At 62.6% G+C, this 57,671-nt stretch carries 38 protein-coding genes, 1 tRNA gene, 2 rRNA genes and 5 pseudogenes (1 of these 46 cut by a window edge); 17 read left to right on the top strand and 29 right to left on the bottom strand.

From position 1 onward, the window contains the following. From G7067_RS05450 to G7067_RS05410, 10 genes and pseudogenes are all read right to left on the bottom strand, one after another. Window positions 1-643 (bottom strand): 23S ribosomal RNA (locus G7067_RS05450) (it extends 2,460 nt beyond the left edge of the window). A 423-nt stretch (window positions 644-1,066) separates the two neighbouring features. Beyond that, a 16S ribosomal RNA gene (locus G7067_RS05445) occupies window positions 1,067-2,589 on the bottom strand. Together the 16S and 23S rRNA genes form the textbook arrangement of a ribosomal RNA operon. 478 nt (window positions 2,590-3,067) lie before the next feature. Continuing rightward, a pseudogene (locus G7067_RS05440) lies at window positions 3,068-4,461 on the bottom strand (pyridoxal phosphate-dependent decarboxylase family protein). Between the two features lie 776 nt (window positions 4,462-5,237). Next, the gene (locus G7067_RS05435) at window positions 5,238-10,298 is read right to left on the bottom strand and encodes a DUF7617 domain-containing protein (RefSeq protein ID WP_166322574.1); all 5,061 of its coding nucleotides are present in this window, start codon (window positions 10,296-10,298) and stop codon (window positions 5,238-5,240) included. Window positions 10,299-10,814: 516 nt separating this feature from the next. Continuing rightward, complete coding sequence (speB, locus tag G7067_RS05430) at window positions 10,815-11,762, bottom strand: agmatinase (protein ID WP_166322572.1); 948 nt, start codon at window positions 11,760-11,762, stop codon at window positions 10,815-10,817. A gap of 157 nt (window positions 11,763-11,919) precedes the next feature. Continuing rightward, window positions 11,920-12,084 (bottom strand): hypothetical protein, encoded by a 165-nt coding sequence (locus G7067_RS14170; RefSeq protein ID WP_244301374.1) that lies wholly within the window; start codon window positions 12,082-12,084, stop codon window positions 11,920-11,922. Window positions 12,085-12,102: 18 nt separating this feature from the next. Next, window positions 12,103-12,923: pseudogene (locus G7067_RS05425) on the bottom strand (NAD(P)-dependent oxidoreductase); the annotation flags it as partial. Between the two features lie 3 nt (window positions 12,924-12,926). Beyond that, the gene (locus tag G7067_RS05420) at window positions 12,927-14,576 is read right to left on the bottom strand and encodes a thiamine pyrophosphate-binding protein (RefSeq protein ID WP_166322570.1); all 1,650 of its coding nucleotides are present in this window, start codon (window positions 14,574-14,576) and stop codon (window positions 12,927-12,929) included. Window positions 14,577-14,653: 77 nt separating this feature from the next. Continuing rightward, window positions 14,654-15,967, bottom strand: coding sequence for an MFS transporter (locus G7067_RS05415; protein ID WP_166322568.1), 1,314 nt, complete (start codon window positions 15,965-15,967; stop codon window positions 14,654-14,656). Between the two features lie 113 nt (window positions 15,968-16,080). Beyond that, a complete protein-coding gene (locus tag G7067_RS05410) occupies window positions 16,081-17,751 on the bottom strand; it encodes an amidohydrolase (protein ID WP_166322566.1) in 1,671 nt (556 codons plus the stop codon). A gap of 196 nt (window positions 17,752-17,947) precedes the next feature. On the opposite strand from G7067_RS05410, the gene G7067_RS05405 reads away from it, so the two are divergent. Further along, on the top strand, window positions 17,948-18,880 hold the full coding sequence (locus G7067_RS05405; protein ID WP_166322564.1) for an Lrp/AsnC family transcriptional regulator: 933 nt from the start codon (window positions 17,948-17,950) through the stop codon (window positions 18,878-18,880). On the opposite strand, the gene G7067_RS05400 is transcribed toward G7067_RS05405, so the two are convergent. The 3 genes from G7067_RS05400 to G7067_RS05390 form a co-directional block, all read right to left on the bottom strand. After that, entirely contained in the window at window positions 18,864-20,084 is a 1,221-nt protein-coding gene (locus tag G7067_RS05400; RefSeq protein WP_166322562.1) for an aminotransferase-like domain-containing protein, read from the bottom strand. The genes G7067_RS05405 and G7067_RS05400 overlap by 17 nt on opposite strands. A 78-nt stretch (window positions 20,085-20,162) precedes the next feature. Continuing rightward, window positions 20,163-21,497: a M20/M25/M40 family metallo-hydrolase gene (locus G7067_RS05395; protein WP_166322560.1), complete on the bottom strand. Its 1,335-nt coding sequence runs from the start codon at window positions 21,495-21,497 to the stop codon at window positions 20,163-20,165. Further along, the gene (locus tag G7067_RS05390; RefSeq protein WP_166322558.1) at window positions 21,494-22,177 is read right to left on the bottom strand and encodes a TetR/AcrR family transcriptional regulator; all 684 of its coding nucleotides are present in this window, start codon (window positions 22,175-22,177) and stop codon (window positions 21,494-21,496) included. The genes G7067_RS05395 and G7067_RS05390 overlap by 4 nt, the downstream gene beginning before the upstream one ends. A gap of 185 nt (window positions 22,178-22,362) precedes the next feature. Between G7067_RS05390 and G7067_RS05385 the strand changes: the two genes are divergently transcribed. The 5 genes from G7067_RS05385 to G7067_RS05365 all read left to right on the top strand — a co-directional run bounded on the left by G7067_RS05385 (window position 22,363) and on the right by G7067_RS05365 (window position 28,403). Further along, window positions 22,363-23,325, top strand: coding sequence for an ABC transporter substrate-binding protein (locus G7067_RS05385; RefSeq protein ID WP_166322556.1), 963 nt, complete (start codon window positions 22,363-22,365; stop codon window positions 23,323-23,325). A gap of 6 nt (window positions 23,326-23,331) precedes the next feature. Then, window positions 23,332-24,249 (top strand): amino acid ABC transporter permease, encoded by a 918-nt coding sequence (locus G7067_RS05380; protein WP_166322554.1) that lies wholly within the window; start codon window positions 23,332-23,334, stop codon window positions 24,247-24,249. Beyond that, window positions 24,249-25,010, top strand: a complete 762-nt coding sequence (locus tag G7067_RS05375) for an amino acid ABC transporter ATP-binding protein (protein ID WP_166322552.1) — start codon at window positions 24,249-24,251, stop codon at window positions 25,008-25,010. The genes G7067_RS05380 and G7067_RS05375 overlap by 1 nt, the downstream gene beginning before the upstream one ends. A gap of 62 nt (window positions 25,011-25,072) precedes the next feature. Further along, the gene (locus tag G7067_RS05370; protein ID WP_166322550.1) at window positions 25,073-26,761 is read left to right on the top strand and encodes a thiamine pyrophosphate-binding protein; all 1,689 of its coding nucleotides are present in this window, start codon (window positions 25,073-25,075) and stop codon (window positions 26,759-26,761) included. A gap of 64 nt (window positions 26,762-26,825) precedes the next feature. Continuing rightward, window positions 26,826-28,403 (top strand): amidohydrolase, encoded by a 1,578-nt coding sequence (locus tag G7067_RS05365; RefSeq protein WP_166322548.1) that lies wholly within the window; start codon window positions 26,826-26,828, stop codon window positions 28,401-28,403. Between the two features lie 189 nt (window positions 28,404-28,592). Here G7067_RS05365 and tyrS read toward each other — a convergent pair whose 3' ends face one another. The 3 genes from tyrS to G7067_RS05350 all read right to left on the bottom strand — a co-directional run bounded on the left by tyrS (window position 28,593) and on the right by G7067_RS05350 (window position 30,549). Next, window positions 28,593-29,906 (bottom strand): tyrosine--tRNA ligase, encoded by a 1,314-nt coding sequence (gene tyrS / locus G7067_RS05360; RefSeq protein WP_166322546.1) that lies wholly within the window; start codon window positions 29,904-29,906, stop codon window positions 28,593-28,595. A gap of 68 nt (window positions 29,907-29,974) precedes the next feature. After that, window positions 29,975-30,298, bottom strand: a complete 324-nt coding sequence (locus tag G7067_RS05355; protein WP_166322544.1) for a type II toxin-antitoxin system RelE/ParE family toxin — start codon at window positions 30,296-30,298, stop codon at window positions 29,975-29,977. Further along, a complete protein-coding gene (locus tag G7067_RS05350) occupies window positions 30,295-30,549 on the bottom strand; it encodes an addiction module protein (protein WP_166322542.1) in 255 nt (84 codons plus the stop codon). Before G7067_RS05350 ends, G7067_RS05355 begins: the two co-directional genes overlap by 4 nt. Before the next feature lie 137 nt (window positions 30,550-30,686). Between G7067_RS05350 and G7067_RS05345 the strand changes: the two genes are divergently transcribed. Beyond that, window positions 30,687-31,490 carry an ABC transporter ATP-binding protein gene (locus tag G7067_RS05345; RefSeq protein WP_166322540.1) on the top strand — a complete coding sequence of 268 codons (804 nt, stop codon included), beginning with the start codon at window positions 30,687-30,689 and terminating at the stop codon, window positions 31,488-31,490. Continuing rightward, window positions 31,487-32,839, top strand: a complete 1,353-nt coding sequence (locus G7067_RS05340) for an FtsX-like permease family protein (RefSeq protein WP_166322538.1) — start codon at window positions 31,487-31,489, stop codon at window positions 32,837-32,839. Before G7067_RS05345 ends, G7067_RS05340 begins: the two co-directional genes overlap by 4 nt. On the opposite strand, the gene G7067_RS05335 is transcribed toward G7067_RS05340, so the two are convergent. The 3 genes from G7067_RS05335 to G7067_RS05325 are packed head-to-tail and all read right to left on the bottom strand — an operon-like array spanning window position 32,832 to window position 35,733. After that, window positions 32,832-33,422, bottom strand: a complete 591-nt coding sequence (locus G7067_RS05335; protein ID WP_166322536.1) for a hypothetical protein — start codon at window positions 33,420-33,422, stop codon at window positions 32,832-32,834. The genes G7067_RS05340 and G7067_RS05335 overlap by 8 nt on opposite strands. Continuing rightward, window positions 33,419-33,910, bottom strand: a complete 492-nt coding sequence (locus tag G7067_RS05330) for a hypothetical protein (protein ID WP_166322534.1) — start codon at window positions 33,908-33,910, stop codon at window positions 33,419-33,421. Before G7067_RS05330 ends, G7067_RS05335 begins: the two co-directional genes overlap by 4 nt. Beyond that, complete coding sequence (locus G7067_RS05325; RefSeq protein WP_166322532.1) at window positions 33,907-35,733, bottom strand: TIGR03767 family metallophosphoesterase; 1,827 nt, start codon at window positions 35,731-35,733, stop codon at window positions 33,907-33,909. The genes G7067_RS05330 and G7067_RS05325 overlap by 4 nt, the downstream gene beginning before the upstream one ends. Before the next feature lie 228 nt (window positions 35,734-35,961). On the opposite strand from G7067_RS05325, the pseudogene G7067_RS15175 reads away from it, so the two are divergent. Then, a pseudogene (locus G7067_RS15175) lies at window positions 35,962-36,078 on the top strand (transposase); the annotation flags it as partial. A gap of 2,185 nt (window positions 36,079-38,263) precedes the next feature. Here G7067_RS15175 and G7067_RS05315 read toward each other — a convergent pair. From G7067_RS05315 to G7067_RS05310, 3 genes are all read right to left on the bottom strand, one after another. Next, window positions 38,264-39,172 (bottom strand): integrase catalytic domain-containing protein, encoded by a 909-nt coding sequence (locus G7067_RS05315; protein WP_166322528.1) that lies wholly within the window; start codon window positions 39,170-39,172, stop codon window positions 38,264-38,266. 291 nt (window positions 39,173-39,463) lie between these two features. Then, window positions 39,464-39,853 carry a glycerol-3-phosphate dehydrogenase C-terminal domain-containing protein gene (locus G7067_RS14165; RefSeq protein WP_244301279.1) on the bottom strand — a complete coding sequence of 130 codons (390 nt, stop codon included), beginning with the start codon at window positions 39,851-39,853 and terminating at the stop codon, window positions 39,464-39,466. A 68-nt stretch (window positions 39,854-39,921) separates the two neighbouring features. After that, a complete protein-coding gene (locus G7067_RS05310; RefSeq protein WP_244301278.1) occupies window positions 39,922-40,968 on the bottom strand; it encodes a glycerol-3-phosphate dehydrogenase/oxidase in 1,047 nt (348 codons plus the stop codon). Between the two features lie 17 nt (window positions 40,969-40,985). Here G7067_RS05310 and G7067_RS05305 point away from each other — a divergent pair, with 17 nt between their 5' ends. From G7067_RS05305 to G7067_RS05295, 3 genes and pseudogenes are all read left to right on the top strand, one after another. Next, a complete protein-coding gene (locus tag G7067_RS05305) occupies window positions 40,986-42,665 on the top strand; it encodes an FAD-binding oxidoreductase (protein ID WP_244301277.1) in 1,680 nt (559 codons plus the stop codon). Beyond that, entirely contained in the window at window positions 42,662-43,585 is a 924-nt protein-coding gene (locus G7067_RS05300) for a YegS/Rv2252/BmrU family lipid kinase (RefSeq protein WP_166322526.1), read from the top strand. Before G7067_RS05305 ends, G7067_RS05300 begins: the two co-directional genes overlap by 4 nt. Beyond that, window positions 43,582-45,239, top strand: a pseudogene (locus G7067_RS05295) (GMC oxidoreductase). Before G7067_RS05300 ends, G7067_RS05295 begins: the two are co-directional and overlap by 4 nt. Window positions 45,240-45,594: 355 nt before the next feature. On the opposite strand, the gene argH reads toward G7067_RS05295, so the two are convergent. Continuing rightward, window positions 45,595-47,034, bottom strand: a complete 1,440-nt coding sequence (gene argH, locus G7067_RS05290; RefSeq protein ID WP_166322524.1) for an argininosuccinate lyase — start codon at window positions 47,032-47,034, stop codon at window positions 45,595-45,597. Then, window positions 47,034-47,972 carry an ornithine carbamoyltransferase gene (argF, locus tag G7067_RS05285; RefSeq protein WP_166322522.1) on the bottom strand — a complete coding sequence of 313 codons (939 nt, stop codon included), beginning with the start codon at window positions 47,970-47,972 and terminating at the stop codon, window positions 47,034-47,036. Before argF ends, argH begins: the two co-directional genes overlap by 1 nt. Window positions 47,973-48,082: 110 nt before the next feature. Between argF and G7067_RS05280 the strand changes: the two genes are divergently transcribed. Further along, complete coding sequence (locus tag G7067_RS05280) at window positions 48,083-48,502, top strand: DUF6941 family protein (protein WP_166322520.1); 420 nt, start codon at window positions 48,083-48,085, stop codon at window positions 48,500-48,502. Between the two features lie 120 nt (window positions 48,503-48,622). After that, entirely contained in the window at window positions 48,623-49,378 is a 756-nt protein-coding gene (locus tag G7067_RS05275; protein ID WP_166322518.1) for an HAD-IIB family hydrolase, read from the top strand. An 8-nt stretch (window positions 49,379-49,386) separates the two neighbouring features. Here G7067_RS05275 and mqo read toward each other — a convergent pair. Then, window positions 49,387-50,849, bottom strand: a pseudogene (gene mqo, locus G7067_RS05270) (malate dehydrogenase (quinone)). Between the two features lie 122 nt (window positions 50,850-50,971). Next, window positions 50,972-52,342, bottom strand: coding sequence for a DNA repair protein RadA (gene radA / locus G7067_RS05265; protein WP_166322516.1), 1,371 nt, complete (start codon window positions 52,340-52,342; stop codon window positions 50,972-50,974). Between the two features lie 411 nt (window positions 52,343-52,753). Between radA and G7067_RS05260 the strand changes: the two genes are divergently transcribed. From G7067_RS05260 to G7067_RS05250, 3 genes are all read left to right on the top strand, one after another. Further along, entirely contained in the window at window positions 52,754-53,962 is a 1,209-nt protein-coding gene (locus tag G7067_RS05260; protein WP_166325516.1) for an IS110 family RNA-guided transposase, read from the top strand. A 93-nt stretch (window positions 53,963-54,055) separates the two neighbouring features. Continuing rightward, window positions 54,056-54,146 (top strand) — tRNA-Ser (locus G7067_RS05255). A 127-nt stretch (window positions 54,147-54,273) separates the two neighbouring features. Continuing rightward, window positions 54,274-55,722, top strand: a complete 1,449-nt coding sequence (locus G7067_RS05250) for a tyrosine-type recombinase/integrase (protein WP_166322515.1) — start codon at window positions 54,274-54,276, stop codon at window positions 55,720-55,722. A 269-nt stretch (window positions 55,723-55,991) separates the two neighbouring features. On the opposite strand, the gene G7067_RS05245 is transcribed toward G7067_RS05250, so the two are convergent. The 3 genes from G7067_RS05245 to G7067_RS05235 are packed head-to-tail and all read right to left on the bottom strand — an operon-like array spanning window position 55,992 to window position 57,289. Beyond that, a complete protein-coding gene (locus G7067_RS05245) occupies window positions 55,992-56,777 on the bottom strand; it encodes a recombinase family protein (protein ID WP_166322514.1) in 786 nt (261 codons plus the stop codon). Continuing rightward, on the bottom strand, window positions 56,777-57,019 hold the full coding sequence (locus G7067_RS05240; RefSeq protein ID WP_166322513.1) for a hypothetical protein: 243 nt from the start codon (window positions 57,017-57,019) through the stop codon (window positions 56,777-56,779). Before G7067_RS05240 ends, G7067_RS05245 begins: the two co-directional genes overlap by 1 nt. Before the next feature lie 30 nt (window positions 57,020-57,049). Then, window positions 57,050-57,289, bottom strand: a complete 240-nt coding sequence (locus tag G7067_RS05235; protein ID WP_166322512.1) for a hypothetical protein — start codon at window positions 57,287-57,289, stop codon at window positions 57,050-57,052. Window positions 57,290-57,671 lie beyond the last annotated feature (382 nt).

The following is a 57,671-nucleotide window of genomic DNA, read 5'->3' as shown; positions in this document are numbered from 1 at the left end:
CCGTCACAGCTACAAGGCTGCTCCGACGGATTGTAAGCAAACGGTTTCAGGTACTATTTCACTCCCCTCCCGGGGTACTTTTCACCTTTCCCTCACGGTACTAGTCCGCTATCGGTCATCTGGGAGTATTTAGGCTTATCAGGTGGTCCTGACAGATTCACACGGGATTTCTCGGGCCCCGTGCTACTTGGGATACACACCACGCAGTGCCACCATTTCGGATACGGGACTCTCACCCACTCCGGTCTGCCGTTCCAAGCAGTTCTCCTATAGCTACACATTCACGTCGAAAGGCCGGCAGACCTTCCAGGCATGTCCCACAACCCCAACCATGCAACCCCTGCCGGGTATCACACATGACTGGTTTAGCCTCATCCGGTTTCGCTCGCCACTACTACCGGAATCACATATTGTTTTCTCTTCCTGGGGTACTGAGATGTTTCACTTCCCCCGTTCCCTCTACCCGCCCTATATATTCAGGCGGGAGTCACCAGGTACGCACGCGCCCTGGCGGGGTTTCCCCATTCGGAAATCCTCGAATCACAGCCCGTTTATCGGCTCCCCGAGGCTTATCGCAGATTACTACGTCCTTCTTCGGCTCCAGATGCCAAGGCATCCACCGTTTGCTCTTATAAACTTGAAATCACATAAGTATCAGAAACACACACCCCAACAAGGGTGTGTGACCAATGAAATTATTAAGTATCTCAAGACAAGACAAAAAATTATCCTGTCTTGAAAGATGCTCGCGTCCACTGTGTAGTTCTCAACGTACGGTCGATCCCCGCATCATGAACAACACGTTCCATGACACAGAGTCCGAAGAAACAGTCCCCACACCAAAGCGTGGTGGCTGGGCCTTCAGGACCCAATAGTATGCACTCAGTAAAACCTCACCTCACACGCCCACATTTTCCAACCACACCCCGCAAAGGGCCCGGCGTACTCACACAGACGAATGAATCAAGACTTATCTTGTCAAATGTTCCACCCATGAGCGATGCGCATCACACATTCGGTGATGATCACACCATTCAGCAACCCCAAAGGGTTGAGTGCTCCTTAGAAAGGAGGTGATCCAGCCGCACCTTCCGGTACGGCTACCTTGTTACGACTTAGTCCTAATTACCAGTCCCACCTTCGACAGCTCCCTCCACAAGGGTTAGGCCACCGGCTTCGGGTGTTACCGACTTTCATGACTTGACGGGCGGTGTGTACAAGGCCCGGGAACGTATTCACCGCAGCGTTGCTGATCTGCGATTACTAGCGACTCCGACTTCATGGGGTCGAGTTGCAGACCCCAATCCGAACTGAGACCGACTTTTTGGGATTCGCTCCACCTCGCGGTATCGCAGCCCTTTGTATCGGCCATTGTAGCATGCGTGAAGCCCAAGACATAAGGGGCATGATGATTTGACGTCATCCCCACCTTCCTCCGTGTTGACCACGGCAGTATCCCATGAGTTCCCACCATAACGTGCTGGCAACATAGGACGAGGGTTGCGCTCGTTGCCGGACTTAACCGAACATCTCACGACACGAGCTGACGACAACCATGCACCACCTGTATAGAAGTGTCCAAAGAGTTGACGATCTCTCGCCCGTTCTTCTACATGTCAAGCCTTGGTAAGGTTCTTCGCGTTGCATCGAATTAATCCGCATGCTCCGCCGCTTGTGCGGGCCCCCGTCAATTCCTTTGAGTTTTAGCCTTGCGGCCGTACTCCCCAGGCGGGGAACTTAATGCGTTAGCTACGACACAGAACCCGTGGAACAGGCCCTACATCTAGTTCCCAACGTTTACGGCATGGACTACCAGGGTATCTAATCCTGTTCGCTCCCCATGCTTTCGCTCCTCAGCGTCAGTAACGGCCCAGAGATCTGCCTTCGCCATCGGTGTTCCTCCTGATATCTGCGCATTCCACCGCTACACCAGGAATTCCAATCTCCCCTACCGCACTCTAGCTTGCCCGTACCCACTGCAGGCCCGGAGTTGAGCTCCGGGTTTTCACAGCAGACGCGACAAGCCGCCTACGAGCTCTTTACGCCCAATAATTCCGGACAACGCTTGCACCCTACGTATTACCGCGGCTGCTGGCACGTAGTTAGCCGGTGCTTTTTCTGCAGGTACCGTCACTTTCGCTTCTTCCCTACTAAAAGAGGTTTACAACCCGAAGGCCGTCATCCCTCACGCGGCGTTGCTGCATCAGGCTTGCGCCCATTGTGCAATATTCCCCACTGCTGCCTCCCGTAGGAGTCTGGGCCGTGTCTCAGTCCCAGTGTGGCCGGTCACCCTCTCAGGCCGGCTACCCGTCGTCGCCTTGGTGAGCCATTACCTCACCAACAAGCTGATAGGCCGCGAGTCCATCCCCAACCGATAAATCTTTCCACCCACACACCATGCGGTGATAGGTCATATCCAGTATTAGACGCCGTTTCCAGCGCTTATCCCAGAGTCAGGGGCAGGTTACTCACGTGTTACTCACCCGTTCGCCACTCTTCCACCCAGCAAGCTGGGCTTCATCGTTCGACTTGCATGTGTTAAGCACGCCGCCAGCGTTCGTCCTGAGCCAGGATCAAACTCTCCGTAAAAAATTACATGCAACACCACGACGGAATAAGCCGAAAATGCTGCGAGTTCAACCTGACAAACAACAAACATCAATTACTGACGTTCATTCATATATTTGTCCAAAAGGAATCGCCATTCACCCACACAAAATGTGGATGGACGGGATTATAAAATTTGGCATTTGACAATCAAGTGCACACTATTGAGTTCTCAAGGACCAGACACCCCCGTACACACCCAACCGGGCTTCCGAAGAGCAACCTGTCTAACTTACCACACCCGCTTTGCTCCTGCAAATCGCTCCCGAAACAATGTCGGTCACGCTGCAAATTGACCTGATCTTACGACCGGGTTTTACGAGCTGTGAAGGCAAGTCTTGAGCGCATTCGAATCAGCGGGCCGCTTTCGCTTCCCGCTCCTTCGCGCTGACAAGGGATTACATTACGCGGATCCCGGGGTGCCCGCAAGCTGCACGACTCCCCGGGCGTGTCGCGCATCTCAGGCCATCGTGTCGAGGATCGCGGTCAGCTGTTCGAAGGTGGTCAGAGGGCTAATGATCGCGAACCGCGCGTTGGGACGACCCCTGTAAGAGCTCGGCACCACAAAAGCCTGCTGATCCGCAAGCAACTGATCCGACCAGCGTTTGTAGTCCTCACGCTCCCAGCCATCCCGCTCAAACACCACGACCGAAAGCTGCGGATCCCGCACCAGCGTGAACCCCGGGCGGGCTTCGATCTCCTCCGCAATCTTGCGGGCGAGCAGAATCGCGTGGCCGATCGCCTCTCGATACGCTGTGGCACCGTACGTCGCGAGCGAAAACCACAGCGGTAACCCACGAGGCCGCCGCGTCAGCTGCGCCGCGTAGTCAGACGGACTCCAATCGTCGGCCTCGGTGAGGGTGTCGAGGTATTCGGCATGCTGGGTGTGCGCCCGGCGCCCGGTCTCGGGATCCCGGTAGATCAGCGCGCAGGCATCGTAGGGCGCGAACATCCACTTGTGCGGATCCACGATCACAGAATCTGCAGCTTCCACCCCTGCGTAGAGGTGCCGGGTCAGCGGTGACAGCATCGCCGTGAGCCCGTAGGCGCCATCGATGTGCAACCAGAAGTCGTGATCCTGTTTGAGAGCTGCAATTCCTGCAACGTCGTCGACGATCCCGAAGTTAGTGGATCCCGTCGTCGCGACCACCGCGATCACCCGATCACCGTACTCCTCGAGCGCCGCACGCACCTCGGGGCCCCGCAGCACCCCGTCCTCGGCAACCTGCACGGCGACCACGTCAACATCCATCACCCGCGCCGCCGCCGCGATCGAGGAGTGCGCCTCGGCACTGCACACGATCACCCAGCGCCCAGAGGGTGCGTCACGATCCGCGAGCCGCACCCGCGCCTGTTCTCTCGCAGCGACCAGGGCCGACAGGTTGCCGATCGTGCCGCCCTGCACGAACACTCCACCCGCGCCGAGCGGCAAGCCAAACTCCGCGGCGAGCCAGGCCAGTACCTCATTCTCGGCGTGTACGACGCCTGCACCCTCAAGCCAGGATCCGCCGTAGAGCGCGCTCGCGGACACCACCAGGTCGAACGCGACCGCGGCTTTCGAAGGAGCGCTCGGGATGAAGGAGAGAAACTGCGGATGATCCGTCGTGATGCATGCCGGGGCAAGCACATGCTCGAATACGGAGAGGGCACGGGCAGCCCCGATCCCTCTTCGCTGATGGTGACGCCGGCGATCCGCTTCAGTTCTGCCGCCGTCGCCGCGTGGTCGAGCGGAGTGTTATCGGCCAGGATCCTGCGCCTGGAATAATCAAGCACCTGATCAACGATGCGACGGGTCTCATCAGACACCGAGTGCATGCGGGTGTGGGGCGATTCGGCGGTGTCGCTTGATGCCATCTCAGAACTCCTTACTTCGTTGCTCTGATCATCGCCGTTTGCGAGGCTCAGAGCAAGCGCACACGCCTCCCGCGAAGCAGTATTGCGGCGAGGCCTGGCGCGGCAGGTATTCCGGGAGCAGAAGGAACGCATGGTGCCACGGGAGGTTCAGTTTCCCAATGTCGCCAAGTGTCACCGCATACTCGTGCACCGCAGTTGCATCAGCGTCAAGGGAGCTCAATGTGAACCCGCCCAGCGCCGGCTGCAAATCGTCGCCGAGTACTGCGCGGACGGGGCATCAACCACCAACCCGGCTGAGTCACAACTGAGAGGGAACTGGTGCATGGGCCCTCGCTTGCAGCAGTGGCACACGCCGTGTTCACGAACTTCTCTTCATCCCCGTCCATAACCGCCTTCTCCTCATAGGCCGCACGAACTCAACGATCTCGCGCGCAAAAACCAAACCATCCTCCCGAGCGGTCAACTCGGGAGCTTTGGATATGCATGCAATAGCTGCGCCTTTGTTGGCACCACAATCGCGCAGGGCAACCTACGCAGGCGCAGGGGTGATCCCCGTAGAGAATGCGGGCAAGTTACGTAGCGCAGGAGGCCTTGTTCGTGCATGATCCCGACGAGAAAGCAGTATCTCGACGAGAAGCTATCAAAACTGCGTCTGCAGAGTGGCTTCTCGTCGAGATACTGGCTTCTCGTGAGCGAGATGGGCCGATCCGGAAATTTGGGGTGGGTATGACTTTGCCCCGGAGTCCTCACGGACCCCGGGGCAAACAGCCACTCTACTAACCCTCGGCAGGATCCGCGTCGCGGCGGCGACGTACCAGCCGCAAGGCGAACACCACACCACCAGCTAGCACGAGCAAGGCACCAGCCCCGATGGCGATGACCGGCAAGGTACCGCCCGTGAGCGCAAGCCCTGCGCCAGCCGCACCAGCACCCGCTCCGCTACCGGAAGCGTCGGTCCCATCGGTGTCTGCGCCCTGCGGATCGACCGTGCCGATCGCAAATGCGGAGTCAGTGAGATCCTCACCCGTGATGCTCACCGCAGTTACACTCGCGGTATTCTTCGCCTCTGGCGCGTTCGGATCCAGAATCTGCCAGCTCCCGGCCGAAACAACGGTCGACTGCGAGGCCCCCGGAGCCAGGCGCGCAACGGTGAAGTCAGCCGTGGGCAGCTTCGGATCCGTCACCACAACGTCAGTGATATCGGTGTCGCCGCTGTTTGTGACGGTAATCCGCCACCACAGCTCACTTCCGAAGGCACCGTTCGCGTGGGCGGTCCATCCCGTGCCATTCTGCAGGCAGTCGGATCCTGGAGCCACCACACAGGCCTCTTTCACAACCGTCACCGCGGTGGCGAAGTCACGCACGGTCACGGTCGCCTCACTGTCGGCGGACACCGTGGCGGTGGCACCACCCCGGGGGTTGGTGCCGGTCGCGGTCACAGTACCTCCGGCGCTTTCGAAGGCCGCAGCCCCGGTGCAAGTAATGACTTGGCGCTCCCCGGGCAGCATTTCTGCGAAGGTTGCAGCGCAGTCTTCCAGCGCGGGATCATCGACCATGACATCGGTGAGAGGAACTTGCCCCTCGTTGGTCACAATGATCCGCCAGAAGGGTTCGCTTCCCGGTTCCAACGCCGCCGCCTTTACCCAGCCACCGGTCAGCGGCTCAGCATTGGGGTCGCAGTCGTTGCCCGTGGAGCAGACCTCTTTCTCGACGCCAATCTGCACCAGCGGATCAACCGAAACGATATCGGCCGTGCTCTCATCGGTCAGATCTGCGTCGCCATACGGCGGTGTCGCAGTCACCGTCGCCGTGCTCGTTACCGTGCCGTCAACGGCTTCGACGGTGCACAGCTGGGAGCCCGAAGCACCCGCGGCAAGCGTCGGCAGAGTGAACGCGCAGTCTGGGTAAGCGGGGTTCTCAACAACCACTTTGCTGAGCTCCGTGTCGCCCGTGTTCTTCACAGTGACACGCCACACTCCGTCACCCTCGAACGGCACGGTTGTGCTGGAACTCCAGCCGCTCTCGCCAACAGGCGCATCGGGATCGCAGGATCCGACGGCCGGGTTGCACGATTCGATCACCAGCTCGACACCGGAGGTCGGCTTTTCCTCCACCACAACATCCGCGGAGGCGGTATCGCTCGCGGTCGCGCCGTTCACATCGGTCGCGCTAACACTCGCTTCGTTTGTAAACGAAGCGGTCAGTTCGTCTGAGTCACAGGTCACGCTGATGCTGGCACCGCGCGCGAGCGTCTGAGTGGGGTCGAGGGCGCACCCGCTCACAAGCGGGTCAGAGATAGATACCGAGGCAAGATCCGATTCGCCGGTGTTCTTCGCCGTCAGACGCCAGGTTGCCGAGTCGAAATACGGTTTGGTCGAGGTATCCGACCAACCGTCGGAACCGATCGGGGCGTCTGGGTCGCAGTCATCGGCGTCGCAGATTTCTTTCACGAGCGTCACCGCGGGCGTTGCCTCAGCAACCGTCGCAGTGGCCGTAGCGCTACCGGTCAGCGCGGGATCACCGTAGGGCGGGGTCGCTGTCACGGTCGCCGTATTGGTCATCGAGGCCGCAAGGTCCGCGTTCTCGCAACCCAACCTTTGGAAGGCCAACGGCGCCAGCGTGTCGATCGTGGCCGCGCACGCAGTGTTCGCCGCGTCTTGCACGACGACGTTCGTCAGTGTCGTGTAGCCAAGGTTCTGCACAATCACCCGCCATTTTGCGGTGCCCTCGAAAGGCAACGAGGCAGAAGTGGCCCACTCGGACGCATCGTCGGCTGCGTTCACATCACAGGTGTTCTCGGTTGCGTCACACACCTGCTTCACGATTCCCACATTCGAGAACGGCTTCGCGCCGACGGTTACCGAAGCGGTATCCGAGTCGGTGACCGTCACTCCAAGGCCCACGCCGGTCGCGGTCGCCTGATTGGTCAGTGCAGCACGCAATCCGGTCGAAGCGCAAGTTTTACTCGCGTGCGCGCCAACGGCGAGGTCGCCAATGGTGGCAACACAATCGCTCACCAGCGGATCGCTGATCGCAACATCGGTCAGCGCGGTCTGGCCGGTGTTAGTGACGGTGATGCGCCAGTTCACGGTTCCGTCATAGGCCACGGTCGCGCTGTCTGCCCAGCCGCCCCCGCCGACGGCAGCGTCTTCCGCGCAAGCGGTCGTCGTCGTGCAGACTTCCTTCACCACGGAAATGTCGGGGGTCTGGACGAGACCGAAGCCCACCTTGGGTGCTTCCGTGGGAGCGATCGGTGTCGGGGTGGTACCCGCAACATACGCCCGGGTAGACACCGTGTTCCACGCGACCTTGTCGGCAGAGGTGAAATCGGCGGCGTTCATCGACACGATGAACTCGGCAACCGTACCCACCGGCGACGAAGACGCCTTCGTGAAGCGCAGCCCGGTCACGGTGCCCAGTTGCGCGGGTGCCGTGGTGCTCCATGTCGGATCACAGCCAGGGTTCGTGGCCATCACCTCGGGGCGACAGGGGTTCGCCGCCGTCGAGTAGGCGACGGTCCACCCGGAAGGCACCGTCACCGCGGTGAGCGACGGGGTCATCGTCGAGCCACGTGAAGCCTGATTACCGACTGTGTAAGTGTCTCCGATTCTCGGCAGCATGTCGTAGAGGGTGACGTCTTGCAGCGCGGCAGAACCGGTGTTTGCCCAGGTGACCTTGAAATCAGCGCTGCCCGTGCCGTCGGCCGCAACCGCGCTGGTGCCGGGCGAGCCCACCCAGGCGGTCTCTTCTCCGCCGCGGACCATCTTCGTGGTGGTCGAAGACGGGATCGGCCCCGTTACGACGATGTAGCCAGTCTGGTGGCAGATCGTCGTCGGCACGCCCACCGGACCGATGATTCCGGTCGTATCGACGAAGATGTCATTTGCCGCGGCAACGGCGCCGTCGGGCGTCGAACCACAAGTCTGGAATGTCGTACCGCCCTCATATCCCGTATATACGTCATATGGGTAGACGCCAGCCTCGGCCCCCGAGTTCCCGGCCAGCCGGAAGCTGCTAAAAGTAGCGGCACCATTTAACTTAGCGAAGGTGCGTCCGGTGCCCTGCCAGTCATTTCCTGATGCAATCGGAGTAGTACCCAGTGACCAATTGAAGGGCCCCTCTGGGAGCACCCACACCGTCCGGGCCTTTCCCTCCAGCGCAGGATCGGAGGTCACGAAACCGCTGGTAATACCCATCGAGACGGCCCCACCCGTCGGTGTGGTCGAAACGGTCGGGGCCGCTGTGACCGCCGCGGCGGTGTAACCGCGCAGGATGTAGCCCGTCACAGAACTACCATTGCCGTAGGACACAGGCATTGGCGTCCCCGCGTATGCGGCCTTACCCCAAACAGTGTTGCGCAACTGCTGTACCTCAGTGCGACCCTCGAGCGAGGCATCAATCGTGCCGTACACGTAGTAATTGGCCCACGAGTTGCCCCCCTCGTGCGACCCCTCAATAGTGATGCGGGAGATCTGCCCGCCTGCTTTTGGAAGCACGTCCTGACCAATCAACAGGGGCTTCATTTCAGAAGTGTCGTCCACGTACAGCAGCGTGAGGGTCTTGCCTGTGTCGGTGCCTGCGGGAGCGCTCGGAAAGGCGGGATCAGAACCGACGGCGATGCGAGAAACATGAAATGCCGGGTCGGAGCACGTTGCACTGGCGCTCCCAGAAGAGAGGATTCCGCCAGGAACGGTGCTGGTGAGGCAGGGCAAAACGTCAGTGAGCGACCAGTCGATCGGGTTGTCATCTTGCTTAATGCTCAGCGTGTAACGCACTTCCTTGTTGCTCACCGCTTCGGTGACAAAGCCAGTCTGCAACGAGGTACTGCCACTGAGACCAGTGGGGAGATTTCCCAACGCAGACTTAGATAACAGAGACCCAACGGAGACGGTCGAAGACACGTTCTTAGTTACCGTGCTGGGCTTACTCTCGACGGCGCCTGTGCCAACCAGCTGGTAGGAGATCGTGGCCGTGTTTGCGATCGGTGTTTTGTCCGCTACGGAATCTTTCACGCGCGCGTTGATGTAGTAGTACTTGCTGCCATTCGTGGATTCGGTGGTCTCGATCGTCAGCGTGCGCGTCGCCGCATCATAGGTGTGCGGCACCCCGGCGGGCTCGAGGCTCACAAAATCAACTTCCGGCGGCAGCACATCGACGATCTTGCGGGTGCCCGGAATAGTACCCAGGGAGCCAACCGTACCTGTACTCGCCTCGGCCATAAACACCTGCCACCGCAGAGCACCACCCGGCGTAGGGGTCGAAGGCAGAGTCTTGGTAATACGCACTGCGGGCGTGGCGGTCACGGTATAGAGCGCCGGTGCCGCCGTCACCGCTGAAAAATTCGAACCCGACACCGTCGGCTGCACTGGAAATTGGAAGCCATCGGGCGTCGTCACATTCGGCGAGTTGAAGGTGAGCTGAATGCCGACCGCGGAACCATCTGAGAGGATCGGCTGCTTCACCCTGATGACCCACTGTCGACCCGCAGTGTCTTTCTCCACCGCGGCGTCAACGAGGCCCGGAACATCACTGTTCACCGTCGCTGTCCACGAGGCAATGCCCGATCCGCCAAGCGCGGGGTCAGGATCATCCGGCCACGGAATCGTGATCACCGCGTCGTCACAGCTCGCGGCCGTGGGGCTCGCGCACGAAAATGAGAAGAGCGCGGTGAAGGGGGCACCGGACTTCTGGGTGGTCAGCCCCGTGGCACCAAACTCCATCTGCACGGTGGAGGTCTCGCCTTCAGCAAGCGCGGCAGGCGCTACCGTGAAAAAGGATGTGAGTGCCACCAGGGCGGCGAAGATTGCCGTCCCGATGCGGCGGACTGATTTTTGCATGCTGAGTTTCCCCTCGTGATTCGTGTGCATCAGAGCATGGGGCTTTCCCATATCTCCGCTAAGCGTCCTTGGGCACTCCCAAGACACGTATTCGGCGAGACAAGCCAGCAGGTGCCGACCGGAAGACCATCATTGGCACACACATAGTTCAAGAATTGATTGTAGAGCCGACACTAATAAACTAGAGCCGACTACCGCATGTATCCGTGTATTCGCATACAAGATACGTAGAAAACCGATCAATTTCAGTACTAAAAAAAACGCGTACTCAGTAGAGTCCGGGTCACCAGAAGCAAGTTGCGAGGGAGAGGGTGCATCTCGCAGACAAATCAGTGCGGGGCCCGCACGGTAGCGTCATTGTGTATTCGTCCAGGCAGGTGAGCAAATGCGCGAACCGGTCAAGATGTCCGTGCGCTTGGAGAGGGCAAAGCCGCGGATCCCAAATGATCCGCGGCTCAACGCCGTGATTGGCGCCCCTGTGCGGGTGAGGTGTTTCCAACCAGCCCCGCACACTAGTTACTGTCGCCCAGCCATCGCACTCACAAGCTCGTAGACAACATGACTTGCCGCCACGGCAGTAATCTGCGCGTGATCATAGGCGGGTGCGACCTCAACGACATCGGCTCCAACGATGTTCAGATCCGCAAGCCCGCGGATCATGCGCAACAGCTCGCGGCTCGTGAGTCCGCCTGCCTCGGGTGTGCCGGTGCCAGGAGCGTGTGCGGGGTCAAGAACGTCAATGTCGATGGAGATGTACAGTGGTTTGTAGCCGACACGCTCGCGGATCTTGTCGAGTGCGGCAGGTACACCATTCTCTTCCACAAACTCGGTTGTCACGATCTGGAAACCCAGCTTGATGTCGTCTTCGAGGTCGCCCTTGCCGTAGAGCGGACCGCGGATCCCGCCGTGCATGCTGGCGGTGAGGTCGATGAGTCCCTCCTCCGATGCGCGGCGGAAGGGGGTGCCGTGCGTCATAGGTGCACCGAAGTAAGTGTCCCAGGTGTCGAGGTGAGCGTCGAAGTGCAGCACCGCAACCGGCCCGTGCTTCTTGTTGATCGCACGCAGGAGGGGAAGCGCGATGGTGTGGTCGCCGCCGATCGTGACGATCTTGTCGACCCGCTCCCCCAGCTCTGTGGCCGCTTCTTCGACCTGACTTACGGCTTCTTCGAGACTGAAGGGATTCGCCGAAATATCGCCGGCATCAACGACCTGCTTGAGCGCGAAGGGCGACACATCCTGCGCAGGGTTATAAGGGCGGAGCAGCCGCGAGGCCTCGCGCACGTGGCTCGGGCCGAAGCGAGCGCCCGGACGGAAGCTGACGCCACTGTCGAAGGGCACACCGACCACTGCGATGTCGGCGGACGGGACGTCCTCGATCCGCGGCAGCTTCGCAAACGTCGCGATGCCCGCGTAGCGAGGTGTGAGGCTCGCGTCGACGGGCCCCTGAGGAGTGTGTGCTGACATGTTGCTGTGTCCTTTCGCGGATCTAAATTAGTTCTGTGTTCATAGAAGTCTGGCTAGGAGAAATCAACGGTTGAGCGAGCAAAGCGAGTCGAAACCCTTGATTCCAGCTCGGCAAGCCTCGCTCAAACGGCGGGACGCGCACCCAGTGGCGCGACCTCTAAGCTGCGACATCACTGCCAGGGTAGTTCACGGGATCCTCCGGCGCTCCAGCAGTCAGTAGCGCAACGGCATTCTGTGCCTGGATCCGCACGTACTCAATCTCGGTGCGCGCGGAAAAATAGGCGATGTGAGGGGTGAGTACGACGTCGTCGCGGTTCAACATGGGATGATCCGCGGCCGGCGGCTCCTGCTCAAGCACATCGAGCGCCGCCCGCCAAGGTGCCCAGCATCGAGCGCGGCGGCAAGCGCCGCATGATCAACCAGCGCCCCGCGAGACACGTTCACGAGCACTGATCCGCGCGGCATCACGGTCAGGAACTCGGCGTCAACCATTCGTTCGGTCTGCGGGGTGAGCGGAAGGTGAAGTGAGAGAACGTCGGAGGTGGCCCGCACCTCTTCGAATCCGGCACGGCGAACCCCGAGCCCCTCAAGTCGCGCCTGCACCTCTGGGGTGTCGGGCAGCATGGGATCATAGCCTATGACCTCGCCGAAAAGAGGAGCGGCGAGCCTCCCGAGCTCGCGCCCGATCTTACCGAGGCCGATGATTCCAAGAGTTCTTTCACTCAAGCGCGGTGGTGCCGTGGCGGCCCGATCGTTCCAGGTATCGGGCTTCGCGGCGTCGATGTAGAAGCTCAGCTGGCGCACGCTCGCAAGCAACAGGGCGAGCGCGTGGGTCGCGACCTCCTCGGTCGCCGCCCCCGGCACGTTGGTCACCCAGATGCCGTGCTCGGTCGCCGCGTCAATGTCGACGTAGTCGAAGCCCATGGACATGAGGGCGATGAGTTTGAGCTCGGGAAGGGCCTCAATCATTTCGCGAGACACCGATGCATAGCCGGGAAGCAGCACGCTCGCGCCCTGCGCGCCCGCAATGATCTCCTCGGGGTCGCGCGTGCCAAGCACCCGCACTTCATAGCCGTTCGCCTCAAGCAGCTGGATCCCCGCGCTCGGGTCGGTGTCATCGACGTCGGTGTAGACCGCAAGCGGCCGCGCTGTAGCGTTCATGGATCAAGTCTCCTGAGCGGTTACGAAGGTGGACTGGTCGATGTGGATCAGCTGCAGGCCTCCGGCTGCCACAGCAGCAGAGACCGCAGCGCCAAGCTCCGCCGCATTCGCGACCCGCTGCCCGGTGCCGCCGAATCCCGCGGCAACGGCCACCCAGTCTGGCTGCACCAGGTCGACCCCCACGGGCGCGATCCCCGCGTCAATCTCATTCTGTTTAATCTCCGCGTAACCGCCGTTGTCGACAACGATCACGGTGACATCTTCGCGCTGCTCCACCACGGTGATGAACTCGTTCATCGAGAACATCAGCGCGCCGTCGCCGGTCACCACGAAGGCGGGGCGATTGGGGGCCGCGATCCTGGAACCAAGCGCAGCTGGAAGCCCGTAGCCGAGCGTCGCGTAAGTCGCCATATACGGCGTCGAGTTCGGCTCGGCCACCCGAAGCGTGTTGAGCAAGCCCCAGTAGGCGATCTGCGAGGAGTCGGTCGCCACGATTGCGTCGGTGGGCAACGCGCTCGCAATCGTCTCCGCGAGCAGGGTGTTCACGGCCGAAAGCTCGAGGGACTCGGCCCGGACGGCCGCGCGAATCTCGCGCACTCGGGCGGCTGTCGCCTCGGTCACGCTGTCCCGCTCGGAGCGATCCTGTGCCTCCCGACTCAGCTCATCCCTCAGCGCGCCCAACACCGCGGCAGCATCGCCTACAAGCCCTAGATCGACCCGCAGGTTCTTGGAAATCTGTGAGTCGAGCAGGTCAACGCGGATCACGGTGCCGGTCGCGGAAAGCCGCGGCACCCAGAGCTCGGCCTCGCCAAGCTTCGAGCCGACAATCAGCAGCACATCGGCGTCCTGTGCAACACTGCGCCCTGCGGAGAGGCGCAGCGCGGACCCTACGGCGAGCGGGTGCAATTCAGCGAGCACACCCTTCGCGTTGAGCGTGGTGACGACAGGGGCATCGAGACGCTCGGCGAGCACGCGCAGCTCGGCAGCGGCTCCTCGGGATCCGCCACCAGCCAGAATCGCGGGGCGCTGAGCGTTCGCGAGCAGCGCCGCGGCCTCAGCGATCGTGGCCGCCTCGGGTAACTCAGGCGCGGCGAACCTGCGGGGCGCGGTTGCCGAGGCGGGCAAATCCGTCACCTCTTCAAGCACGTCGAGGGGCACCTCGATGTATACGGGACGAGGCCGAGTCGTAGCGAACATCTCAAAGGCATCGTGGATCGCGGCGACGGCCTCTTCGGCGGAGCGCACGCGGCGCCCCCACTCGACGATGGCTGACGCAGCTCCGAGCTGGTCCTTCGTCTCGTGCAGCGTGCCAACATCGGCGAACTCCGCTCCGAGCGCGGGCCCGGGTGAAAGCAGGAGCATGGGCCGCGACTCGCAGTACGCGGTGCCGGCAGCCGAGAGCGCGTTCAGCAGCCCCGGCCCGCTCGTCGTCACGACGATGCCGGGCAGTCCGGTCTGCAGCGACCAGCCATCGGCGCCATAGCCCGCACCCTGTTCGTGGCGCGTCGTGACCGGGCGGATCCCTAGGGATCCAAGAGGTCGGTAGAACTCGAGGTTGTGGGTACCGGGGATACCAAAAACCACGTCGATGCCGTAGCCACGAAGGGCCTCCATCATCACCCATCCGGTGGTGCGCTTGGTTTCGGTTTCCATGTTGCTCCTCAAGTTCGTGGTGGTTCGGGATCCGGCCCCCAATCGCGCATGCGCCAGGGAGCCGGACCCCGAGCCGGTCACTTGTCTGTCTCTTCCACGTCAGCGACACCCACCGCGGTCGTATCCGTGCGGGCTTCGAACGAGCCGGTCACCGGAGCCATATCCGAGTGCTGCGGCGCAAAACGAACGCCAATGAAGGCGGCGATCGTGAGCAGACCGAAGAAGCCGACGACCGACCAGAAGTTACCGCCCGTGGCGATCAGCAGCAACGAGGCAATGGCGGGCGAGAGGCCACCCCACACCGCAGCTCCCAGACCGTAGGAAAGCGACATTGAGGTGTAGCGAGCCTGCGGGCGGAACATCTGAGCCATCAGAGTGGACAGTGGCGCCCAAGCTCCGCTGAGTGTGACGCGAATCAGGATCACAAACAGCCAGATCAGCGCGACATTCTTCGCCTGAATCGAGAGCACCAGCGGGATGATCACGAGGAACGATGGGAAGATGCCGAGATACATGACCTTCTTAGGCCCGATCTTGTCACCGAGCGCGGCAAGCGGAAGCGTGACGAGAAGCTCGATAAACGCCGCGACGGTCATCGCGCCGAGGATAATCGACTTGTCGAGGCCAATCTCGGGGGTGTCCGCGTAGTTCTGCACAAAGGTCGTCGCGATGACGTAGCCACCGGAGGACATTGCGATAATGCAGAAGCCGAGCAGAATCGGGAGCCAGTTGTTCTTGAGAGCGAACAGGATAGGAGTCGACTGCTTCTTGCCCTCGACCTTTTCTTCAAACACCGGGGTCTCTTCAACGCGGTAGCGCACCCAGAAGCCAAAGCCGATCAACACAATACTGAAGAGGAAGGGCAGGCGCCAGCCCCAACTCATCAGAATTTCATCGCCCATTGCAGATAGGATCCAGAACGCACCGGATGCCATCAGCGCACCGATCGGGTTCCCAACCTGAGTGAAACCACCGTAGAACGTCTTCCACTTCGGCGGTGCGCTCTCAACCGACATGAGGCTTGCGCCGCCCCATTCGCCACCGACCGCGAGCCCCTGCGCCATGCGGCACAGGATCAGCAGAATCGGACCCCATATACCGATCGTCGCATAACCGGGGAGGACACCCACGAGTGTCGTGGCGACGCCCATGAGCACGAGTGTGAAGGTGAGCGCAGGTTTGCGGCCGAGCTTGTCGCCGATGTGGCCGAAGATGATGCCGCCGAGGGGCCGCATGAAGAAGGCTACGGCGTAGGTGCCAAACGACGCGAGGGTCGCGAGCGCCGGATCGAGATCCTCGGGAAAGAAGACGTGCGGAAAAATGATCGCCGCAGCAGTCGCGTAGACGTAAAAGTCGTACCACTCGATTGAGGTGCCGACGAGGGCTGCCATGCCCCTTTGAGGGCGCGTTTGTGGGTGTTGGGCGGTGCCGTTGTGGCGGTAGACATATGAGCTCCTTTGCTGAAGGTGAACAGGGGACGAACGGTTGAAAATTGGAGAGTGAGCTAGCGCGCGTAAACCCGCTCGCCGCCGACCCAGGTCTCAGCGACCCCAACGGTCGCAAGATCCGAAACAAACACCACGTACGGATCTTGGTCAAGCACGGCGAAATCGGCGCGCTTGCCTGCTTCGATACTGCCCAGCTCGTCCTCACGGCCGAGGGCGCGCGCCGCAAAAATCGTGTGGGCACGCAGCGCTGTGTCGAGTGAGACCGCGAGGTCATCTGAGCCAAGCTGGGTGCCGCGACGCGTGATCCGCGAGACGGCTGCCTGTACGGCTTCCATCGGGCGGGGATCAGCAACCGGAGCATCTGAAGAGATGGTAACGGGAACACCCGCGCGTTCGAACTCACCCAGCGGGTTGAAGCGCTCGCCCGGAGTGCCGATCGCCTGTTCGACGCCCTCACCCCAGTTGTAGTGGTGCTGCGGCTGGTTGACGGGCATGATCCCGGCGGCGGCCATACGCGTGATCTGATCGGGCGTGGGGAGCCCGCAGTGCTCGATGCGGTGACGGGCATCCGCATCTGGCCGCTCAGCCTGCGCAGCCTCGATCGCGGCAATGACCATCTCAATCGCCGTGGGCGACTGCGAGTGGGTTGCGGTCTGCAGCCCCACCCGGTGAGCCTTCTTGATCAACTCGGTGTAGTCGCCGGGCTCGTGGTAGAGCTGGCCGGTGCGGCAGGGGTCTCCCACGTAGCCGTCTGGGAAGTAGGCGGTCCAGCCGCCGAGCGTGCCGTCAGAGTAGAACTTGATCCCCGCAAAACTCAGGTGCTCGTTGCCGAACTGGCCATGAAGCCCCATCTCGATCGCCTCGTCGAGCAGGTGCGAGAGCAGGTACATGCTGACGCGCACCTTGAGATCTCCCGATTCAGCGAGCCGAAGATACATGTCGAACTCGCGACGACTCACCTGCGCGTCGCCGATCGTGGTGACACCGCCCTCGAGGAAGTTTCGCTGAGCCGCTGCGAGCTGGCGCTTGTGTTCCGCGGGCTCGTCGGCGAGGTGGAAGTTGGGGCCGTGGTGGCCGATCTTCACGCCTTCAAGCCCGGTGAGCACGTTACATGCCGCGTCGGACAGCTCGCCGGTGAGTTCCCCGTCAGCGTCGCGGAAGAACTCACCACCCTTCGGATTCGGAGTGTCGCGGGTGACGCCATGCAGTTCGAAGGTGTAGCTGTTCACTACCCCACCGTGCCCCGAGGCGTTCATCAGGTAGACCTCGCGGTCGGTTGCGACCTCGTCGAGCTCGAAACGAGTGGGGTGGCGGCGCTCGTCGAGGTTGCGCTGTTCATAGCCGTATCCGCGAATCGGACGCCCGGCGGGTATGGTCTTTGCGGCTTCGCGGAGCAGAGCCACAATCTCGGTGATCGATCCGGCCTTATCGGGTCCGCAATCAACCCAGCTCATCATCTGGCCGAGCATCAGCGGGTGTGCGTGGGCATCAATGAAACCGGGCACAACGGTGGCGTCGCCGAGATCAACAAGCTCTACCTCAAGAGCACTCGCGGCCTGCGCGGCAGCGCGGCAGTCGCTGAGTGATCCGACGTGGCGGATCCGGTCATCGATCACCAGAAACGCCTCGGGGGTGGATCCTGTCGCATCGAGCGCGTGAATACGAGCAGCGGTGACGATCTTCGGCGCCGATATCTGCGGGGCCTGGGTGAAAGCGAGCTTGCGCACGAAAGAACTCCTTTGTTGCGGATCGATAAGAGACTACGCAAGTTCTCAGCCATTTGGCGACCAAACATCTGACTAAGGATCTGTATCTTGCAGATATGTCGCTCACCACCGCCAGAATTACATAAATTACCGAAATTGGTGAACAATTCATGTCTTTTTGACACGCAACAGTCCGCAGTTCTGACAGGATTGAAGGGTGGAAAATATTGACGAAGACCTCATCCGAGCACTTCAGCTCGACGGTCGGGCACAGTTCTCTACACTCGCAAACAAACTCGGCGTGCACCGAACGGTTGTCGCACAGCGGGTCAACGAGCTGCTCGCATCCGACGAGATCCGGATCCTCGCCGCCGTACACCCCAGCACCGTCGGCCTTTCCGTGCAGGTGAATCTGCAGCTGCGAATTAGCGGGCCCAGCACGCCGGTGTTTGAGCGGCTCCGCGAGTTCCCGAATGTGGTCTTCCTGTCGGAGCTGAGCGGGCAAACCCAGGCCGTAGTCGAGGTGTGGGCGAGAGATCTCGAGGATGTGGGACGCTCGGTGCGCGAGATCCAGGCGATCGAAGGTGTCGTCGAGGCGCAGCTCGCCATCTACGACCGGGTGCTGCGCCGCCTTCGTCTCGGTGAAGATCCTGAGCCGATCTCTCTGGAGTTCGATGACTTCGATATCGCGCTCATCGCCGAGCTGCAAAACAACGGTCGCCTCACCTTCGGTGAGCTCGCACAGCGTACAGGACGATCTGCATCCGCCTGCCGTACTCGCACACTGCGCCTGCTTGAATCACGGGTGATGCGCATTGGCGCCGTGCGGATCCAGCGAACGGCCACCACGTCGATCCTCTCCGGATTCGGCATCATGCTCACCGGGGAGGAAGACGCGCTCGCATCGGTGGAGAAACTGTTGCTCGAGCTGCCGAGAATCGAGTTCGCGGCGCGCACACTGGGCCGCTACAGTCTTATCGCGACGATTGCCGCTCGATCCCTCGCTGACTTCACTGAGATCGCCCGCAAGATTCGTGCGCACCCGAGTGTGCACCTTCTGGAGACCTGGGTACACGCCCATGTCTGGCTTGAGCGCTACGAGTGGGGCGTGGATCACATTCTGCAGCAGATGACTACCCACGCGAAGTGAGCCTCCGGCTGGCCCGAGCAAGGCGCTCCATTCCCTCCCGAATATTCTCTGGTGATTCGAGCGAGAACGAGAACCGCAGATTGCGCTCGCCCGAGCCATCAGCGAAGAACGCGCTTCCCGAAATAAAGACGACTTTCTCCTCCACAGCGAGCGCGAAGAGGTCATCGGCCGAGTAACCCTCCGGCAGTGTCGCCCAAACGAAGAACCCGCCGCGGGGTGTCGTCCAGCTGCTCCCCTTCGGGAGCACGCCGTCGATCGTCTCGAGCGCGTTCAAGAGCGCGTCGGCACGCTCACGGTAGCGCTCGATTGAACGCCCGAGGGTCGCCCGCCAGTCAAACTTTGTGAGGTATTCAAGGGCAAGATACTGACTCAGCACCGAGGGGTGGATCACCATCGCTTCCGAAAGCAGCTGCAGGCGGGCGCGCACCTCGGCGGGCGCAACCACCCACCCCACCCGGATACCGGGCGAGAAGATTTTGCTCATTGATCCGAGGTAGATCACGTTCTCATCGAAGGATCGGATCGCCGGCACTGCCTGTTCATCGAATGAGATGAGCCCGTAGGGATCGTCTTCGACGATGATGATGCCCGCATCCGAGCAGATGCGGGCAATGCGTTCGCGTCGCTCAGCCGTCAGCCGGACGCCCGAGGGGTTGTTGAAGTTCGGGATCGTGTACAGGAACTTTATGGCGCGCCCCTCGCCTCGCAGCCGCTCGATCCTGGCTTCAAGCACCTCGGGAATGAGTCCGTCATCATCGCAGTCGACGTGCATCACTTCAGCTTCCAGCCCCACGAAGGTGCTGATCGCACCGACGTACGTTGGCGCCTCTGCGAGGATGATATCCCCCGGATTGCAGAACATCGCGGTGACCAGTTCAAGCCCCATCTGCGAGCCGGGGGTGATGAGCACGTCCTCGGCATCCGCGTCGATCCCGGCCTCGGCCATGAGTTCGGTCACCGCGACGCGGAGCTCCTGCAGCCCCGCCCCCGCCCCGTATTGCAGGGAGTCAAGTCCCTGCTCAGCGACGAGGCGGCCAGCCGCCGCCCCCAGTTGGCCGAGCGGGAGCCCGCGAAGGTCGGGGTTACCGCCCGCCAGCGAGATCATGCCGGGCGCTGTCGACACGTCCCATACCGAACGCACCGGAGAGGGTCGGAACCCCGCCGCGCGATCAGCGTAGTTGTCAGCAAAAAGGTTCTGTCGCATCCTGCAGGTCTCCTCGTGTTGGTCTACAAATTGGTGTGCGCAAAGGCGCTGGTACATGCTTGTCGGGGGTTGTGGCTCTCACTGGGAGAGCAGGAGTTCTCGGAGGATCACCGCACCCGTCTCGAGCGAGGCGACGGGCACGCGCTCATCGATGCCGTGAAACATACCGGGGAAGTTGAACCCCGCGGGCAGGCACAGCGGCACAAAGCCGTAGCACCGGATCCCGCGTCGCGAAAGTGCCTTAGCATCGGTCGCTCCGCCGGTCACAAAAGGAATCGCCCGGGCCCCGGGATCAACCGCGGTGATCGCCCGGCACACGGCCGCAACCAGCTCTGTGTCGTACTCGGCGGTAACGCTGGGAGCGCTCTCCCAGCTCACCTCAACGTCGGGCCCGACGAGCTCCGCAAACACCCGATGAAACTCGGTCTCGTACCCCGGCGCGATCCGGCAGTCCACCGTGGCCATCGCGATGCCCGGTACGGTGTTCGTCTTCGATCCCGCATGCACCTGAGTGAGCGCGGAGCTCGTGCGAAATGCGCTGCTGAACATGGGGGCGACCGGCCCGAGTGGCACCAGATCTTGTTCGATGCTCTGCGCCGAGACCGAGCTGCCGAGTGCATCCCCGAGGTGCGTCAGCACGGTGTCCGTCGCGGGATCATTCGCGAGCGGCCAACTGTGCGCGGTGATTCGCGCGAGGGCTGCTGTGAGCCTGGCGAGCGCGCTCTTCGAGTTCGGGATCAGCGATCCGTGTCCCTCGACGCCGCGGGCCCGAAGTGTAGCCCAGGCGACTCCTTTCTCCCCGATTCCGATTGCGTAGTTTCGTCCGGTGGGCGCTTCAAAGGAGAATCCCCCGACCTCACCAATCGCCTCGGTGACGCCGCGAAACAACTCGGGGTGTTCGGCGACGAGATAGGCCATGCCGTCAGCGCCCTCGACCTCTTCGTCGGCGACGAACGCGAGCACGATGTCGCGCCTGGGCTGCCAGCCCTCGATGCCAAGGGAGCGGATGGCTGCGAGCAGCATGCCGATCATGTTTTTCATGTCGACGGCCCCGCGGCCCCAGAGTTCGCCGTCAATGATTTCTCCGCCGAACGGGTCCGCGCGCCAGAGCGCAGGATCGGCCGGCACCACATCGGTGTGCGCGTGGATCAGGAGCGCCGGAGCTGCGGGATCCGTGCCCGCGATCCTCACCACGAGGTTGCCGCGCCCCGGGGTGCGCTCGCACCACTGACCTTCGTAACCAGCTTCGGAGAGCAGTTCGCGAATCAGTTCTGCGCAGCGACTTTCACCGTCGCTGATCGTTGCGGGATCCCCCGTGTTGGTGCTGTCGATCTGGATCAGCGCGGCGGTGATCTCCGCGCTTTCCCTGCGGAGAGTGCCGAGAGGATCCCCGCTAGTTTCATCGGCGGTCATTGACTGCTCGATTCATCGGAAGGCACCGACTCGATGCCGTCCCAGAGCGCCCGCTCATCAATGCGCAACAGGTGCGCCACGAGCCCGTACAGCGTGGTGCGCATGGTCGAGGCACCACCACCGTAGAAGCCGCCAAGTGCCTGCACCGCGAGCCCATCCGCCGCCGCCACAATATAGCTGGCGAGTTGATCCGGGTCGAGATCAGAGGAGATTCGCCCAGTGTCCCGCGCGCCCTCCAGCGCGGTCACGAACAGCGAACGCCACAGCTGGAGCGCAACCGCAATGGTATTTTGCACCTCGACGTTGCGCGGAGCCACCGCGTAGGCCTGCACCCAGAACCCCCAGGCATCGGCGAAGGACTCTTCGCCCTCAACCGCGAAGTTTAGCAGCTCTCCGATCCGATGAATCGGGTCGGTCACCACCTCCGAGACGCGCTGCCACTCATCCGTGGCCTGTTCACTCCGGTAGGCAATGCTCGCGAGCACGAGCGCATCCCGAGTTTGGAAGTGGTGCTGGATCATTCCGATGCTGCACCCGGCCGCACTGGCGACGGCGGTCAGCGAACAGCCGTCCACTCCCCTCACCGCAATCACTTGCGAGGTCTGCTGCAGAATTCGGTTGCGCAGCCGAGCGATCGCCTCGTCGGTGACGGCGTGGGTGCGTGCGCGAGTTTCACTCATTCTTTTCCTTTGAGCAGGCCAAACCGGTTTGGCTCAATGGTGCGTGTCCGAGGTGCGCGACGCAAATTTCACGAGGCAATTGCAACTTTGGACTGCCCGATCTATGATCTTCAAGTAAGAATAATAAGAGATTATTATTTTGGCAAGGTCAAATGGCAAGGTCATGTTGTCGAAGGAGACACATTATGAAAACCGTTCCAACTATCTCGCGCTTCGCAGGCATCGCCGCGGGGGCACTGCTTTTCTCGGGCCTTGTTGCCTGCTCCAATACCGACGAGCCCGCGAGCACAGATGGCTCTTCTGAGAACGCGGAAGCGGCGCTCGGCACCGGCGGCCGCGAGATCGCCGAGGCAGTGAAAGAGGATCCCGCAGTCGCGGCGCTCGTCCCCGAGGCGATCCGCGGCAAGGGAACCCTCAAGCTCGTGACCGATCCGACCTACGCACCCATCGACTTCACCGATGACGCCGGCAACATCGTTGGCCTCGAACCCGACTTTGCACTCGCCACCGCTCGCAGAATGGGCCTCGAAATCGACAACAGCAAGGCCGACTTCAACGGCATCATCGCGGGCCTCGAGTCCAACCGCTACGACGCATCATGGGCTGCCTTCAGCATCACGCCGGATCGCACCGCCGTCGTCGACATGGTCAGTTTCATGAACGCCGGCACCGCCGTTATGACCCAAAAGGGCAAAGAGGGCGAAATCAAGAGCGAGGAAGACCTCTGCGGTCTGACGATCGCGGTGCAGACGGGAACGACCCAGGCACTCGAGGTCATGCCAAAGTTCGAGCAGATGTGCAAGGACAAGGGCCTCGCAGCGATCGATCCACTGGTCGTGCCGCAGCAGGACAGTGCCAACCAGTCCGTCACCTCCGGACGCGCGCAGGCGATGATCGCTGACAACTCGCTGGTCGCCTACTACTCGCAGATCAAGCCGACCGTCTACGCGGCAGTTCCCGGGATCCTGGTCGAGCCCGCTCTGATCGGGGTCGCGATGCCCCGCATCGATGACAGCCGCCTCGCCGAGGCATACCGCGCAGCGATCCAGTCGCTTATCGACGACGGCACCTACCAGGAGATCCTGGAGGCGTGGAGCCTCGGCGACACCGCAATTGAGACCGCCGAGATCAACCCGACCATCGGATAACCGGTCATGACCGTTCTTCCTGATCACACAGCGGGGCCGCAAACCACCTCGGTGTCAACCGATTTTCTGGCACTCACCGAACGCCCGGTCATCAAGCGCAAGAACATCGGCCAGATTATCGGCGTCATCGTCGTGGCCTACGCCCTTGTGCTCGTCGCAATCACCGCGGTTACCAACCCCGGGTTCGGCTGGCCCACGGTCGCCAAGTACCTCTTTGACCTGAGAATCCTTGACGGCCTGGTAGTCACGCTTGAGCTCACCGCTCTCGCGATGGTGCTCGGCTTTATCGTTGGGCTCCTGCTCGCGGTGATGCGAATGTCGCCGAACTGGTTGATCCGAGGCGTCGCCGGTGCGTACATCTGGTTCTTCCGCGGCACACCGCTGCTGGTGCAGCTGCTGTTCTGGGGTTTTGCGGCGATCCTGTTCCCAACGATCGCTCTCGGTGTGCCGTTTGGTCCGACATTCATTGAGTGGGACACCAACACGGTGATCTCCCTGTTTACCGCCGCGGTGCTCGGGCTTGGCCTCAACGAGGCAGCATACATGGCTGAGATCGTGCGCGGTGGAATCCTGTCCGTACCGGCGGGGCAGGCCGAAGCGGCCCGGGCAATGGGCTTCAGTCACACCTCAACGCTGCGGCACATCGTAATCCCGCAGGCTATGAAGGTGATCATCCCTCCCGTCGCGAACAACGTCATCTCAATGCTCAAGACCACCTCGCTGGTGATCGTGCTGGGCGTAGGTGATCTGCTGTACAACACGCAGCAGATCTACGCGAAGAACCTCGAACAGATCCCTCTGCTCATCGTCGCAAGCATCTGGTACATCCTGTTGACCTCGATCCTCACCTATGTGCAGAGCCTGCTCGAAAAGCGCTTCTCACGCGGCGCCGCCGGCACCATCGCCAAGAAGGGAACACGCTGATGTCAAAGGTCAACTTTCTCAACGTGCACAAGAGCTTCGGCGATGTCGAAGTGCTCAAGGGCATCAATCTCACGGTCGAACCCAGCAAGGTTGTGTGCCTGATCGGGCCATCCGGATCCGGTAAGTCAACACTGCTGCGCTGCGTCAACCACCTCGAAACCGCCACAGCGGGTGCGATTCTGGTTGACGGTCAGATGATGGGCTACAACGTTCGCGGCGATCGGCTGGTCGAGGCGAGCGAGGCGGAAATCAATAAGCGCCGCGAAGACGTGGGCATGGTGTTTCAGTCCTTTAACCTGTTTGGTCACATGAGCGCACTCGAAAACGTCATGTTCGGGCCCATGCGTCTCAAGAAGATCTCCCGCTCGGTTGCACGGGAACAAGCGGTAGCCCTGCTCACCAAAGTGGGCCTCGGCGATCGCCTGGAGAACTACCCCTCACAGCTCTCGGGCGGCCAGCAGCAGCGCGTCGCAATTGCTCGCGCGCTCGCCATGGAGCCGAAGGTGATGCTCTTTGACGAGCCCACCTCCGCGCTCGACCCCGAGCTTGTCGGCGAGGTGCTCGAGGTGATGCGCGAACTCGCGCGCTCCGGCATGACCATGATCGTCGTGACTCACGAGATGAGTTTTGCCCGTGAAGTGGCCGACGAAGTGGTGTTTATGGACGGCGGCGTCATCGTGGAGCGTGGGGAGCCCGAAGCACTGCTTTCAAACCCTCAACACGAGCGAACAAGGTCGTTTCTGTCGCGCGTTGCTCGCTGACACTCTCGACCAAACACTGACAATGACGGATGTTCTCCGTCGCCAAAGGAAACCTCACAGCAATGAACGCATCAAAGCACTCACGCCCCGGGCATCCCGCGAATCCCGTGCCGGAAGTACCGGCCACAGAAAGGGCCGCGGCACTTGCCGCCGGGGTTGATCCCGACAACGTCGGCTTCGCCGTACTGCAGCTCATTCAGGCGTACGGAGTCGATACGGTATTCGGCATTCCGGGCACCCACAATTTGGAGTTCTACCGCCATCTCAACAGGCTCGGGATCCACGCGGTCACCTCGCGGCACGAACAGGGCGCCGGCTACGCGGCCGATGGCTGGTCACAGCGCACGCGGCTTCCGGGTGTGGTCATCACCACCTCGGGACCGGGGCTACTCAATGCGCTCTCTGCGGCGGGCACCGCGTACTGCGAGTCGCGCCCGATGCTGATCCTGGCTCCCGGAGTCGCTCGTGGCGCGGAGTTCGCCGACATCGGCGCCCTCCACGAGACCAAAGACCAGCGTGCGGCGGCGGCGGCCATCGTCGAGTGGGCGCGACGGGTAGACACCGCGCAGGAGGCAGTAGATGCGGTGCACGACGCCTTTGAGCTGTTTCGCACGGGCCGCCCCCGTCCGGTGTACATCGAGATTCCCCTCGATGTACTCGAGGCGGCGGCCGAGGTGGATCCCGCGTCGCTCCTCCCCCGACCGGCACCAGCGCCGCAGCCCGCGGAGGAGTCTGCCGTTGCCGCGGCAGCTAAAGTCTTGCTCGCCGCAAAGCGTCCCGCGATCCTCGCCGGCGGCGGTGCGATCCCCGGGGCTGCGGCCCTGCGCGAGCTGGCCGAACGGTTGGGTGCACCGGTCGTAACCAGCCTCAATGGGAAAGGTGTGTTGCCCGAATCCCACCCACTCTCCCTCGGCTCCGAACTGCGCTTGGAGACCGCCCGAGAGGTGCTCAATAACTCTGATGCGCTTCTGGTTGTCGGCTCAAAAATCGGTGAGTCTGAGCTGTGGGGAGGCCAGGTCGCAACGCAGGGCGACGTGATCCGAGTCGACATCCTCGCATCGCAGCGCGACAAGAACCTCGCAGCGACACATGCTCTCATCGGAGACTCTGCGGTTGTGCTCCCGCAGCTCGTGAGCGCCCTCGGCTCAGGATCCGCTGCCCCCGCACTGGATCTCGATGCGGTGCGCGCAGCCTCTCGCGCAGAGGGGGCAGCATTTGCTCCGCTCGAATCAAAGGTGGCAGAGCGCATCGCGCGGGCACTTCCCTCTGATGCAATCGTGACGGGAGACTCCTCTCAAATCACCTACTATGGCATGACCAGCGCAGTGCGTGCCGAGCAGCCCGGGTCGTTCATGTACATGGCGGCCTACGCGACGCTCGGCTACGGCCTCCCCGCGGCAATCGGGGCGAAACTCGCTTCTCCCGAGCGCCCCGTTGTGGGGGTCATCGGGGACGGCGCGCTCATGTTCTCCGTGCAGGAGTTTCAGACCGCGATCGAGCAGGGCATCGACATTACGATCGTCTGCGTCGACAACGGTGGCTACGGTGAGATCCAACAGAACGAGGCCGACCGCGGGATCGCGCCCGTCGGAGTCGTGCTCTCGCAACCCGACTGGGCCAAGCTCGTCGACGCCTTTGGCGGCACCGGCTTCTCGGTGCGCGCCGCAAACGATCTGGAATCAGTATTGGAGCAGGCGATCTCGCACACGGGAGTCTCCCTTGTACATGTGCCGCTGAGGCTCTTCGCATAGTTCAGCTGCGTTGATCCCGGGCCACCCCGACATTACAACTATGAAGAAAAGACAAGGAACACGCATGACACACGCAAGGGACACCGCACTGACCACTGCAGCAAAAGCCACGGCGGCGGCATGGATCGAGGCCAACCTCCAACGACTCACTGAGTGGCACACCCAAATTTGGGAGTTCGCGGAGCCAGCCTGGCGCGAATATCGCTCAGTCAACTGGTACGTCGAACGGCTGCGGGACGAGGGCTTTGAGGTCGAGGCCGGCTCAGGTGGCATGCCCACCGCTTTCAGTGCTGAGTGGTCGAATGGCGACGGCCCCACTGTGCTGAGCTACGCGGAGTACGATGCGGTGCCCGGCAACAACCAGGCCGCAACCACGAGGGAACAACCCGCCGAGGGCCTCAGCCGTTTCGCACCCGGACACACCGATCCCCACTCCGTACTCGGAATCTCGACGCTCGCGGGGCTGCTCGCTACGCAGCACGCAATGCGCGAGCACGGCGTCTCCGGAACACTCAAGTACACGGGCGAGCCCGCGGAAAAGATGCACGGATCCAAGGTGGTGCACGGCATCAAAGGATACTACGACGGGGTCGACGCAATCGTCAGCTTCCATCCTTTCTACATGCTGCCGCTGTGTAACACCGCCCGCTGGGACACTCAGTGCGGCGCGTATTACAGCAAGGTTTACACCTTTACCTGTGACAGCGCCGAAACTTGGCAGATCGCGGCCGATCCCAATTCCCCGATCCCCGCATCGCACTCGGCTGCTCGCGCTCCGGGCGCGAACGTGGCACTCATGCAGATGTACACGGCCTCACGGGTGATGCAGGACGCGATGCTTCCGAGTGTCGGCGGCTGGAGCATCTCCGACGCGATCCTAAGCGACGGCCAGGCCACTGCCGACAATTTGCCAGCCCGCGTGGCGCGCATTCAGTTCTCGTGGCGCACCCCCGACATTGCAATGGCGGAGCACGTACTCACGGTACTTGACCGCAACGCCCGGCTGGCTGCAGAGATGGCTCACTGTGAGCTCAACGATCGCTGGATCGCGCGCAGCAGGCCGGGGCGCACCAACCACGTCTTGGCCGAGGTGCTCTACGCAAATCTTGAGGCGATCGGCGCCCCAATCTACGGTCCCGAAGCAATCAAGATTGCACAGGAGATTCAGCAAAACCTGGGCCTCGAACCTACAGAGCGCCCCTTCCTTGCTGAGACCGAACAGCTGATCACTCCACAGGATGCGGAGCGCGCGCTCCGCGAGCACATGCCCGCCTGGCAGCTCAACTGGACGAGCGATGACTACGTCGAGATGACGCACTACGCTCCCACCGTACGGTTCTACGTGTCGCGCCCCGCGCTGCAGCCGGTGCCGGGGCGCGGGGCGTACCCCGCCTGGGTCATGAACGCTCTCGGCGGCATCCCCGAGACAATCAGCCCGACGATCGATGTTGCGGGCAACACCGTTGCGGGCACGTTCCTCGATCTGCTAACCCGCCCGGAGCTGCTGGCGGCGGCAAAGCTGGAATTCGATGAGCGCTCAGCCGCCGATCCGATGCCCGTGCTGCTGCCCGAAGATTTCGAAGCACCCATCGATCTCCCCTGGCCCGACTACCGGGGCAGGGAGGACGCTCGGATCTGGTAGCAAGCCGTCGGGGATTACGCCGCCGAATTTGCGCCTCATCACCGGACTTGCGGTCAGGGACTACCAGTTCGGTGATGAAGTGCAGGCTCGGTGTAGAGGCTCTGCCAGGCAGGGCCTTCGCTCGCACACCCCCAGTCATGAACTGAGTAACGAAGGGTTTTGGGCCGTGCGAGCCAGGTTGCGGGCATGCTACGCCCTCACTCCAGCAAGAGTCTTCTTGCCGCGGCGCAGCACCGCGAACTTGCCGTGCAGCAGATCCTCGGCGGCGAGCACCTGATCCCGAGCCTCGACGGCAACGTTGTTCACGTAGACACCGCCCTGCGCGATGGCGCGGCGGGCCTCGCCCAGGCTCTTCACGAGCCCCGCATCAACCATCAGCTGCGCGATCGACGCGCCTGCGACACCCGGAGCGCGCGGCAGCTCAGTGAGCGCGGCTTCGAGGGTGGCGGCATCGAGCGCACCGAGATCACCCTGCCCGAACAGCGCACCCGAGGCGTCGATAGCGCCCTGCGTTGCCGCGGCGCCGTGTACAAGCGTCGTCACCTCAAGCGCGAGGCGCTTCTGCGCGGCACGCTTGAACGGCTCCTCTTCCACCTGGCGGGCGTAGTCTTCGATCTCGGCACGCGACAGGAACGTGAACACCTTCAGACGATCCACCACGTCGGCGTCGGCCTGGTTCAGCCAGAATTGGTAGAACGCGTAGGGTGAGCACATCTCGGCGTCAAGCCAGATCGCATTGCCCTCGCTCTTGCCGAACTTGGTGCCGTCAGCATTGGTGATCAGCGGCGTGCCGATAGCGTGGACGGATGTGCCCTCGACCTTGCGGATCAGGTCCGTGCCGCTGGTCAGGTTGCCCCACTGATCGCTGCCACCCGTCTGCAACACACAGTCGTATTGCCGGTTGAGCTCGAGGAAGTCGAAACCCTGCAGCACCTGGTAACTGAACTCGGTGTAGCTGATGCCCTCGTCGGAGTTCAGGCGCGCGGCGACCGCGTCCTTTTTCAGCATCGTGCCGACACGGAAGTGTTTGCCAACCTCGCGCAGGAAATCGATCGCCGACAGCGGCGCGGTCCAATCGAGGTTATTGACCAGGCGCACTGCGTTCTCGCCCTCACCCGACAGAAACGTCGAGACCTGCCCCTGCAGCCGCGCAACCCACTCTGCGACCGTGTCGCGGCTGTTCAGCGTGCGCTCGGCGGTTGGGCGCGGGTCGCCAATGAGCCCGGTGGATCCGCCGACAAGACCAAGCGGCTTGTGCCCCTTCAGCTGCAGACGACGAAGCAGCAGCAGCTGCACAAGATTCCCCAGGTGCAGGCTCGGCGCTGTCGGATCAAAGCCGCAGTAATACGTGAACGGCTCGCCCTCAAGCAGTGTCGACAACGCCTCAGCATCGGTCGACACGTGGATCAGCCCTCGCCACTCCAGCTCGTCCCACAGGGTGGCGAAGCTGTCGTCGTTCTTCTGGGCTGACAGGATCTCTGCGCGTTCATTGTTTACAGACACGCATCGATCCTACCCGCTGCCTCGAACCATGCCGCTGCACCCCTCCCGAGACTTTGCGACACACGACACTAGAACCGGTCTGCGTAGCGGGCACGCCAGTAGGAAGGTTCACGTTTGATGTGGGCGTAGGCAAGCACAGTCACCCGGTCTTCGGTGGTGTAATACACAACTCGGAACGGGAAACTGCGCAAAGCCCGGCTGCGCACAAGGGGCAGTTCGTCCCACCCAGGAAACTCCGGGCTTGCAAATGGCCAGTCAGAAATCGCTGCAATCGCATCGCCTATTTGCCCAAGAAACTCCTCCGCGAGGCCAACGCTTCTGGCCCCGTACCAGTCGGCAGCGGCCTCAAGCTCAGCGTCCGCTTTAGGGTGAACACGACGTTGCCGTTTCACCCGAACTGTGTCGCAATCTTGGCGCGGATCCTGGCGAGGGACTCATCGAGGTCGAGGAGCTCAACCTCACCGCCCTCAACCTCGGCCACGCGCCCTCGAAGTTCAGATCGCCAAGCAGCCTCAATTTCGACTTCGTCATGCTCAACAGGCTCGGGATCGAGGCTCTGCAGGCCACGATGAATAACCTCGGCGCGGTCTTCGGAATCGAGCGCGAGCAACGCCCTCTCGACTTCAAGCGCCCTGGAGTTCATACCACCAAGAGTACCCCGAGTATCTGATCAGCGTTAGAGCTTCGGCCAAGTAATCGGATGCCAGAATCAGACCGCGGTGCAACGCTGCGGTACCGCGGGGCGATCCCGAATCGCGCAAATCAGGCGAGGGTGGGAGCATGAACACTCACCCAGCACAGCAACCGCCCCTGTCCCCACCCGCATTCGCGCCGACAGCCACCCCCGCCACGGTGCTGTATGCCAGCCACCTCACCAAACAGTACGGCTCCACCCGCGCGCTTGACAGCGTCTCACTGACCTTCACCGAAGGCACCTCAACCGCGATCATGGGAACCTCCGGATCGGGCAAAACGACCCTGCTGCATCTCCTCGCGGGGATCGTCACTCCCGACTACGGCTCCGCGCACTATGCCGGCGCCGAGATCAGTGCGCTCTCAGACACCGAGCGCAGCCGCCTCCGCCGCGAGCACTTCGGCTTTGTGTTCCAACAGGGACTCCTGGTGCCGGAGCTGACCGCTGTCGAGAACGTTGCACTCGCGCTGATGATCAACGGCATGCCGAAGCGTCAGGCGGTGGGTCCGGCGGCACAGTGGCTTGCGGCGCTCGGCTTGGGCGGGCTTGAGAATCGCCGCATTGGTGAGCTGTCCGGCGGCCAGGCGCAGCGGGTCGCGATTGCCCGGGCGCAAGTTACCGGCGCGCGGATCGTGTTCGCCGACGAGCCAACCGGAGCGCTCGACTCCACGACCTCTGCCGAAGTCATGGACGCCCTCCTCGGATCAACGGTTGGTCAGGGGCGCACCCTGGTGGTCGTGACGCACGATCCCTCGGTCGCCGCCAAGTGCCAGCGGGTGGTCACGCTGAGTGACGGCAAGATAATGAGTGACGTCTGGAACGCTGGCGGCCCCGCGCACACTGGGAACCCCGTACCATCCGCCTCACCGGAAACAGAGGCGGTCCGATGATCCTCAAGGTACTCCCCCTCCTGTCACGCCCCAGCCGGCAGGGAGCAAGCGCGATCCTGCTCCCCGGCTTCGCGTTTCTCGCGGTAACGGCGCTGCTTGCGATCGTGATCGGCGGCGCGCAGACGTTCTGGAGCTACACCGACGAGCTGGCTGGGATCTACATCGCCTGTGCCGTCATCGCGCTCGCCCTCCTCGTCATGCCGCTCCTCTCCCTCGGCGCGGCTGCGGCCAGGCTGTCGGCCAGGCGCCGCGATGACCGCCTCGCGATCCTGCGCCTCCTCGGGGCGACCGGCCGCTCCACCGCCGGGCTCGCCGTGATCGAGGCGAGCGGTATCGCGTTCCTCGGCGCCTTACTCGGCGTCGCGGTGGCCTACGCGGTGTCTCCGCTCGTGGGGCTCATCCAGTTCCGCGGCGAAGCCCTCGGCGCGTCCGGCGTCGCGCTCCCACCGTGGGTCGCGGCAGTGCTGGTGGCAGGCGTCACCCTCGTGGCGGCGGCCAGCGCGCTCCTCAGCCTGCGCCGCGTCATCATTTCCCCGCTCGGGGTCGCGATAAAGCAGTCGGCGCCCAAGGCCCCGTGGTTGCAGGCACTCATCGCGGTCGCCGCGATTCTGGTGGTGTCGATGGTGATCAATGGCATCACCGCGTTCAACGGCTTCGGCGCGATGGTGGCGGCGCTCGGGATCAGCTTCGCCGTCACGCTCTTCGCGATCGACCTGATCGGCGCGTGGGTACTGTCGATGTTTGGGAAATTCAAGGCACGGCGCGCACGAACACCCGCCGATCTCCTCTCAGCGCGGCTCATCCTAGAGTCTCCACGGGCCGCCTGGAGACAGGTCTCCGGCGTTGCGATGTCGAGCTTCATGGCGGTGTTTGCCGGATCCGGAATCGCGCTCATCAGCGCGGTCGAGAACGATTCCGGCACGGCGCAGCCCACGGAAAGCGGCCCAGCACTCGAGCAGTACCTGTTCGGCGACATCGGCACCGGCGTCGCGATCACGGTGCTCGGCACCTTCCTGATGGTCGCCTGTTCCGTCGCGGTCAATCAGGCGGCGCAGATCCTGGATCGACGCGACGTGTCTCGCTCCCTCGACATCTTCGGCGCACCGCTGGCGGTGCAGGATCAGGCCCGCAGGCGAGCCACCATGTTGCCATTGCTCCTCGCATCGGTGGGATCCGCGGTGCTCGCGGCGGCGCTCCTGCTGCCCCTCGTTGGCATGGCGATCATCCTCGCGCCGCTGTCACTCGCGACAACACTGATGAGCATCGTGGCCGGGATCCTGGTCGTCGTCGCCACACTCTTCGCGACCCGGCCGCTGCTGCGCCAGGTGGTGCGCAGAGCCGCTACCTGAACGCCCGGCTCAGGATCGCGTCCCAGCCCTTGAGCACGCGGAACTGCACGATCCCGAACACCACCCACCAGGCGAAGGCACCAATCACCCCGGCGCCAACAAGGCCGAGGGCCGTGCCGAGCACCCACACGCCCGTGCACATCAGCAGGCTCAGCACGAGCCAGCCGAACGCCCGCCAGGGGGCTCGGCCCCAGATCCTGCCGAGGTCAGCCCAGGGACGTTTCGTGGCAACGGTCATCAGCACGGGTGGCATCAGCGCCACCACGAGCGCGCCGAAAGGATAAGCGACCAGCAGCGCACTGATCACGAGCACACAGGCGAGCGAGCACAGGATCAAGATCGCGCCCGGACCACGAAACCTCTCGACCGATCCCGCGGCCACCCACGACGCGGTCACGGCGAGCACGAGCACGACGAGGAGACCCGAGAGAATCGCGGCGAGCGGGGCACCGCCGAAGCCGGCAAGGGCCGTCTGCAGCAGGGCGGCCACGGTGATGAGCACGCCACCCACCGGGGGCAGCGGCTTGGGCTGAGCATCTGTGTTGGTGCCAGTTTTCACGTCGGCTTCTGTGTCTGCGCTCACGGTGCGCCCGCCTTTCCGCCGTCGGCAGCTTCGCTCAGCACGTCTTCGATCAGCCCTGAATAGACGACGCGATCCGCGACACTGATCTCTACAGATTCAGGATCCGCCCCCGCCGACTGCGATTTCACCGGTTCGCCGTCGACGGTCTCACCGAGGCAGGCCACCGTCGAATCGTCATCCGCTACGCACTCGGGCACCTCGAGAAACACGGTCCCGTCCGCCACCAAGAAGTCGATCGTCGCGATCCGCACCGTCGAGGCGCGATCCCCACTCACCGGCGCAAGCCCCTCCGACAGCGTCAGCCCCGAGATCCCGAGCAGCACGGCTCCCGCGGCTGCGAGCACCGCCACCAGAGACAGGATGACGCGGCGGGCGGGCGTTGAATGCGGCACTTTTTCGGCGACCGCGACGAGCGCGCGGATCGGCCAGGAGGCGCGCTGCTGAGCGCTTCGCTGTTCGCTGCTCTGTTCGCTCATCTGCTCGTTCACCCCCCAACCGCCTTCTCCTGCGCGGTAATCCGGGCGATGTGTGTCATGCGTTCCTTTTCGATCATCGCATCGCTGAAGCCGTCGAGCGGAAACGGCGCCGGCAGCAAGAGCTCGGTATTGCGGTCGAGTGGGGATCCACGGCGCATCAGCGGCTCCGCGATCCAATCGTTGAGCGAGAGTTCTCTGCTGCGGGCGGCGAGATCAGCGGCGGACCCGTCACCGGTCGGCGTGGCAGGCGAGGCGTGATCGATCACGGTCGTGAACAGGGACAGCGTGCCATCGCGATTGTCCATGATCTCAATGGTCTGTTGCTGCTGCGGGAAGTCGATGCACGACGCGGTCGTGATCTCCCAGAAACCACCCGGCTGCGCCGATTCGTCCGTCCCCGAAGCAGCTCGCGTGTGCGCCAGAATCTCGTTGATGTGCGTGTGCCCGTTGAGCCACGCGATCACTACCGGGTGCTTTAGGAGCAGCTCGAGCAGATCCTTGGAGAAGTAGAGCCGCCCGGTTTCGCCGGGCTTTCGCGAGGGATTATCGAGCGTGTGGCTGTTGTGGTGGGACGCGATCAGGATCAGCTTGCCCTCCCGCTCGGCCTGCCTCAGCTCCTGCCCGAGCCACTCGAACTGCGCCTCGGAAACCGCGCCGTCGGGCCCCGCCACCGTGTTGCAGGTGTCGAGTCCAAGGAGCCGCACCGATCCGCTGAGGTCCGCCTTCCACCAGGTCTCGCCGCTGCGCAGGTTCTCCTCGGTAAAGCCGTGACCGACGGGGCCTGGCGCAGCGGGCGAGTTGAAGTGCTCGGCCATGAACTCGCGACTGTCGTAGAGACGCCGTTTGGGGTTTGCGGGCACCGCGTTCATGCCGACAGCACCGAACAGGTCCCGGATCGATCCTGCGCCCTGAGTGAGCGCGCCGTTTTGCGCGGAGTACTCGTTGAGCATATTGGCGAGGGTGGTGGTCATCTCGAAAGACTTGCGACTTCCCACCGCCATCTGCCGCATCTGATCCGTGACGCCGAAGGTGCCGTAGAACATGGCGTCGTGGTTGCCAAACACCGTGTACCACGGCATTGGCAGTCCGATCGAAGTGATCTTCTGACTCACCGCCTGCTGCAGCAACTCTGGGAGCTTCGGGAAACCGTACTTCGCGAAGTCACCGCCGTCGGGGTTGCCGGGATGATACGCCCACGGGGCCTCCTCCCACACCTGCACACCGTGGTAGTCGTCGCCAGCGGATCCGGGATCAATCTCGCCGCCGTCGAGCAGGTCGATGTACCAGCGGAGCTCCAGCTCTGAAAGCATGTCGGTGCTGTCGCCGGTGACGATCGCGGCAGCAATGGGTGCGCCGGTGAGCGGGCTGTAGCGCGCGATGTAGTAGCCCTCGACCATCTGCGAAACGACAGCGGCGGTGAGGGTTTCCTGCGGACGAAACGCGCCGGCCCAGGTGCCGTGATTCAGGTCGATCAGCGGTTCCAAACGGCACGGAGTCTGCGCATCGATGAGGTGCAGATCAGACAGGTGCGCCATGTACAGGAGCGAGCGGCGGGCCGCAGTGCGGGCGGGATCCGGCTCTGTGCCCAAGATGTCGAGGCGCGGCAGATACGGTTCCCCCGGTCCCGTTGTGATCGCACGGTAGCTGCCCTGCAGCACCGGACCGCGCACGAAGGTCTGTTCGAGCGTGGAGGGTGCGTCGCCCAGCGGCAGGCCGTTTTCGATCGCTTCGAGCCGTTTCACGGTCTGTCTGCCGAACGCATCTACCTCGATGCCGGCGACTGCGGCGAGCGCGCCGATCCCGGCTATGAAGCCGCGCCTGCTCAGTCCCGCCACTGTGACTCCTTACGCCGCCTGTCGCTCACTGCCACCACTGCCGCTTGGTATTCCAAACCTTACACGCCGTCCAGCCTACGTGCGCTCGGGGCCCGCCGCCCGCCCCGTCCCCCTCCGCCCCGTCATCCGTCGATCCACCGACACCCCGTCATCCTGCACTCCAGCGACATGCGGCCGTACTGCGGCCGTACAGTTTGTTGAGACAGTTGTTAGGAGGAACTGTTTCATATGGATCGGAAGAAGTACACGCCTCAGTTCAAGGCTGACGCGGTTGAGTTGGTGATCACCTCGAAGCGCCCGATCGCGCAGTGCGCTGTGGATCTCGGCATTAACGAGGGAACCTTGCGCCCGTCATCCTGCGCGAGCGCAGCGAGTCGCAGGATCCTCGCCGCATCAGACCGCTATTCCCGCGGGATCCAAGCGCCGATGACATCCGATTCTGCGACTGCGCGCAGCCCCTAAGTGTGTGGAGCTTTTGTCTTTTGGGGGTTGCCGGCCCAGGGCCTCAAGTTGCATGATCGTGTATCATCCCGAGAGCGGCTCGGGATGCCCACAGTCAACGGAGGCCCCAGTACTTAACGAGCGTACTTCAATTGGTTTAGACGTGCACGCGAGGAGCGTACGCGCGGCCGCGATCGATACCCTCACCAGTGACGTATTCGAAGCGAAACTCCCCGCCGACACCGATAGCTTCATGGCCTGGGTCACAGAGCTAGATCACCGTCGCGGTCGCGTACGAGGCGGGCTCGACAGGGTTTCGACTCGCCAGGGCCCTCACCCAGGCCGGATTCCCCACGCTCGTCGCGGCACCATCAAAACTCATTCTCCCATCAGGAGTGACCAAAAAAGAGGACGTCCAAGCCACGTTGGCATCCGTGACAAGAACGTTTAGTTCCGATGAGCAGTCACCACCGACAGGTCTCTAAGAACCGAAATAGGCTACAACTTAGGATCTACCGTGGCTTGGGTTTGGGCGGGGAGCTAGACTTAACGGCATGTTTGGAGTATCAATTGCTGCGCTGGCTTGGATATCGGTCGCACTGCTTTCTGGGGGACTTGCAAAAGAGCGTGGGCGGAGCTCATGGCGATGGTTTCTGACCACGCTCCTCACCGGACCTATTGGCATCGCACTGTTGGTTGTATGGCCACGACTCCCCAGCTCGGACAAGGGAGTCGTGTAAATCTGAGCAGTGAAATGCACTACGCATTCAACCCCTCAACACGTAGTGCACTTCTTTCTATTCAGAGGCCTATGAAGTGAGGGTGAATGATCCTCCTGCGGTGTAGAAAGTGCCGGAGGACTGAATTGTTGAGTAGACTAATACTCCACTGTAACTGGCATTCTTAGACATGGCGTGATAGCTGCCTGCTTTGGTTTCACAGGGATCTGTCGAGTAAATTAGCCCAACACCTGAAGTTCCGACCAAACCATACCCACGAACAGAAAAACAGTTCTTGATCTTGGAGACTGCCGCCCCGCCTGTTCGCGATGACGTGATGCTTGCATTCCAACTATGCGTGATTCCCAAGTCTGCATTATTGAGGGTCATCGTGCCGTAGACCTGACCGCTTGCACCAGCACCTGACCCAGAGCGATTAAAAGGAGTAGAAGCCACCCCCGTGCTCCGGGCCGCGTTTGTGCCACATCCGACGACTCGACGTTGCCATACAAACGTATGAATTCTGCATCAGTATCGCTGAGCACCTCTCCAACCGTTGTGTAGGTTTCGTGGATTTGTGTAGTTCGTTCCTTGATTTGGTCGACAGAAAGGCTCTGGTTTTCGACAAACTCTGCTACCGCTGGAACAGAAGTGGTAGGAGCCGCGGTCGCCGCCGTCGGCGCAAACAACAGCCCTACAGCTGCCGTCAGTGCTACTGCTGCCAAAGCTGTGCGCTTCGTCCTTGTAGTTGTCATTGTCTTTACTCCAATCTGGAGCTTCGCTGCTCCTTCTGACCCGATCCGGGTTGAACGTCAGGGTATCTGACGTTATTCGCATGGTAGGTCCATACCCTTGCTGACGTGAAGAGGATCGAATAACTCTCGATTTGTCAACCATCGGAGAATCGTGTTGCAAATAGGGTCCAATATTCTCAGCTTAAATCTAAGATTTTTGAAATAAATCGCGATTTTATTGTGACATTTATACAAAATAACAATATTGCATCTTTTGCGAAAAGAATGTCGTAACGACTCATGTCAAGATGCTCGCGAAAGCTGAGTGCGTGCCTCACCAAGTTTTGCTCGCGAAATACCAGCGCTGAGTGTCATCGTCTGAGAAGCGGCAAGGTGAATGAAACGGGTCTGGATCGCGGTAATCTTTCGTGTAAGCTCCGCGGGATTTGTCTCTTCGAGCAGTGCAGCGAACTCCGCGGCTTTGACGGTGGTGAGTGTCCCAGAATCGATGACCCGCTGATAGGGGGTTCAAGGCTAGTCATACACGCGAACACTCTTCCCGTTGTGGTTCACTCGATAACCGATAGCTTTCGTCGTCCCGGTAAACAGATTCAGCCGGACCCTGACGAGCGCATATCACTCGTTCAATAGTCGTAATTCAGTTGACGTGTCATGCCGGTAGTGAACCGCGTGGCGACGCACCACGTCCCCGTTCTTCTGCTCAACATGAGCATTATCGTTGGAATGGTAGGGACGGGCCCGGGTGAAAAACAGTCCACGCTCATCCGCCCATTGGATGAGGGCCGCATTCATGAACTCGCCCCCGTTATCGCTATCGATCCCGATGAGGGGAAAGGGGAGCCTCTGCTCGATCACCGGCATTGCTTCGAGTACCCACCTGTGTGCCCCGTTCTTCAACGCCATGTTCTCAGTCCAACCAGTAAGCACATCGGCTACCGTCAGCGTGCGACAGAACTCCCCTCTGAGTGTGGGATCACAATGCAAAACAAGATCAAGTTCACAAAACCCGGGCACCTGCTCGTGCTCACCCCCAGCTTTACGGACCGTGATCGAGGTCCGCAATAGTGGTCCGGGTTTCGTGCCAGAAATACCCGTCAACCGCACCCCGTCCCGAGTCGGTTTCAAAAACCGGTCGATCGTCGCTCCCGACACTGTCAGCAACTGCGCTCGGGTGTGATCGGTCAAGCGGTGTGTGTCAGCACCAGACTCGTCGTGCTTGATCAACTTGGGCAACCAGATCCCCATTGTTGCTGCGAGATACTTCCCCGAGGGCTGACCGGCGAACATCCACACAACGATCAGGAGCTTGAGCGTGTCGTACCCGTATGTTCGCGGGCGGGGTGCCCACTTCAGGGCCCGTTGGGGGCCCCGCCTGGCTCTAGCTGCGGACACTTGCCGGCGCGTGTTCGCTCGCGACCAGCCAGTCATCGCGACCAACTCGTCGAGCAGTCGGCCCCTCACTTTCTTCGAGCCCGCCGCATGTTCGCGGGCATACTTCTTCGTGATTTCACGCTTGGTCGACACCGACAACGAACCCATCTCACCAGCACACCCCAATGCTCGACGGGTGGCTAGCGTTTCGCGAGCATTTCTCAAATGAGGCACGTACCCCATTTCGCGAGCACATTAGATGAGTCTCGTCGCCCACTTGACAAAATCACTCCCAATCAGAATGACGCGGGGCGATGCGGTGAATGCCCCCCCTATCCGCGAGTGACTCCCTTAGCAACCCGCGGATAAGGGGGTCACTCGTCGGCAAGGCGGTCGCTCACCAAAACTGCGGGCGCCGGGACGTACCGGCCGCGAGAGCGGGCGCTACTCGGCGAGCGTCTCTGCGACGATCTCAGAGACGATCGGCTCGGCGGCAGCGCGGTCAGCGTCGACGAGACCGATGCGGGTGCGGCGGTCGAGCACGTCTTCCACCGTCAGGGCGCCCTCGACGCGCACGGCATATTCGACCTCGGCGCGAGTGACCGGCACGCCCGGGGCGACCGGTTCAGCGGCGTCGGACCGCGAAGCCGTGGCGCGCGCATCGTCCGCGGCGACGATCCTGAGCCCGGCCGTGCGGCTGGGCGGCACCGTAGATCCACCAACTCGTAGTCCACACGCGCGCACGGCAAGATCAACGGCGTCTTCCGCCATGCGGCGATAGGTCGTGAGCTTCCCGCCGAGCACGTTGATGAAGCCCGCCGCGGATTGATTCACGAGGTGCTTCCGCGAGATGTCGGCGGTGGCGCCGGATTCAGATCCAGCGCCGGATCCAGCCCCAGAAATCAGCGGCCGCAACCCCGCGAAGGCCCGCGCACCTGATCCCGCCGCACCGGCGTCTCCACCACCCGGTTCAGGCTGGCCAGCAGGAAGGAGATCTCCTCCTCCGTCGGCTCGGGAATAGCGGGCACCGGGCCCGGCGCATCCTCGTCGGTGAGCCCCAGAAAGACGCGCCCGTTCCCCTGAGGCAGCGCGAACACATAGCGACTCACGGATCCCTCGTGCGGGATCGTGATTGCGGCCTGTGGATCGCCGAGATCTGCGGCGTCGAGGACCAGGTGGGTGCCGCGGCTCGGGCGCACCGCGATGCCACTGTCAAGCGTGCCCGCCCAGACCCCCGTCGCGTTGATGACGCTGCGGGCGCGGATCTCGAACCGCTCCCCCGTCAGTGAGTCGCAGACACTCGCGCCGTCGTGACGCAGTTCGGCCGCTCGCACGCGGGTCAGGATCCTCGCCCCGTGCCCGGCCGCGGTGCGCGCGATGGTGACCACAAGTTTCGCGTCGTCTGTGAGTTGCCCGTCGAAGGACAGCATGCCGCCGCGCAGCCCCCGCGACTGCAGCGTCGGGGCAAGCCGCAGGGCGGTGCGGCGTCCCACCACCTGCGGCCCGGGAAGCACGCTGCGCGGGGTCCGGGCTTGCATCCGCAGCAGATCCCCGACGCCCATGCCCGCGACACCCGCGGCGCGCTGCAGCAGCGTCACCCCGGGAGCGAACGGTAGCAACTGCGGGAGGGGCCGGATCAAGTGCGGGGCGATCTGCGTCATCAGCACATGGCGCTCGATCGCACTTTCCCGTGCTGTCGCAAAGTCGCCCGTGGCGAGGTAGCGCAGACCGCCGTGCACAAGCTTCGAGCTCCAGCGACTCGTACCGAAAGCGAGATCCTCGGCTTCGATGAGCACCACACTGAGTCCGCGAGATGCCGCGTCGAGGGCGACGCCCGCGCCGGTGATTCCGCCACCAACGACCAGCACGTCGGTGGTATCGAGTGAGGCAAGTTCGAGCTCACGCCGACGTCTGGCCGCGTTCAGAGAAGTAGCTGAGGAGACGCTCACATGCCACACTGTAATGCATGAGCGTGGAAAGCGTTGGGCCCCATGAAGATCAGCCGATGCGCTGGAACGGTTGGGGTGATCCTGAGCGGGCAAAACCGCTGCCCCGCGCGGTACACGCGCTGTTGCCGCTGCTGCTGGGGCGCGTGCGCAAGCCTGAAGCTTCTGTTGAACTCGAGAGCGTCAATCTCGCGCCAATTGCCCTGAGCGCCGAAGATCTGGGTGCGCTGCGAGAGGCAGTAGGCGAGGCAAGTGTCGACACGTCGCAGGCTGCGCGCATCTACCATGCGGGCGGGAGATCCACCCCCGATCTGCTTCGGCGGCGGGCTCAGAACCAAGCCGCGCCCGACGCGGTTGTGCGCCCCGGCAGCCACGACGAGGTACGCGCCTGTCTCGCCCTCGCAGCGGCACACGGAATCGCTGTGATCCCGTTCGGCGGCGGCAGCAGTGTTGTCGGCGCGCTCGACCCCGAGCGCGGAGCACACCGGGCCGTCATCGCGCTCGATCTGCGCCGCCTCACCGGACTGCTGCGCTTCGATCCGCTCAGCGGAGAGGCCGTGCTCGCCGCGGGCACGACCGGGCCAGACGCGGAAGCGGCTCTCGCGGCGCACGGCTTCGAACTCGGGCACTACCCGCAGAGTTTCCGCTACGCAACGATCGGCGGTTTTGCCGCGGCCAGATCCTCCGGCCAGAACTCGGCCGGCTACGGACGCTTCGACACCATGGTGACCGGGATCCGCGTCGCCACCCCCACCGGGGACCTCGAGCTCGGGCGTTCGCCGGGATCCGCCGCTGGGCCAGACCTCATCCGCGTGTTCTTGGGGTCCGAGGGGATCTTTGGGGTGATCACCGAGGTCACGCTGCGGGTGCACCCCGTCCCCACTGAGCGCGTATTCGAGGCGTGGACGTTTCCGAGTTTCGCCGCCGGATCGGAGGGACTGCGGCAGGTCGCCCAGGCGGGATCCGGGCCCACCGTGATCCGTCTCTCCGACGAGGCAGAAACGGCCGTCAGTCTCGCACAGCTCGGCAAGATCGGCAAGATTCTCGCCAAGGGGGCGAGTGCCGTCACCGTGTATGAGGGCGCGGGCGCGAACGCGAGCACAGAGATCGCCGAGCGGCGAGCCCGGACCTCTGCGCTCCTACGCGCCGCGGGCGGCGTGTCCGCGGGAGAAGGCGACGCTGCGGACTGGATGCAGAGCCGCTTCGACGGCCCCTACCTTCGCGACGCGCTGCTCGATGCCGGGGTGTTCTGCGAGACGCTGGAGACCGCAAGCACCTGGGCGAATTTGCCCAAGCTCCGGGATGCGGTCGAGGCTGCCCTCAAGGACGGTTTCGCGCGCATCGGATCAAAGTCGTACATCATGTGCCACATCTCGCACATCTACCCCACCGGTGCCTCGCTCTACTTCACCGTACTCGCGAGCGTCCGCGAGGATCCGCTTGCCGCGTGGGCTCCCATCAAGGCCGGGGTCAACGACGCGATCCTCGAAGCCTCCGGCACCATCTCGCACCACCACGCGGTGGGGCGGGATCACGCACCGTGGCTGCGCGAAGAGGTCGGCGAGACAGGGATCCGGATCCTGCGCGCGATCAAGCGGGAGCTCGATCCCGCCGCCATCATGAATCCGGGCGCCGTGATTGGTGCGGATGCCGGGGCAGCCCCGTCCACGACCTCGCGCACCGAGGAGCCACTGCAGTGACCCCGCACGGGCACATCGCCGTGCTCTCAAACCCCTTCGCGGGCAAGGGTCGCGGGCGCACAGCCGCCGCGGCCGCGATCGCCGAATTGCGTGCGCGTGGTGTCGAGGTGCGCGCGTACGCCGGTGCGTCTGCCGCAGACACGGTGGCGCTTGCGGCGCAGGCGCTGCGCGATGACCCCGCCCTCCTGGTGGTGGTGGGCGGCGACGGCACCATGTCGGAGGTCCTCGAGTCTGTGCTCGGCAGCGCGGTGCCGCTTGCGCTCGTGCCCGCCGGCACCGGAAACGACCTTGCCCGCACGCTCGGGATCCCGCGCACCGATCCCGCCGACGCGGCCGCTCTCGCCGTGACCGGCACCATCCGCGATCTTGACGTCGGCGAGCTCCAGTGCAGCGGCCGCGTAAAACACTTCCTGACGATCGCGGCGCTCGGCTTTGATGCGAAGGTGAGCGATCGCACCAACCGGCTGCGCTGGCCCTCGGGTTCGCTGCGTTACTACCTCGCGCTCGTGATCGAACTGCTGCGGCTGTCCCCGCTCGCGTTCAAGGTGCAGATCGACGACGAACCGGAGCGCGCCGAACCGGGGACCCTGATTGCGATCGGTAACACGGTGTCCTACGGCGGCGGGATGCCGATCTGCGCGGGTGCGGACCCGAGCGACGGCTTTTTCGACGTGGTCCACGTTGCCCCGATGCGACGTTGGGAGCTGATCCGGCTGTTCCCCAAGCTGCTGCGCGGGCAGCATCTCGAGCTGCCGCAGGTGTCGCAGCGGCGCGTGCACAAGGTCGGTGTGTCCGCGCCGGGGCTCTCGATTTATGCGGACGGCGAATTTGTGGGCACCGACACTTGCGCGATCACGGTGTTGCCCGCGAGACTCAAGATGATGGTGCCGCACGCCACCGCGGAGGAGGACCGCTCATGACACACCGTGCCGCAGCATACGACGAAGATGTCGTGATTATCGGATCCGGTTTCGGGGGCTCTGTGTCCGCGCTGCGCCTCGCCGAGAAGGGCTACCGGGTGCGGGTGCTGGAGGCCGGGCGGCGCTTCGCAGACGAAGACTTCGCGAAGACCAGCTGGAACGTGCGGCGCTACCTCTGGGCACCGTATCTGGGGTGCTTCGGGGTGCAGCGGATCCACCGCCTGCCGCACGTGATGGTGCTCGCGGGGGCCGGTGTCGGGGGCGGATCGCTGAACTACGCCAACACGCTCTATGAACCGGGCACTCCATTCTTCACCGACCCGCAGTGGGCAAAGATTGCCGATTGGGCCACTGAACTCGCACCGCACTACGCCGTCGCGAAACAGATGCTCGGTGTCGTGGAGCACTACCCGCACACGGGCCCCGTCGAGCGGATCATGCGCGGGGCTGCGGAGGATTTGGGGGTGGGCTCAACGTTTCGAAACGCCCCCGTCGGGGTGTTCCTGGGGACGCCGGGCGTAAGGGTGGCGGATCCGTTCTTCGGCGGTGACGGCCCCGACCGCACCGGCTGCACCCTGTGCGGAAACTGCATGGTCGGGTGCCGCGTGGGTGCGAAGAACACCCTGATGAAAAACTATCTGGCGCTCGCCGAGCGGCGCGGTGTCACGATCGAGCCGATGCGTACCGTGACGCGCGTGCGGGAACTGCCGGGTGGTGGCTTCGCGGTGACGTCACGGCGCAGCGGATCTTGGACAGGGGCGCGCGCGGACGAGCGCACCGTGACGGCAACCCAGGTGGTGCTCGCCGCGGGCACCTGGGGAACGCAGCAACTGCTGCACCGCATGAAAGCGAGCGGGGATCTGCCGCGGGTGTCCGACGCCATCGGCCGCCTCACGCGCACAAATTCGGAGGCGCTCGACGGGGCGGTCGCGGTCAGCGTCCCCGAGAACGCCGAACTGACGCGCGGGGTTGCGATCACCACGTCGTTCCACGTCGACGACACCACCCACGTTGAGAACGTCCGCTACGGCCCCGGCTCGAACCTGATGGGCGCGCTCGCCACCGTGATGGTGCCGGGAGACCGCTCGCTGCCCGCGCGACTCGGTTTTGTGCTGGGTCGTTCGCTGCGCCACCCGGTGCGCCAGTTCAAGCTCGGGTCGCTGCGCCGCTGGAGCGATCGCGGCATCATCGCGCTGGTGATGCAGACCGCCGACAACTCACTGACGCTGTCACTGCGGCGGCGCTTTGGGCGTTTGTGGATGACGAGTGCCCAGGGGCACGGCGAACCCAACCCTTCTTACCTGCCGCAAGCGCACCGCGCGACCGAGGCGATTGCGGCGCGGCTCTCGCAGGAGAGCGGGGTGCCCGCGGAGGCGCGCGGATCCTGGCCCGAAGTGTTCGGGATCCCCCTCACCGCCCACTTTCTCGGCGGCGCGGTGATTTCCGCGTCCCCCGATTCGGGGGTGATCGACCGCTACCACCGCGTGTGGGGCACCCCGGGCTCTCCGTGATCGACGGCGCTGCGGTGCCGGCGAACCCCGGCGTCAACCCCTCGCTCACGATCACCGCGCTCGCGGAGCGGGCAATGTCGCACTGGCCCGCGGCTGGCGAGGCGGATCTGCGCCCCACCCAGGAGGCGCTGCTCAAGGGTTGAGTAGCATTGCTCGTCGAGCCTGCGTTTCACCGCCGAACTGGCGGTTCCTGACCGCAGGGTCGACGGTGAAACGCAGGCTCGGTGAAAACCAGCTACGCTCGGTCATCCTGCATATAGACCAGCCCCACCCCGTCATCCTGCGTTCCAAAGGAATCGCAGGATGACGGGGGAAAAGTTCCGCCGATTGAGCGAGGCTTGCCGAGCGCCGTGCTGAGCGAGGCATCAGCCGAGTCGAAGTATCGAATTCAAAGGACTCTTGGTTTCGACTCACTTGGCGCAGTGGCGCCATCGCGCCATACGGAAGAAAGCGCTGCTTTCTTCTCTGAGTATTGCGCGCTCAACCGGCGGATTGAGACTACGCGCGGAACTCCCCGATGCGCTCGGCCAGGCGGGCAAGCTGCTCGGCCACCCGCACGGTCGCGGTGCCGCCGGCCCCCACGCGCGAGTTCACGGAGCCCTCGATCGTCAGGACCTCGCGCACGGCTGGGGTGAGATGCGGTGACACTGCGGCAAGCTCCGCGTCGCTCGGCTCGTGCAGCTCGATCCCGCGCTCCTCGCAGTGACGCACAAGCTCACCCGAGATCTCGTGTGCGTCCCGGAAAATGACGCCCTGCTTGACGAGCCACTCGGCAACATCGGTCGCGAGGGAAAAGCCCTGCGGGGCAAGCTCGGCCATACGTTCGGTATCAAACGTCATCGTCGCGACCATACCGGTGAAGGCGGGGAGCAGCACTTCGAGCTGCGACACCGAGTCGAATACCGGCTCTTTGTCTTCCTGCAGATCACGGTTGTAGGCTAGCGGCAGGCCCTTCAGCGTCGCGAGCAGCCCGGTCAGGTTGCCGATCAGGCGCCCCGACTTGCCGCGCGCGAGTTCTGCGATGTCCGGGTTCTTTTTCTGCGGCATGATTGAGGAGCCGGTCGAGAAAGCATCGTGCAGGCGCACAAACCCGAACTCCTTGGTGTTCCAGAGGATAATCTCCTCGCTCAGGCGCGACAGGTCGATCCCGATCTGCGCACAGATGAACGTAAACTCCGCCACCACATCGCGCGCGGCGGTGCCGTCGATCGAGTTCTCGAGCGGATCCCCGAGACCGAGTTCAGCGGCCACCAGGCGCGGATCCAGCCCCAGCGACGAGCCAGCCAGCGCGCCGCCACCGTACGGCGAGGCACTCGCGCGAACGCTCCAGTCGCGCAGGCGCTCGAGATCCCGAATCACCGGCCACGCGTGCGCGGCAAGCTGGTGGGCGAGCAACACGGGCTGCGCGTGCTGCAGGTGAGTACGTCCGGGCAGGATCGCGGCCGGGTGGGCGAGGCACTGGTTCAGGATCGCCTCAACCAGGTCGAGCAGCATGCCCCGAATGACGGCAGCGTGATCAAGCAGGTAGAGACGCACGAGCGTCGCGATCTGGTCGTTGCGGCTGCGGCCCGCGCGGAGCTTGCCGCCGAGCTGCACGCCGGCGATCTCGATCAGGCCGCGCTCAAGCGCCGAGTGCACGTCTTCATCTTCTTCGGCGGCGACGAAGCGGCCGTCAGCGACGCGTGCGGCGAGTTCATCGAGGGCCGCACGCATGTCGCGCAGTTCATCTGCGGTGAGGTAGCCCGCTGCGGCGAGCGCGGCGGCGTGGGCCTTCGATCCGCGAATGTCGTACTCTGCGAGGACCCAGTCAAACTGGGTGGACTTGCTGAGCGCGGCGAGCGCGGCCGAGGGTCCGCTCGCGAACCGGCCGCCCCACAGCGCGCCGGCCTCGGCTGCGCGGTTGCCGTCGTTGGTGTGTGTTGTGTCTGCTGTGCTCATTACTTGCTCTCCGTCTTCGGCTGCGCAAGCAGCCAGGTCATCAGCGCCTTCTGGGCGTGCACGCGGTTCTCCGCCTCGTCCCAGACGACACTCTGCGGGCCGTCAATCACCTCTGGCGCGACCTCAAACTCGCGGTATGCGGGCAGACAGTGCAGGAAGATCGCGTCCGGCTTCGCCTGTGACATCAGTTCGGGCGTCACTCGGTATGCGCCAAAGGTGGCGATGCGCTCGGCCTTCTCGTTTTCCTGCCCCATCGACACCCAGGTGTCGGTGATGACCGCGTCGGCACCGCTCACGGCCGCGACGGGATCCACCATCACCGTCACGCTGCCGCCGGTTTCGGCCGCGATGCGTTCGGCGTCGGCGATGATGTCTGCACGCGGGTGGTAGCCCTCGGGCCCAGCGACCCGAATGTGCATCCCCGCGGTCACGAAACCAAGCAGATAGGAGTGGCCCATATTGTTGGCGGCGTCGCCAACATAGGTGGCGGTGAGCCCGCGCAACTCGCCCTTGTTCTCGCGGATCGTCTGCAGGTCCGCGAGAATCTGGCACGGGTGAAAGTCATCGGAGAGGGAGTTGATGACGGGGACGCTCGCGTTTGCCGCCATCTCTTCAAGCCCCGCGTGCGCGTAGGTTCGCCACACGATGAGTTCTACCATGCGCGAGAGCACTTTCGCGGTGTCGGCGATCGATTCCTTGGCGCCGAGCTGCGCCTCACCGGGGTTGACGACGATCGGATTCCCGCCGAGTTCCGCAATGCCCGCCGCGAAGCTAAAGCGCGTGCGCGTTGAAGTCTTGTCGAAGAACACCGCAGCCGACTGCGGGCCCTCGAGTGGGCGCCGCGAATACGGCGCTGCCTTCAGTCGGGCGGCAAGGTCCAAGACCTCCAACTGCTCGGCATGGCTGAGGTCATCGTCGCGAAGAAAGTGTCGAATCACCGTTCCAGCTTAGTCGGGTGCGATTCTTGCGGCCTGTGATGACCCGCCCACAGAGAAACATGAAAGGCTTAGCAGAGACGGTCACACATTTGAACACTCCGGAGGACCCCATGAAAATTGCAGCAGCTTTTCTCGCCGATGCGGCGAATGTCCGCGAGGGCACGCTCGGGGTGCTCTCCGGCTTCATCAACACGATCAACCGCGAGGCATACCCGGCGGCGCTTGGAGCGACGCTCGTGGTCGTTGTCGAGTACGACGAGAACGAGGCGCGGCGCGGCGATCCCGAGCGCACATTCCGGGCCCGGTGCGAGCCAGCCGTTGGTGGCGGCGAGGTCTTCAGTTTGGAGGGCACCTTCAGCTTGGGCGGCGGAAACGACTCCTTCGGTTACATTCCGATGGTGTTCTCCCTCACGGACGCGCAGGTTCCCATGCCGGGCAGCTACCGGATCATCTTCGAAGGCTCAGGGCTTGAGCGGGTCGACGTGCGTTTTTACGCGAACTCGACCACCATGCCAGATTTCGAGGAGTAGCTGCGGATTCGGGATCACCCGCCGACAGTTTGGCGTGTGCGCAATTCGTTCTTATCACGGCCCATAAGAACCATCTGCGCACACACCAAAGAGCGTTGGCACCCGTGAGAGGATAGCTTGATGACCAAGCTGCCTCGCCTGATCGCATTTGACCTCGACGACACTCTCGCCCCTTCCAAGTCAGCGGCAGATCCGCGCATGCTCGCGGTGTTCGCCAAGCTGCTCGCACGCACCACCGTCGCGGTGATCTCTGGCGGCAACTTTGAGCAGTTCGAGACACAACTCGTCTCCCGACTCGACGGGGTCGACGAAGCATCGCTGGAGCGGCTACACCTGCTGCCCACCTGCGGAACCCGCTACGAACGACGTGAATCCGGCGCATGGCACACCGTGTATCAGGAGCACCTGGCTCCCGCCGAGAGTGTCGCCGCCCTTACGGCGCTGCGCGAGGAGGCCGAGCGTCTAGGGCTGTGGGAAGCTGAGCCCTGGGGCGAGATCCTTGAGGATCGCGGATCCCAGGTCACGTTCTCAGCACTCGGCCAGAGCGCGCCGGTGTCCGCAAAACACGCGTGGGATCCCGACGGCGCGAAAAAGAACGCGCTGCGGGCCGCCGTCGCCTCCCGGCTTCCCGAACTTGAGGTCCGCAGCGGCGGATCAACCTCGGTCGACATCACCAGGCGCGGCATCGACAAGGCTTACGGGATGCGCAAACTCGAGGAGCACACCGGGATCCCCCTCAGCGAGATGCTGTTTGTGGGCGATCGCCTCGATCCCGATGGCAACGACTACCCGGTGAAGGCTCTCGGGGTCGAGTGCCACGCGGTCACCGGGTGGGAAGACACCGCCGAGTTCTTGGAGCGCCTGCTCGCGGAGTGACCCGCGCGCTAAACCGCGTCGATGGCGGGCGCAGCACCCGACTTGTTCAGCCCGAGCACCTCGGCGGTCGCAGCGAGTGAGGCCTTGGCCGCCGCCGCGTCACCATTCAGTCCCGCGCCAAGCGCCGGAACCTGCTCCTTGAACGTCTTGCTCCACACGCTCTTGTACTGCTCGGGGAAGCACTTCTCAAGCACGCCCAGCATCGCGTACACTGCCGTTGAAGCACCCGGTGACGCGCCAAGCAGACCCGCGATGGATCCTTCAGCGCCCGTAATGACCTCGGTGCCGAACTGCAGAATCCCGCCCTTTTGCGGGTCCTTCTTCATGACCTGCACACGCTGTCCGGCTGTGATCATCTCCCAGTCGGAGGTACGGGCCGAGGGCATGTACTGGCGGAGCGTTTCCATCTGCTTCTCGCGGCTCGCAAGCAGCTCACCGGCAAGATACTTTTCGAGCGACCACTGGGTCAGGCCGACCTTGAGCATGGGGCCAATATTGTGCAGGCGGATCGATCCCGGCAGATCCCACCACGAGCCCTTCTTCAGGAAGTTAGGGCTGAAGCCCGCATACGGACCGAAGAGGATGCTCTCCTTGCCGTCGACGACGCGGGTGTCGAGGTGAGGAACCGACATCGGGGGGCACCCACCGCGGCCTTCCCGTACACCTTTGCTTTGTGATGCGCGACGATCTCGGGGTTGTCGGTCTTCAGGAACTTTCCGCTGATGGGGAAGCCGCCGAAGCCCTTGATCTCGGGGATCTTGGAGGACTGCAGCAGTGACAGTGCGCCGCCGCCAGCACCCACAAACACGAACTTCGCGTTCACCGTGCGAGTGCCGTAGCCGGCGCGATTACGCACGTGCACGTTCCAGGTCCCGTCGGCCTGGCGCTTGAGCTTGCGAACCTGGCTGCCGAGGTTGAGCTTCGCTCCCTGTGACACGAGGTAGTCAAAAAGCTGGTGGGTGACCGCGCCAAAGTCGACGTCGGTGCCGCTCTCGGAGCGGGTTGCGGCAAACACCTCGTCCTTTGCACGACGGTCAATGAGCAGCGGCGCCCATTCGGCGATCTGCTCGGGATCCTCGCTGTATTCCATGTCAGCGAAGAGCGGTTCCTTTTTCAGGATCTCGTAGCGGCGACGCAGGTAGTCGACGTTCGATTCTCCCTGCACGAAGGTCATGTGCGGGGTGGGATTAATGAAGGTTGAGGGCTCGCCCAGAATCCCCTTCTTTACCAGCGTCGACCACCACTGCCGAGACAGCTGGAACTGCTCGTTGATGTCGATCGCCTTCTCGGCCGAGAGCGTACCGTCGGCGGCCTCGGGCATATAGTTCAGCTCGCAGAGTGCTGCGTGACCCGTACCCGCGTTATTCCAGGCGTTGGTGCTCTCCGTGGCTACGTCTTGGCGGGACTCGAAAATCTCGATTGACCAGTCAGGCTGCACCTGCTTGATCAGGGTGCCGAGGGTCGCGCTCATCACGCCGCCGCCGATGAGGACTACATCTACTGTGTTCTTGCTCACGATCCTCTAGTCTACCTCGCGCAGATTGGCTAAAAATCTACGCAGGCTATTCATCGCTCAGTTTGGTCCAAATCGTTTCAAATTGGTTCAGGATCACGCCTCCTCTGGCCGGTCGCAACACCATCCCCCAATCCTGCCCGGTCCCGCGCGAGATCCAGCCGCGCGATACCCGAGTCGAGGATCTTCGAATACCCCAGACGCTTCGCCTCGTTGGCGCGCTGCGCCCCGCCCGAGACCGGCCGCACCTCCCCGGCCAGGCTAATCTCCCCGTAGGCGGCAAGATTCTGCGGCAGCGGGCGGTCCACGTGCGCAGACAACACGGCGAGGGCGATCGCGAGATCCGAGGCGGGCTCGGTCAGTTTCACGCCGCCGACCGTGGACACATACACGTCGCGGTCACTCAACCTCACGTCCAGCCTCCGCTCAAGCACCGCGAGAATCATCGCCACACGAGCGGACTCCACGCCGCTCGTAACGCGTCTCGGGTTCGGCGCGCTCGTCGGCACGACCAGCGCCTGCACCTCGACGGGAAGCGCCCGGCGCCCCTCCATCGCGACGGTTGCGCAGGTACCGCTCACGGCCTCCGGTGCCCGGCTCAAGAAGAGACCACTCGGATCCGCCACCTCCCGGATCCCGCTCCCCGTCATCTCAAAGCACCCGACCTCGTCCGTCGGGCCGTAACGGTTCTTCAGGGTGCGCAGGAAACGCAGCGCAGTGTGCCGGTCACCCTCGAAGTGGCACACGACGTCGACGAGATGCTCAAGCAGCCGGGGCCCCGCGACCGAGCCGTCTTTCGTGACGTGGCCGACGAGAATAACGGGGGTGTCGCGCCCCTTCGCGACCCGGATCAGCGCCGCCGCCACTTCGCGCACCTGCGAGGGGCCGCCGGCGCCACCCTCCACCTGGGCACTCGCGAGGGTCTGCACCGAATCAACGATGATGAACTCAGGATCCACCTCTTCGATGTGCCCCAACACCGTCGCGAGATCCGTCTCGCTCGCGAGAAACAGCGTGGGGTGCAGTGCTCCGGTGCGCTCGGCACGCATGCGGATCTGCCCCGTCGATTCTTCACCGCTGACGTACAGCACGCGGGCGCCCACCTGCGCGGCGCGCGCGGCCGCGTCGAGCAGCAGCGTCGATTTGCCCACGCCGGGCTCACCAGAGAGCAGGATCGCGGCGCCCGGCACCACTCCGCCGCCGAGCACCCGATCAAACTCGCCGATACCCGTCTGGCGGTGGATCAGCGCGTCACCCCGAAGCTCGGTGATGGGCAGCGCCTCACGCCCGGCAGCCGGGGCGACCGCCTGCGTGGTGCGCGCGAGAGAAGCTTTGGGGGCGCCGCGCTCTAAGACCGTGCCCCACTGTTGGCACTCGCCGCAGCGGCCGACCCACTTTGAGGCCTGCCATCCGCACTCGGTGCACGCGTAGCTGCTCGTGTTTTTTGCCATGCTGGGAGCCTAATGGGAGCCGCCGACATTCACGGTTGGGCACACGCGGCGGCGGCGCCGCTTCGCCGAACCTGCGCTTCACCGCCGAACCTGCAGTCAGGAACCGCAGGCTCGACAGTGGGGCGCAGGCTCAGCATCATCGCCCCCGTTACTTTGTTCGTAGCTCCTGATCCGCGAGGATGAGGAGTGAGGCAGCCAGCCGGGGCCGGCATGATTGTTGCCCCCTGTCGTACCAATGATCTGGGGGGTGTTGTCACCGACCTCCGGTCTGGCGGTCGGTGATCGCTGATAGGGGCAAGACCACAGCCGCGCATATCGGGGCAGGGTCGTTCGTAACGTGGATGCCGACGCCTACCGCCACCTGACTGCCGAACACATACAAGCAGGACGGAGGAACACCCCTTGAACAGCATTGAGCACTACGACGACGTCGCGGTCTTCATCGGCCTCGATGTCGGCAAGAGCGAGCATCACGCGGTCGCGCTCACCCGCGACGGGAAGAAGCTCTACGACAAGCCGCTCCCGAACACCGAAGCCAAGATCATATCGGTGCTAGATCAACTCGCTGAGCACGGCCCCGCTCTGCTGGTCGTTGACCAGCCCGCCACGATCGGGGCGCTCCCCGTCGCCGTCGCGCAAGCGCATGGTGTGCTCGTCGGGTATCTCCCCGGCCTCACGATGCGCCGCGTCGCTGACCTCCACCCCGGTGAAGCGAAGACCGACGCACGGGACGCGTTCATCATCGCGGAGACCGCCCGCACGATGCCCTCAACTCTGCGATCGATCAAAGTCGCCGATGAGCAGATCGCGGAACTCTCGATGCTGTGTGGCTTCGATGATGATCTTGCCGCGCAAATCACGCAAGTCTCCAACCGCGTTCGAGGTCTCCTCACCCAGATCCATCCCACCCTGGAACGGGTACTCGGGCCGCGTCTGGATCATCCCGCGATCCTCGATGTGCTGCAGCGTTACCCATCACCGGGTGAGTTGCGCCGAGCCGGGCAGAAGCGCGTCGCGGCCAGGCTCCTCAAGCGTGCCCCGCGCAAGGGCGGGGCATGGGCGCAGGAGATCTTCGACGCCCTCGATCAACAGACCGTGACGGTCACCGGCACGAACGCCGCGAGTATCGTGCTGCCACGGCTCGCGAAGCAACTCAGCGAACTCCGCCAGCAACGCACCGATATCGCGTCCGAGGTTGAGAAGATCGTGGAAGCGCACCCTCTTCACCCGGTCCTGACGAGTATGCCGGGAGTCGGCGTCAGGACCGCAGCCAGACTCCTCACCGAGATCGTCGGGAAACATTTCCCCACGGCCGGGCACCTCGCGTCTTACGCCGGGCTCGCGCCCGTCACCCGCCGATCCGGCACCTCGATCCGCGGCGAACACCCCTCAAAGCGCGGCAACAAGGTCCTGAAACGTGCAATGTTTCTTTCCGCGTTTGCAGCGCTCCGAGATCCCGAATCACGGGCCTACTACGACCGGAAGATCGCGCAAGGCAAACGCCATAACCAAGCACTCATCGCACTGGCGAGGCGCCGCTGCGACGTCCTCCACGCAATGATCAGAACCGGCAGCCTCTACCAGCCACGAACCCAATCAGAAACCGCCCTCGCCGCTTGACAAACAACATAGGGGCACCCCCCATCACCAGGCCGCAGAAAAAGTCGCGCCCCGGATTCGCAATCCACGCCCGAATCACATAAGCTTTTCCGCGGTGACGTGTCCGAGCGGCCGAAGGTGCGACTCTCGAAAAGTCGTGTAGGGTAACCCCCTACCGTGGGTTCAAATCCCACCGTCACCGCCAGATCACCGCATATTCCTGTCAGAGAGTAAAATCTGACAGGAATATGCGGTTTTTTAACGAAACGAACCGCCTGCGTGAGTTGACTTTTTGAGTTGACTTCTCGGATAAGTCGAATGACTATTGACTCATGTACGAGTTCAAAAATGAAGACATTGATCGTCTTCGTCGTTCAGGATCCGGCAAGCATGGCCCTATCGGCAAGAGAAATCCAAAGAAACGTTTCAACGGCGAAGGTTCTGTTTACCCGGTTCCCAGAACTCGCAAGGATGGATCTACTGTCACTGTCTACCGAGCAGCCAAGACCATTGAGCTTGGAGGCAAACCTAAAAAGATCACGGCTCAGGCTCGCACAGAGCGAGAAGCATTAGAACGGCGAGATCTAAAGATACTCAAAGAACGAGTGAACTATGGACTCGAATCTCCCGAAGCAATACCAGTCGATCCCAAGATAGCCAGACTCACAGTCGGTGACTGTCTCATGGACTGGCTCAATGAGCGCAAGCGGGGAAACCTGGCACCAGCAACAATCCACATGTACGATGCGCGGATCAGAAACCACTTACTCCCGAAGTTCGGCAGCAAACCAGTTCGAGCACTCACCTACGAAGAACTAAAACACTACTTCACGGTAACAATGCCCGACAGGGGGTTGGGTGTTGACTCCATCCGACAAACATTTATTTGCCTGAGAAGTGCCCTCGATTACTACCAGCGAGACGGCATCCTCTATCGCCACCCGATGATTGGCCTCAAGGCTCCAGCCAAGAAACGAAAGACGGTGAACGACACAAAGGCTATCCGAAAAGCAGCAGATAGGCTCGGTCCACTCATCATCCAAGAGGCTCAAAAGGACAAACAGGAACTACGCTGGATCTTTGGACTACTCGGGCTACGACAGGCCGAAGTTCTCGGGCTTACAGACGATTGCTTTGAAGAACGAGACGGCCATTTCCGGCTAGTTGTGAAGCAACAGCTACAGAGAGCCGGGGCTGAACATGGATGCGAGTTGGACACAACTAGCGGCAAATGGGAGTGCGGCAAACGAACCACCCAGTGCCCGAAGAAGATCGGGGATAACCGCTGGATACTCAAGGGCACCAAGACTGTCAACGGCTACCGTGAGATCGCTCTGACCGTGGAACTCTGGGTTCTTGCCTTCAACCATATAAAGGCAGTGAAGGAGCGGAGAAGCCTCCCAACCTTCCATCCCGAAAAAGGGGAAGGCTTAGACAAACTACTCTTCACTAGGGACGATGGAAAGCCGATCTACGGCCAACGAGACCGGCAGGCACTCCATAAGCTACTTGAACAGATCGAGTATAACTATGGTCTGCCAGAAAACATGACAGTCCACACGCTACGCCACATGGCTACTACTTCCCTCATCGATGGAGGAGCCGACCCAGATCATTTGATCTCCATAATGGGTTGGAGTCCAAAAAATGCGTCTGCTCAAATCTCGATCTACAGTAGCGCCGACACCGCCAAGCAGGCGGCCACAACGATGGGAAGCTACATAGATCGCATCCTGAAGCCGAAGAACACGGGTATTCCCACCGGCTGGGAGGAACTATGAACCCAGGATACGATCTAAGCAAGCCTTTAGCCTAAGACGTTGGCACATTCACCTAACACCAGTTGGCGTCTAGGATCGACGCCTAGGAACGCTGAACACATGCAGAGAGGTCGAGGTTCACAAACAAGAACCCCAACCCCTCTTAGATCGATCAAACGAAGAAGCTCAGCACCCAGAAGACAATCTGCACCCCGAGAGCAAGAGCAACGACCGGAACCAGAAGCTTCCCATACCAAGGAAGCTTCCCATAGAGCCAGCCTCCAAGCCTCTTAGGTTGCTGCTTCAGATTCCGACTCATCGCCTCCCCCTTCCCTGTAGCCCAGCACAGCCCGAGCAGCCATCTTCGTACGGGCTTCGAGGTTACGAAGATCATAGGATTCACGGCTCTCATACTCGCCAGCCAATACCTTCTTGATCACACGGGGTGAGGTAGCAACCAGCACCTTGTCTTTCTTACGGAGCGTCGGCACAGCCTTCCCGATAGCGGTGTAGCCCAGCCCCAACGTCCGAAGAGACTTGATCTGTTCGATGTGCTCCTCAGAGAGCGACGGCTTACGTCCCAGAGGAACCCCAGCCTTCTTGAGAGCATCGATAGCGACCTTCGTTTTCTTCCGAGTCTCAACCCGGTAGGCATCAGCTTGGTAAGAGGCAAAGAGCAGTTCGATAGCCTGCTGAGCGTCATCAGCATCATCGAACGTCTTGGACTCCCGAACACAGTAGATTGTCCCACCAGCATCGAGAGTCTGCTCAGCCTCAAAGAGCATCGCACCCTTTTTCCGGCTCATGCGGTCGAGGGTGAACAGCACAATCTGAGTTCCCTTCGGATCCTTCCTGAACAGCGGCCGAACCTGCTTCGACCAGGCCGTATCCGGATCAGTGAGGTTACTCTCCCCCGAGACACCCTCATCTTCGAAGATAGGCATCTTGGGATCGTAGGCTCTGAGTGCACGTCTCTGATTCTCGATGGACATACTCTTAGCGTCCTCACGGCTGAGCCGGACATAGCCGATTCTTCTAGTCACTTCTTTCTCCTTAGCTGTAGTTGTGTCACCCATCAGTTCGAACCTCGTTCAGCGAGCCAGGCTTCGTAGGCTGCGAACTCAGAAGGGGTAAGCGTGAGCTTGAGCACGCAGCTACGCCAGAGGTCATCCTGCCGAGGCAGGGTGTAACGAACCTCGTACTGATCAGCCTGATCCGGATAGATCCTGATCCGATGGATCGGAACACTCCTCGAAGAATGGCGCATGGCAAGCTTTCGAGCTTGGAGTAATGCTGTCGGGTAGCTGTTGAAGATCATGATTGACTCCTTTGTATAGTGACGTTTGACTCAGAGATTGCAGGTAGTCCAGTCTTCGACTAGACGATCTAAGGCGGCTTCGAGGATGGAAACTTCTCCGTCCTCAGTGAGGAATGCCCATTCTTCGATCCAATCGAAGAGATAGCTTTCGAGCATTCCGGAAGCCTCGCCCTCACCGCACTCGCTAATAGCTCGCTTCGTAGTGAGAAGACTCAACTCTCTTGCTTGATCGGGGGTAAGGACGCCTACATAGTAGATGGGTGTATTCATGATTGACTCCTACGACGCTTTCGAGGTCAAGGCCAGTCCCTGACGATTAGGTCGCAGAAAGTAATATCAAAACGTGGTGCTCAATAGGTAGCGACAGAACCGGGGGTATAAGTCACGCCGATCAAAACACAGGAGCATCGACACTCAGAAGATGTGCGACACCACCACAGAGCCAACCCTGAGCAAAGAGCCGAAGACTAGCGGCTTCCTTCGAAGGGATCTACAACAGAATGGAGACCGCGAGCCTCGCAGATGAAGCCAATGCGGATACCGCTCTCAGTCGTGAAGGGTTCAGGCACAAGATCAGCGCCGCACTCAGGGCACGTCCGGTAGGAATGATCAGCATCGAACTCCATCATAGGTTTCAGACTACGCCAATCCT

The sequence above is a fragment of the Leucobacter insecticola genome (assembly GCF_011382965.1).
Classification (GTDB): domain Bacteria; phylum Actinomycetota; class Actinomycetes; order Actinomycetales; family Microbacteriaceae; genus Leucobacter; species Leucobacter insecticola.
The sequence above is the reverse complement of the archived record's forward strand: the minus strand, read 5'-3'. Positions and strand labels throughout refer to the sequence as shown.

Bases quoted from the DNA above. Each gene is read 5' to 3' on its own strand.
- speB (WP_166322572.1), bottom strand. From the start codon at position 11,762: ATGTCAGCACACACTCCTCAGGGGCCCGTCGACGCGAGCCTCACACCT.
- G7067_RS05420 (WP_166322570.1), bottom strand. From the start codon at position 14,576: ATGGAAACCGAAACCAAGCGCACCACCGGATGGGTGATGATGGAGGCC.
- G7067_RS05370 (WP_166322550.1), top strand. From the start codon at position 25,073: ATGAACGCATCAAAGCACTCACGCCCCGGGCATCCCGCGAATCCCGTG.
- G7067_RS05340 (WP_166322538.1), top strand. From the start codon at position 31,487: ATGATCCTCAAGGTACTCCCCCTCCTGTCACGCCCCAGCCGGCAGGGA.
- G7067_RS14170 (WP_244301374.1), bottom strand. From the start codon at position 12,084: ATGTTGAACCGCGACGACGTCGTACTCACCCCTCACATCGCCTATTTT.
- G7067_RS05385 (WP_166322556.1), top strand. From the start codon at position 22,363: ATGAAAACCGTTCCAACTATCTCGCGCTTCGCAGGCATCGCCGCGGGG.
- G7067_RS05305 (WP_244301277.1), top strand. From the start codon at position 40,986: ATGAGCGTGGAAAGCGTTGGGCCCCATGAAGATCAGCCGATGCGCTGG.
- G7067_RS05380 (WP_166322554.1), top strand. From the start codon at position 23,332: ATGACCGTTCTTCCTGATCACACAGCGGGGCCGCAAACCACCTCGGTG.
- argH (WP_166322524.1), bottom strand. From the start codon at position 47,034: ATGAGCACAGCAGACACAACACACACCAACGACGGCAACCGCGCAGCC.
- G7067_RS05345 (WP_166322540.1), top strand. From the start codon at position 30,687: ATGAACACTCACCCAGCACAGCAACCGCCCCTGTCCCCACCCGCATTC.
- G7067_RS05395 (WP_166322560.1), bottom strand. From the start codon at position 21,497: ATGACCGCCGATGAAACTAGCGGGGATCCTCTCGGCACTCTCCGCAGG.
- G7067_RS05390 (WP_166322558.1), bottom strand. From the start codon at position 22,177: ATGAGTGAAACTCGCGCACGCACCCACGCCGTCACCGACGAGGCGATC.
- G7067_RS05235 (WP_166322512.1), bottom strand. From the start codon at position 57,289: ATGAATACACCCATCTACTATGTAGGCGTCCTTACCCCCGATCAAGCA.
- G7067_RS05240 (WP_166322513.1), bottom strand. From the start codon at position 57,019: ATGATCTTCAACAGCTACCCGACAGCATTACTCCAAGCTCGAAAGCTT.
- radA (WP_166322516.1), bottom strand. From the start codon at position 52,342: ATGGCAAAAAACACGAGCAGCTACGCGTGCACCGAGTGCGGATGGCAG.
- G7067_RS05415 (WP_166322568.1), bottom strand. From the start codon at position 15,967: ATGGCAGCCCTCGTCGGCACCTCAATCGAGTGGTACGACTTTTACGTC.
- G7067_RS05375 (WP_166322552.1), top strand. From the start codon at position 24,249: ATGTCAAAGGTCAACTTTCTCAACGTGCACAAGAGCTTCGGCGATGTC.
- G7067_RS05400 (WP_166322562.1), bottom strand. From the start codon at position 20,084: ATGCGACAGAACCTTTTTGCTGACAACTACGCTGATCGCGCGGCGGGG.
- G7067_RS05365 (WP_166322548.1), top strand. From the start codon at position 26,826: ATGACACACGCAAGGGACACCGCACTGACCACTGCAGCAAAAGCCACG.
- G7067_RS05350 (WP_166322542.1), bottom strand. From the start codon at position 30,549: ATGAACTCCAGGGCGCTTGAAGTCGAGAGGGCGTTGCTCGCGCTCGAT.
- G7067_RS05435 (WP_166322574.1), bottom strand. From the start codon at position 10,298: ATGCAAAAATCAGTCCGCCGCATCGGGACGGCAATCTTCGCCGCCCTG.
- G7067_RS05275 (WP_166322518.1), top strand. From the start codon at position 48,623: ATGACCAAGCTGCCTCGCCTGATCGCATTTGACCTCGACGACACTCTC.
- G7067_RS05280 (WP_166322520.1), top strand. From the start codon at position 48,083: ATGAAAATTGCAGCAGCTTTTCTCGCCGATGCGGCGAATGTCCGCGAG.
- G7067_RS05245 (WP_166322514.1), bottom strand. From the start codon at position 56,777: ATGGGTGACACAACTACAGCTAAGGAGAAAGAAGTGACTAGAAGAATC.
- G7067_RS05250 (WP_166322515.1), top strand. From the start codon at position 54,274: ATGTACGAGTTCAAAAATGAAGACATTGATCGTCTTCGTCGTTCAGGA.